The organism is Mesorhizobium sp. L-8-3 (assembly GCF_016756615.1).
Classification (GTDB): domain Bacteria; phylum Pseudomonadota; class Alphaproteobacteria; order Rhizobiales; family Rhizobiaceae.
Window position 1 is genome coordinate 1,081,574 of record NZ_AP023262.1, and the last position, 55,996, is coordinate 1,137,569.

A 55,996-nucleotide genomic window follows, 5' to 3' on the forward strand; every position below is an offset into this window, starting at 1 on the left:
TTCACTGCCTTGTCTTCTCCGCCGCCGCGACGAAGGCCTCGACCGAGTCGGCCGGCATGAGTAGCGGCCACGTCTTCTTTGCCCGCTCGACGAAATCGGCGCGCGCCTCGGGCGTCAGCCTGGTGACCGTAACGCCGAGCTTCTCGAGCTGCGCCAGTTCCTGCCCGGCCGCCTTGTAGGTCCATTCCCGGTTGCGCAGATTGGCCTCGCGCACGGCCGTGTCGACCTTGCTCCGTTCCTCGTCCGACAGTCCGTCATACCAGTCCTTGGACATCAGCGCCGAGCGGAAGGGCGTCCCCGCGCCGGCGTCCGTGTAGTATTTCAGGAAGTCGGTGTGCTTGAAGATGAAGGCCACGACAGGCGGATTGACATATCCGTCGACCATGCCTTGCTGCACGCTCGTGGTGAATTCGGGCATGTCGACGACGACGCCGGCCGCTCCCCAATTCTTCAGCAGTTCCATTTGCGAGGCGTCGATGGCACGCATGCGCAGCCCCTCGAAATCGGCCGGTTTCTCAATCGGCTTCCTGGTGTTGAAGAAGCCGACCGTGCCGCCAAGCCCGGTCAGACCGGCGATCTTGATCCCCTGTTCCTCCATCCTGGCGGCGATGGGGGCGAGCAGATCGGTCCCGTCCAGCGCACGGAACATGTGGGCCATGTCGTCGAACATGTAGGGAGCCATGAAACCCTGCACGCGCGGATCGACCTGATTGATCATGACGAAGTTCGTCACCGCGACCTGAAGCAGGCCTTGCGAGAGTTGATCGACGAGCTCGGGATCCTTGCCGAGCGCTCCGCCGGTATAGACCTTGGCCTCGAGCCCAGCCTCGTTCAGTTGCTTGGCGACGTCCTCGGCCCAAACCCAGTCGGCGCAGACCGGAACGGCCGGGCAGCCGACTGCAATACGTATCTCATCGGCCGACGCCGCCTTCGCGCAGAGCGCGGCAGCGGTGGCGAAGAGGGCCGCGGCCAGGCCGCGAAAGGATTTCCTCAGCATTCCAATCCCCTTTGCTTCTATTGTTTCATGCTCGAATTCAATGCAGCAGCCCGGCCTGCCGAGGAATGTAGAGGGTGATTTCCGGGAAGACGACCAGGAGGACGAGCACGATGATCTCCAGGACGAAGAACGGAATGATGGCGCGCGCCAGCCTGAGATAGGGCACGCCGCTCATTGCCGAGACGACCATCAGCGACCCGCCGACCGGCGGCGAGATCAGCCCAATCGTCAGGTTGAGGCAGGTGACCACGCCGACATGAACCGGATCGGCGCCGCCGGCGATCGCCGCCGGGATCAGCAGCGGCACAAGGAGGACGAGCGCCATCGTATTGTCCATCACCATGCCGACCACCAGGAAGACGAGCGCGATCAGCAGCAGATATTCGAGGCCGGATAAACCGGCGCCCTCGACCAGCCGCAGCACGGCGTCCGGCACGCCCTCGATCGCTATCAGATAGCCGAACACCGCCGCCGAGAAGAGAATGACGAAGATGGCGCCGGTCAGCGTCGCAGCGCGCTCCAGCGCGCCGCCGAGATGGCCGCCAAGGCTTTTCAGCGCGCTTGCCGGCGTCGATCCGGGTTCCATCCACGAATAGACGAAGCTGATGGCGAGCGCCGCCGCAACGGCAAGCGCCGCCGCCTCGGTCGGCGTCACCACACCGAAGATGATGCCGGCGAGCAGGATCGACGGCACCAGAAGCGCTGGCGTCGAGCGGATCAGGGTCTGCGCGACAGGCGGCATGTCGACGTCGCGCCCGCCGGGGTGGTTGTGGCGCCGCGCCGCCCAGGCATTGTAGGCGAACAGGCCGCCCGCCAGAAGAAGTCCGGGCAGGACGCCGCCGGCGAACAACGCCGCCACCGAGACATTCATGAGGGCGCCGTAGAAGATCATCACGATCGACGGCGGGATCAGCGGCCCGAGAACCGAGGAGGCGACCGTCAGCGCGGCGGAGTATTCGCGCTTGTAGCCGCGCCTCTCCATCTCGGGCACCAGCGCGCTTGTGATGGCGGCGGCGTCGGCGACGGCCGACCCGGACATCGAGGACAGGAATATCGCCGTCGCCACATTGACGTGGCCGAGGCCGCCCCTGAAACGGCCGACGATCAGAACTGCGAGGTCGATCAGAGCACGGGTGATGCCGCCGCGACTCATCAGTTCGCCCGCCAGGATGAAGAGCGGCATCGCCAGGAAGGTGAAGACATCGAGCTGGGAAAGAACCCGTTGCGGCAGAATTGCCAGATGGCGCGCCTCGTCGGCAGCGACGAAGCTCAGCACGGCGACCGCTCCCGTCACATAGGCGATGGCGACGCCCCCCGCGAGAGTCGCTGCGGCATACAGGGTGATCAGTAGCCAAGCCATCGATGGATCGCACCTGCGTTCGAGTCATTCTTTTTCCGATCGGAAAATTTGTCAAACTAATTTTCCGATGCTACTTGTTTCTGGTGATCCATGGAGGCGATGATGGCGTCGGCGGGGAGATCCGAACCGGAAGACGACGTGCGCGAGGTCGCTGCTTTCGGCTTGCGCCTGCGGCGCCTGCGGCAATCGGCCGGAATGACGCTCAAGGAGTTGGCTGAACGAGCAGGTCTTGCCGTGTCGACCATTTCCAAGATCGAGAACGACCGCATGTCGCCGACTTACGACGTGCTGCTGCGGCTGGCGGGCGGCTTGTCGATCGACCTTACCTCGCTGCTGGAAGGGCCCGCGCCCGCGGCATCCCAACCGCTCGGCCGTCTCAACGTCACCCGCGCCGGGGAACGCCGGCGGCATCCGACGGGCACCTATGTCTACGAGCCCTTCGCCACGGGGCTGAGGCGCAAGCTCATGGACCCGACCTTCGTGACCGTGACCGCGCGCAGCATCAACGAATTTCCCGGCCTGATCCGTCATCCCGGCGAAGAACTGGTCTATGTGATCTCGGGGACCGTCGAGCTGCATGCCGAATTCTATGCGCCGATCCGGCTCGAGGCCGGCGACAGCGTCTATTTCGACGCTACCATGGGCCACGCCTATGTCTCGGTCGGCCCCGAGGACGCGACCATTCTCAATATCTGTTGCGGTACGGGCGGCGTTCCGCCCGTCGAACTTCCGAGAGCGCTATGACGACACTGACCACGGCGGAATACGAAGCGTGCGATGCGACCGGCCTCGCGGCGTTGGTCCGCAGCAGGGAGATCAGCCCGCGCGAGCTCGCGCAGACGGCGATCGCGCGCATCGAGGCGCTCAACCCGCTGGTCAACGCGGTGATACTGAAAGCTTACGACCAGGCGCTGGCCGAACTCGACACCCGTACTGATCGGCCACCCTTCCTCGGCGTGCCCTATCTCATCAAGGACCTGCACGCCCCCGTACGCGGCCTGCCGCTGACCAATGGCAGCCGTATGTTCGTCGATCCGCCGGCGCCCTTCGATTCGACGCTGGTCGCGCGGCTGCGCGCCGCCGGCTTCGTCATGCTCGGCCGCACGAACTCGCCGGAATTCGGGCTCAGCGCCTCGACCGAGCCGCACCGCTATGGCGCGACGCGCAACCCGTGGAACCTCGATCGCATCGCCGGCGGCTCCAGCGGCGGTGCCGGTGCGGCCGTGGCAAGCGGCATGCTGCCGGCGACACATGCAACCGACAGCGCCGGCTCCATCCGGATTCCAGCCTCCTGCAACGGGCTCGTCGGACTGAAGCCGACGCGCGGCCTCAACCCCTATGGGCCGCATCGCGGCGACGCGGCCCATGGCATCAGCCATGAGAACGCCGTATCCCGCACGGTTCGCGATACCGCAGCCATCCTCGACATCACAGCCGGACCCGATGTCGGCGCACCCTACTTCGCGCGCCCTCCAGAAGGTGGGTTCGTCGCGGCGATCGCCCGCCCGCCGAAGCGGCTGCGTGTCGGCTGCTGGACCCGGACGCTGCGGGATGAGCCGGTGGACGCGGAATGTTCGGCAGCAGTGCAGCACGCTGCCACCCTGCTCGAAGACCTCGGCCACGATGTCGAGGAGGCAAGGCCGGAATTCGACTGGAAGCTTCTCATCGATGCGCAGATGAACGTATTGATGAGCGGCCTCGGCCCGATGGTCGCCACGATGGAACGACTGAACGGCAAGCCGGTCACGGAAAGCGATCTCGAACCGCTGACCTTCGCCATCGTCGCCCGTGCTCGCCAGGAGAGCCTGGAGCGCTATCTGGACAGCCTGATGCGGATGCAGCTCGAGGTGCGCCGCATGGCGGCCTTCTTCGAGACCTTCGACATCCTGGTGACCCCGACCATGACCGCGCCGCCGCCGGTTCTCGGCTGCCTCCCGACCGATGGCCGCGATGTCGACGGCTTCCTCGCCAGGCTCTTCGACCTCGCCCCTTTCGCAGCGCCCTTCAACGCCTCCGGCCAACCCGCGATCAGCCTGCCCCTGCACTGGTCGGCGGGCGGACTGCCGGTCGGCGTCCAGTTCGCGGGCCGCTATGGCGAGGATGCCACCTTGCTGCAATTGGCCGCCCAGATAGAGGAAGCGCAGCCTTGGGCTTCACGGCGCCCAAAACTCGCCTGAAGGGAGCCGGCGTTTCTCGGGCGCGGACTCTCGTGCCGACTTCGCTGCGCGACGCAACGCTTCCGCTCGGTGTCGATCGCAGCTTTCATCGGCTTACACGACAGAGCTCCAAGCCCGGGCGGGCGAGCGCCAGGGTGATCGCCCGCCAACGCCTTCTCCCGTCGAGGTCCGTCGAGGGGAGAAGACGCTGCCGGCGATCAAGCCGGAATCACCAGCGCAGCCAATAGGGGAACCCGTCCCGATTGCGCGAGGATGGCGTGAGCGGCGTCCTCTTGTCGGCCGGGATATCCACGACCTTGCGGTAGAGGTGCCAGGTCGCGTGGCCGAGCACCGGAATGACCACCGCCAGCCCGGCGAGCAGCGGGATCGATCCGATGAGCAGCGCGACGGCGACGATCAGGCCCCACAGGAGCATCGGCACGGGATTGGCCAGCACGGAGCGAGCCGACGTCTCGATCGCGGCATAGGCGCCGACGTCGCAGTCGAGCAGCAGCGGAAAGGCGATGACGGTGGTGCTGAGCACGACCAGGGCGAACAGGAAGCCGATCAGATTGCCGACGATGATCAGCGTCCAGCCGCGCTGAGTGGTGAAGAGATCGCCTAGGAACGCTGCCGTCGACTCCGGAGCAGCCGACCCGTAGAGCCAGGCGTAGAGCCCCTGCGCGACCAGCAACCAGGTGACGAACAACGCCACCAGCATGATGCCGATGGCCGCAATCGCCGGCAGGGCCGGAGAATGCCTCACATCGAAGGCATGCGCCCAGGAGGTGTCGAGGTTCTGCTCGCGGCGCCGGCTGATCTCGTAGAGGCCGATGCCGGCGAAGGGGCCGAGCAATGCAAAGCCCGCCATCAGCGGGAAGATGAGCTGCAGCGCGTTGCCGCCGGACGTCCATGTGATCAGAAACACCCCGACGATCGGGTAGATCAGGCACAGGAACACATAGTGCGAGGGCTTGTCCCAGAAATCGTCGAAGCCTCGTCGCAAGGCATCGAACACATCCGCGACCGATATGCGCCGGATCGCGGGATGCTCGAGCGTGTTGCCGGTGCCTGCGTACACATGGAAGCTCGCCATTGCCACTCCTCCTGACCAGGTTGGGGTGGGTCGCGGCCCGGGTTCGTCATAATGGCCACGCCGAACCGCGACCTGCACCACAGCGACCATAACGCAGTCGTGACAATTTGTCGCCCCCGTGCCCGGTCGAGCAGAACGCACCGGTCAAGAGCGCCTCCTCGGCATCGGCAGGCTAAAGCATGTCTCCCGAAAGTGGTACCGGTTCGGAGCAAAGACATGCGTCAAATCAAAGACCTGCAGCGTGCTGCGTGAACCCGTTTTCACGCAACACGCTGTAGAGTAGATGACTGCCTCGACGAGGAACGGTCCGGTCTGTCGCAATGCGGCCTAGAAGGCGGACCGGAAAGCCGGCCACAGTGTCGACCTTGACCGCGTGGCGAAGACGACGGGGACGACATCGAGGCGCCCGCGCGCCTGAGTCCATTGGACCAGAAACGCCTGCGCGCCGACTACCAGGAGAGCAAATTCGATATCGTCAGGCCGTCATGGGACGCGACGTGATCCGGCGACGCCGTGGGACGCTCTCCCGCAACCTGCCTAGGTTTTGCTCTGTCCTCTGCCGGACCTGCGCCGCAACCAGACATAGCCGCCGACCAAGGCTGCGGCCGGCAGGCCAAGGGCCGCAACCGGGCCCGGCGCCGAGCGGCTGACCTGGTAGAGCTGGCCCTGATGGCCACTCTGGAAGTTCTGGGCAAAACTCGGAGCCGTCGCCAGAAGCGCCACGGCACCCGCGAACAGCAAGGCTTTGAGATGTGTCATTGAGGCCCCCGATCACTGTTGGAACGACCAAACCCTGGCTAAGCATCATAGCGCGGACCAAGGCGTCCTTCGGCCTGTGCTAAAGGCGTATCTGCTTCAACCAACAGTGGCCTGACGGCATCTACGCTGCGACCATTGCGCTACCGGGGCATGCACACATCTCCCGGCCTGCCGCTCAACGACGACAGGATGTTCCTGGAGTCCGAGGGCGCGAGGGCGCGCTTGTCGACCTGACGAGGGGCGTTGCGCGCAGCACGGGACACGCCCTGGATCTCCAGAGCTGCAGGGCGTCACCGCCAGATCGTCTCGCGTTTCGAAGACGCTCTGCGCGAGCGCCCGGAGGAGATGCTTTCCCGTCCGCCGTCTGCGGAGCCGTCGGCGTCGCGGAGAGAACGCTCAGCCTCGCCTGTCAGGAATTTCTCGGCGGGGAGCGCCACGCAATACGCCGGTGATCGCCGCCTCGATCTCGTGCAATGCGGTTGCTGGCGTCCGACCCGCAACTCACCAGGCTATGCACTATGGTTTTGGAAGCTTGGCCGCTTCGCCAAGGACTTCGCGTGCGTTTCGGGGCGCGCCCCTCCGACACGTTGTCGGCGACAGCCCGGACCGCGTCGAGTTGCCTATCGAAATCCCAAGAGGAAAAATGGTGGAGCCAAGGGGAGTCGAACCCCTGACCTCTTGAATGCCATTCAAGCGCTCTCCCAACTGAGCTATGGCCCCACACCCGGCCGAGGCCGGCGCCGTTTCCGGCGAAGAGGTCGGCCAAGGCTTGACGCCCCGGCCAGTACGAGGCGGCTTCTAGCGCCGCCTCGCGTGAAGATCAAGCCCGCTTTGGAGCTTTTTGTGACAGAGCCCCGGCGGCTCTCGCGGCCTGCAGAAAACGTGCCGCCACGACGTCAGATCTCGTCGTCGTCCTCGCCGATGCCGATGATGCCGCTGACGTCGTCGTCCTCTTCTTCCTCGTCCTCGAGGAAGGTATCGTCGTCATCGTCGCCGAGATCGACATCGTCGTCGCCGAGATCGGGAAGGTCGTCGCCGCCCTTGGCCTCGTCGTCGGCATCCTCGAGGGAAACGACCTCGGGGGCATCGTCCTCGGCATCCAGTTCCTTCTCCTCGACCTCGTCCTCGTCGTTCATCGAGGTGCCGTTGCCGGTGTCGAAATAGGAACGCGGATAGCTCTTGCCCGTATAGGGCGACACGATCGGATCCTTGTTCAGATCGTAGAATTTGCGCCCCGTCTCGGGGTCGATGCGCTTTGTACCAAGCTCTGGTTTTGCCACTGCAAGCCTCGTCGAAAGGTTTTGGTCCCCTTAGCGGCAGTTTGCGGCCCTGTCAAAGACTAATAGACCATGGCAAATCCGGCCCGAAAAAGCCCGCCCGGGGCGGCTTTCGACGGGGGATGACCGGGCCGGAAAGCCGTGATAGGACACGGCCGCAACCAAGACGACCAGGCGCCAGCCGCCGCCCCGCCAGCGGGGAACCCCAGGGAAACAGACATGTCCGACCACGCCTCCCCGCTGCCGGCGACGGCCCGCAGATCGCCTGCGCTGAGCGGCCGGGTCCGCGTGCCGGGCGACAAGTCGATCTCGCACCGCTCCTTCATGTTCGGCGGCCTCGCGGCCGGCGAGACCCGCATCACCGGGCTGCTGGAAGGCGATGACGTGATGCGCACCGGCGAGGCCATGAAGGCCATGGGCGCCCATATCAGGAAGGCCGGCGACACCTGGATCATCCGGGGCACCGGCAACGGCGCGCTGCTGCAGCCCGAGGCGCCGCTCGATTTCGGCAATGCCGGCACCGGCTCGCGGCTGACCATGGGCCTTGTCGGTTCCTATGACATGGAGACGACCTTCATCGGCGACGCCTCGCTGTCGAAGCGCCCGATGGGGCGCGTGCTCGATCCGCTGCGCCTGATGGGCACCCAGGTGCTGAAATCCGCCCCCGGCGACCGCATGCCGCTGACGCTGCGCGGCCCAGGCGTCGCGGCACCCATCACCTACCGCGTGCCGATGGCCTCGGCCCAGGTGAAATCGGCCGTGCTGCTGGCCGGCCTCAACACGCCGGGGATCACCACCGTCGTCGAGCCCGTGATGACGCGCGATCATACCGAGAAGATGCTGAAAGGCTTTGGCGCCAACATCGAGGTCGAGACCGACCCGGACGGGGTCCGCCATATCCGCATCGAGGGCCAGGGCCGGCTGACGGGCCAGACTATCGCGGTCCCGGGCGACCCGTCGTCGGCCGGCTTCCCGCTGGTCGCCGCGCTGATCGTGCCGGGCTCCGACATCGTCATCGAGAACGTGCTGATGAACCCTACCCGCACCGGGCTGGTGCTGACGCTGCAGGAGATGGGCGCCTCGATCGAACTCGTGAACCCGCGCAATGCCGGCGGCGAGGACGTGGCGGATCTGCATGTGCGCGCTTCGGAACTGAAGGGCGTGCGCGTGCCGCCGGAACGGGCGCCTTCCATGATCGACGAATATCCGGTGCTGGCGATAGCCGCCAGCTTCGCCGAAGGCGAGACGGTGATGGATGGCCTGGAAGAGTTGCGCGTGAAGGAATCCGACCGGCTGTCGGCCGTCGCGAACGGCCTGAAGGCCAACGGCGTCGACTGCACCGAGGGCGAGGCCTCGCTCGTCGTTCGCGGCCGGCCGGACGGCAGGGGTCTCGGCGGCGGCAGGGTCGAGACGCATCTCGACCATCGCATCGCCATGAGCTTCCTCGTCATGGGCCTCGCTTCGGAAAAGCCGGTCACGGTCGACGACCAGACGATGATCGCCACCAGCTTCCCGGAATTCATGGGCCTGATGCGCGGCCTCGGCGCCGAGATCGAGGCCGAAAAGGCTGCCGTGTGAACGCCATGACCGGGACCTCGCATTGTCCATTCACCATCGCTATCGACGGGCCCGCGGGCGCGGGCAAAGGCACGCTCGGCCGGCGCGTCGCCGACCACTACCGCCTGAACCTGCTCGACACCGGCCTCACCTACCGCGCCGTGGCCAATGAGATGCTGAAGCAAGGCCTGCCGCTCGACGACGAGGAGGACGCGGTGAAGGCCGCCTATGCCGTCGACCTTTCCCGCCTCGACCGCGAGGTGCTGTCGGCGCATGCCGTCGGCGAGGCCGCCTCGCAGGTCGCGGTCATCCCGGCGGTGCGGCGCGCGCTGGTCGAGAAACAGCGCGAATTCGCGAAAACCCCGCCCGGCGCCGTGCTCGACGGGCGCGACATCGGCACGGTGGTCTGCCCCGACGCCGACGTGAAGCTCTATGTCACGGCGACGGCGGAGGTCCGCGCCCGGCGGCGGCTGCTGGAGATCGAATCCCGCCACGGCACCGCCGATTTCGCCCAGATTCTCGCCGATATCGAACGACGCGACGCCCGCGACATGGGCCGGGCGGATTCGCCGCTGAAGCCGGCCGCCGACGCGCACTTGCTCGACACATCCGAAATGGATATAGAAGCGGCGTTTCTGGCGGCGAAGGCGATCATCGACGACGTTATCGCCCAAAGAGACGTAGCCTGATCCGGGCTGCCGCCTCCCGCATTGCGAGAACAAGCGGCAATACCCATATCGGGCCCGAACCAGCCTGCCAGCATTCTTCATGCGCCGAACCGCCGCGACAGCGGCACCAGGGCTTTCAGCCCGGAACGCCGGCAGGCCAACGCAACACGAACCCACGGCGCAGGCCCCGCACGGAAAGTCCGGGGCACTATCAGGAGCATCAATGTCACAAGCCAATCCCACGCGCGACGATTTCGCCGCGCTTCTGGAAGAATCCTTTTCCGATGGTCACTCGGGCGAAGGTCAGGTCGTGCGCGGCACGATCACCGCGATCGAGAAGGACATGGCCATCATCGACGTCGGCCTCAAGGTCGAGGGCCGCGTCCCGCTGAAGGAATTCGGCGCCAAGGCCAAGGACGGTCAGATGAACGTCGGCGACACCGTCGAGGTCTATGTCGAGCGCATCGAGAACGCGCTCGGCGAAGCCATGCTTTCCCGTGAGAAGGCCCGCCGCGAAGAGAGCTGGGTCCGCCTCGAGGAGAAGTTCAACAAGGGCGAGCGCGTCGAGGGCGTCATCTTCAACCAGGTCAAGGGCGGCTTCACCGTCGACCTCGACGGCGCCGTGGCCTTCCTGCCGCGCAGCCAGGTCGATATCCGGCCGATCCGCGACGTCACCCCGCTCATGCACAACCCGCAGCCTTTCGAGATCCTCAAGATGGATCGCCGCCGCGGCAACATCGTCGTGTCGCGCCGCACCGTGCTCGAGGAGAGCCGCGCCGAGCAGCGCTCGGAGATCGTGCAGAACCTCGAAGAGGGCCAGGTTGTCGAGGGCGTGGTCAAGAACATCACCGACTACGGTGCGTTCGTCGACCTCGGCGGCATCGACGGCCTGCTGCATGTCACCGACATGGCATGGCGCCGCGTCAACCATCCGACCGAGATCCTCAACATCGGTCAGACGGTCAAGGTGCAGATCATCCGCATCAACCAGGAAACCCACCGCATCTCGCTCGGCATGAAGCAGCTCGAGAGCGATCCCTGGAGCGACATCGGCACCAAGTTCCCGATCGGCAAGAAGATCCGCGGCACGGTCACCAACATCACCGACTACGGCGCCTTCGTGGAGCTGGAGCCGGGCATCGAGGGCCTCATCCACGTCTCGGAAATGTCGTGGACGAAGAAGAACGTGCATCCGGGCAAGATCCTGTCGACCTCGCAGGAAGTCGACGTGGTGGTACTCGAGGTCGATCCGGCCAAGCGCCGCATCTCGCTCGGCCTCAAGCAGACGCTCGAGAATCCGTGGGAAGCCTTCGCCCGCAACCATCCGTCGGGCTCCGTCGTCGAGGGCGAGGTCAAGAACAAGACCGAGTTCGGCCTGTTCATCGGCCTCGACGGCGATGTGGACGGCATGGTCCACCTCTCCGACCTCGACTGGAACCGTCCGGGCGAGCAGGCGATCGAGGAGTATCAGCGCGGCCAGGTGGTGCAGGCGCAGGTGCTCGACGTCGACATCGACAAGGAGCGCATCTCGCTGGGCATCAAGCAGCTGCAGCGCGGCGGCGGCGAGGCTGTGTCGGGCGAACTGCGCAAGAACGCGGTCGTCACCACCGAGGTCATCGGCGTGAAGGACGGCGGCATCGAGGTGCGGCTGGTCGACAGCGGCGTCGAGACGTTCATCAAGCGGTCCGACCTGTCGCGCGACCGTGACGAGCAGCGCCCCGAGCGCTTCACCGTCGGCCAGAAGGTCGATGCGCGCGTCATCGTCTACGACAAGAAGACCCGCAAGATCCAGGTGTCGATCAAGGCGCTGGAGATCGCGGAAGAGAAGGAAGCGGTCGCCCAGTACGGCTCGACCGATTCCGGCGCTTCGCTCGGCGACATCCTGGGTGCCGCACTCAAGAACCGCGGCAACTGATCGGCCGCCTCTCGCGGCTCACGACAAGCCCCGCCGGAGCGATCCGGCGGGGTTTTTTCGTTGGCCGCATTCGGCAGAGATTGACCGGATGTCGACTTTGGGGCCGCCTCTACTCGCAGGCCGCGCGTCGCTCGGCTCCATCGGTAATGTATTCGCTGGCCTGCCGTACCGGGATCGAGGTTGTTGATGGAGGCCGCGGTCCGCGCCTCCGCATTCGATCGGAACGGCCGTGCAGAAATCGATCGGCCGTCGGTATGAGACCGGTGCGCCATCACATCCCCCGCGATATGAGTTCGTTGCCTGGACCAGGTGGCCCGGAAAGCCCCGAATTCTCAACCGGAGATTGGTAGGTTCCGCCCTTAGCTTACGAAAGCGCAGGCCGCAGCCCAACGTCCTTATGCCACCCAGGATCCAGTGCTGCTGCGGACTTTCGGCCTGCCGGCGGCGTCCTCGTTTGTTCTTGGCGCCAATGGGTCTAGCGGGCGGTCGGTTCAGACCTGGACAGGACGGCTAAGCGCCGCTTCACGGATACAATGATGGCAAGGTGGAGGAGAATCGCGATCGCGATGGCGATGACGTGATCCGTCGCCGTGACCCCTGGTGCGTGCGAGACCAAGACAAGGGCATAGAGCCCGAAGGGCACAAACAAAAACACGGCCGTAACCAGCCCTGGATTGTATCGGCGCAGAGCGCCCGCCCCGAGAATGTGGACGACAGCGTTGATCAGCGTGAGATAGATAGCAATCAATCCGAGCCCGACATCGACAAAACGCGCGAAATAGAGCGCGATCAGGTTTACGGCCCACACGCCGACAACGTTGATGAAGACCACGGCCGGCGGTGTCAACGCCTCCAATCCGCCGCCGATGACCTTGTTGACCCATATACGAAAGCGATCGTGTTGGTGCTCCTCCAGCTGGTGAATCATGTAAATCGGCAGCTGCAAGTAGACGAGCAGCAGCGGCGGGCTTAACACTCCCGCGAAAAGCGGCGCAACCGCTAGCAGAAACAGGCCGGTGACGAAGCCGGCATACATCCAATTGTGAAAGAACCAGTCCTTGGTCACGGGCGCTACCTCAGTAACGGGGGTGAGTCCTTGGCTCACCTCAGGTGGTTGTTATGCTGCAAGCCGCCTTAAAAGGTGCTTAATCCGGAACAGCCGCAACTCGCCATTGCCCACGCCGGTGGGAAGAAGAAGTAGTAGTAGTAGTAGTAGTAGTATCGTTCCCGATGAAGGCCGCGAGGCCATGCGAGATCTGGTTCGCGCCCGGGCAGCCGCCATTCGCTGCCCGCATCGATCAGCCGATAGCACACCAAGGTCTGCAGGATATGTCGCCAGCAGGTGCCTTCGCGCGAGTCGGGCAAGCGCGCCGCCCAGAACCGGTCGAGCTCGAGCTGCTCATAGAGCTGGCAGGCCAGCCAGCAGGCGCCCCATTGCCGCGGCCTGTGCAACTGCATGGCCCCGAGCCGCACTTGCACGCCATAGCCGGCGGCGTGGCCGGGCATGGCCCGATCGGCCGGAAACAGGGCCAGTTGCCGGGCATGCTGGGCATCCTCGTCAAAGGCTTCGATCGTTCGACATCAAGCCTCGTGCTGGCTATCGTTGATCTCGCCGAGATAAAGCACCTGACGCTGCACGACCTTGCCGCCGACGCAGCGCTTGCTTTCGACAATGCTCCAATAATGGTGCTGCTTGCCGTTTTTGAGGCGCCGATTCGCTCGCAAATACATGGTGGAAATAGTTTACACAAAAGCGACGATAAAAAAGATACTTGGTCTCCACTGCAGGAAATCCTGTATGGCCGCCCTTTGATCCGACTCGTCTTTTTGCCCTTTGCCACCCCAAAATCGCTTCTCCACCTCACCGGTTGAGAAAGTCGGGCCAGCGGGCCTGGATGTTGACACATCCGGGCGGTGTGGATGCTGACGCATCAACGCGACCTCAATCGCCGGCACGGCTCATCAGCGCCTCTTGCTTTCGCGTCAACGGGCGCAGCGCGCAGTCGCGCGCTCCAACGGTCGATCTTATCGACCGTTGGTCTCAGCCGGCTGAAGATGTCCGTTCGAGAACGCTCCAGTCAAACTCGCGTGCCCAGTCGGCGAAACTGTGCCAGCGGACCTCCGGAAAATCCCTCTGCAATGCGGCGATATCGACATCATAACCGACGCGGTCGAACCATTCGAACATCAGCGCCGCATCCTCACTTTGCTGGCGGGCCGCGGCGATTGGGATTTCCTGATAGTTGATCGGGCGGCCGATGGCCCGCGACAGGGTTTGCGCCTGCTCCTCGCCGGACAACTCGTCCCCGGCGATATCGAAACGCTTGCCGAAGACCTGCTCGCGCCGCTCAACCAGGGATGCGGCGAAGGCTCCTATGTCCGCCAAGGCTACCAGTTGGAGGGCCCGTCTGGGAGGCATCGCGAAGGCGTGTTCCCCCTGGCGCAGCCCACCGATCGACCACGGCGCGACGACATTCTCCATGAAGGCGGCCGGCGCGCTGATCGTGTAGGGGATACCGAGTCCGACCACATGCTCCTCGACGAGATACTTGCTTTCGAAATGCGGGATGCCTGTCTTCTTGTCGGCATCGGCAACGGACGAGTAAATCAAATGCCCGACACCGGCAGCCTTCGCCGCATCGGCGGCGATGATCCCCTGACGGGTCTCCTCCTCGGTCCCGGCCTCGTAGCTGTTGCCCATCAGAAACATGGTGTCGACGCTACTTGCAGCCTTCCGAACGGAGGTCTCGTCACCGAGGTCACCCGTCGCGATGTCGGCGCCTGCCGACGCCAGCCGCCACGCAGCGTCGCTGTCCGGCTTGCGTGTCAGCGCCTTGACGAGATGTCCCCTGGACAGCAGTGCGCGCGCAACCGCGCCCCCTTGCTGGCCGGTAGCGCCGGTAACCAGAACGCTTCGTCTGGTGGTCATGTGTCTGCTCCTTGCCATTCCACTGGAGCAAAGTTAAGGCTGCCGCATTGGTCCATAATCACCTACAATTGGAAAACATCGTCCCAATTCTGGATACAATGCTCGATCTCAACGATATCGTGGTATTCGCTCGTGTCATCGAGGCCGGCAGTTTCACGGCAGCCGCGCGCCTGCTCGGCATACCCAAGACGACGGTCAGCCGCCGCATTGCCGCGCTTGAGCGCGAAGTCGGGGTGCGGCTGCTTCAACGCACGACACGCAGCCTGAACATGACGGACGCAGGACGCCTCTACTATGAGCAGAGCAGCCAAGCGCTGCGGGCGATCGAAGCCGCGAATCTGCGTCTCGCGGAAGCGAGAGCGGAGCCTTCCGGAACGATCCGCATTACGGCTCCCGTTGGCTTTGGCGGTTATTTCCTGACCAGCACGGTGTTCGATTTTCTCGCGATGTATCCGAAAACCAGAGTCGAACTGCGCCTGACCGACGACAAGCTCAATCTGGTCGAGAGCGGCATAGATCTCGCATTCCGCACCGGGATCCTTCAAGACTCCACGCTGGTTGCCCGCAAGCTCGGCCCCACGCACAGAATCCTGTGCGCCAGCCCGGACTATCTCGCGCGCCAAGGCATACCGGAGGTGCCGACGGACCTCGCTCGCCATCATTGCGTCATTGCGGGCGCTTCGACAGCCAGCGCCGACTGGGAGTTGGAAGGGCCGCATGGTCAAGAAACGGTCCAGGTGGCTGGACGCTTCGCGGCTAATGAAATGCAGGCGGTGATTGCGGCTGCGATTGCCGGCTACGGCATCGCCCAAGTGCCCCACGGGATCGCCGAGGCGTCCATCAAGGACGGGCAATTGCGCCGCGTTCTCAACGATTACACAACCCCGGTTGGCGGTCTTTATGCCGTATATCCGAGCAGCCGATATCTTTCGCCCCTGGTCAGGGCGTTCATCGATCTTGCCGTCGGGCGACTGACCGGCGCCGGGACCAGCGAGAATGAAAGGGTTGTAGCTATGTCAAGAAGGTATTGGGCTGACAGTTAGCTGGGAACGGACCGCTAGGCAGCCAAAGTCAGGTGGCTGCCCTGTTCGCTTGCGGACGCATGCTCCAGGCAGGAGCCTGGATCGGCTAGGCAAGCGGCGTCGAGCGTCGCGACGTTTATCATCTCGCGACAGCGCAACGATCGCCTCGCCAGGACCGTTCCAACCCGAACCATCCCATTAGCTCGCTCCTATTGATTGAAGCGCGTTTCGATTTCGTTTTCTTTCGAGCGTTGACAGGAGGCTTGACTTCCCCTAGGCGTGTTCGGCATTCTGGATTCTATAGAATGTTGAATATAGCAAATGGGACCCGGAACGGGGAGGAAACTCGTTCAGCCGGGCAAGGTTCGAGGGAGGGAATTGATGGTTCGGTTTCGCAAGTTTGCGACCCTGGTGTCGCGTCGCGCCCTTATGGCCGGGGCAGCCTCGATGGTTGCATCGCTCAGCCTGGGCGCAGCCGGCGCGCAGGCGCAGGACAATGGCCTCGGCACTGCCGATCAGCCGGTCGAAGTGCGCATGATCGCCAACGAGGCGTTTGCCAGCCAGTGGCAGACCCTGATGGTGCCGGAGTTCAACAAGCACTATCCAAACATCAAGGTCACGATCGACGGCGTGCCCTATGTCGAGCTCCTGGCCAAGAGCATGCTTGACGCCACCGGCCCGAGCCCGACCTACGACATCATCATCGCCGATGATCCGTGGGTACCTCAACTCGCCGAAGTCGGCGCGCTGCTCGATCTGAAGAGCCCCGAGGTCCAGGCCTGGACAGATGGCGGCTACGACTGGGACGACTTCAACGCGGCGCCGCTTGCCGCGGGCGCCTGGAAGGACGTCCAGTACGGCGTGCCGCTGCGCTCCAACATGCTGATGATGTTCGTCAACAAGGCGCTCTACGAGAAGGCCGGGGTGCCGGTCCCGACGGCGGAGCTGACCTGGGACCAATATCTGGAGCAGGCGCCGAAGCTGGTGCAGGACACCGACGGTGACGGCAAGGCCGACGCCTGGGCGATCGACACCTACTTCATCCGTGAGCCGCTGACGCCGACCATCTGGCAGACGATCATGAATTCGAACGGCGGCCAGCTGCTCGACGAGGACGGCAAGCCGGCCTTCAACAACGAGGTCGGCATCACGGCGCTCGAAACCCACAAGAAGCTGCTCGAATTCGCCCCGACCGGCGCGGTCAGCCACGGCTTCTCCGAGTCGCTGCAGGCCTTCCGCCAGGGGCTCGTCGCCACGATGTTCAACTGGGGCAGCGTGTTCAAAGGGTCGGCGATCGACGCCAAGACCACGACGCTGAAGCCCGACCAGGTCGGCATCCAGGTCATGCCGGTCGGCTCCGCCGGCCCCGGCGCGCATCGCGGCATCTGGAGCGGCACCGTGTCGTCGAAGAGCGAGAACAAGCAGGCCGCCTGGGCGGTGCTGCAATGGCTGAGCTCGAAGCAGGGCGAGACCTGGCATTCGGCCAATCTCGGCGTCTTGCCGGCGCGCAAGTCGACGCTTTCCGCGACCCCGGCCGAGCCGTGGCTGGTCCCGGTCTTCGCCTCCCTCCAGCAGGCCTATGACGCCGCCGAGAAGGGCAAGATGTGGCGCATCCGCGATCCGCGTTCGGACGCTGCCCAGCAGATCCTGGCCGACGAGGTATCGCGCGCCATTGCCGGACAGGTGTCGGCGGCCGTGGCCCTGCAGGTCGCGGCCGAGAAGATCGAGAAGATCCTCGACTGACCCGACGGCTTGGGAGCATCGCGATGAGTTCGACGACGGCAAAAGGAGCGCGCCCCGCGCGCTCCCGCGCAGGGACGAAGCTGGCCGATACCGTCTCGCGCTGGGCCTTCATGGCGCCTTCGGCGATCATCCTCGCCGCGATGCTCGCCTACCCGATCTTCTACACGATCGAGATCAGCTTCTCCCGCTTCGACCTGATGACCTTCAGCGCGATCGAATGGGTCGGGTGGGAGAACTACCGGCACGTCCTCGAGGACTACCGCTTCTGGTCCTCGATGAAGGTCACGCTCATCTATCTGGTCTTCGCCCTGCCGTTGCAGATCGTTCTCGGTTTCGGCATCGCCTTCCTGATCAATGCGGACTGGCGCGGACGCGGGGTCGTGCGCGCGCTGTTCATCATTCCGATGGTCGTGGCCCCCGTCGTCGCCGGCGGCATCTGGCGCATGATGCTCGATCCGCTGTGGGGCATCGTGAACTGGCTGATCGGCCTCGTCGGGTTCGGACCGCTCGACTGGTTCGGCGATCCCAATCTCGCCATGGCCGCGATCGTCATCATCGACACCTGGCGCTGGACGCCCTTCGTGGTGCTGATCGCCACCGCGGCCCTGCTGGCACTGCCCCGGGACCTGTTCGAGGCGGCCGAGATCGACGGCGCCAACTGGTGGTCGATGCTGTGGTCGATCACGCTGCCGCTGCTCGTGCCGATCATCGCCGCCACCTTCGTCGTGCGCTGGCTGGGCGCGGTGAAGATGTTCGACATCGCGCTCGCAGCCACCTATGGCGGCCCGGGCGGCGCCACCAACGTCATCAATCTCTTCATCTACGAAGAGGCCTTCCGTTCGCTGCGCTTCGCAGAGTCCGCAGCGATGGCCGTCGTCGTCCTTGTGCTGACAATGGTGCTCACCGGCATCTTCCTGCGCGGCACCCGCAAGCTGGAGGAACTCTATTGACCGCGCTCGCTCTCCAGCCGCGCCGCAGGTCACGCCTCGGCCGGCGCATCCGCATCGCAGCCGGCGTGTTCGCCTGCCTCGTCTTTCTGTTTCCGGTCTTCTGGATGGTACTCAGCTCCTTCAAGGACCAGCGCGACATCTTCACGATGCCGCCGACGCTGTTCTTCACGCCGACGCTGGAGACCTATTTCAGCTACATGCAGCGCGCCGACATCAACCGGCGGCTGATCAACACGATCATCGTGGCGACCGGCGCCGGCCTTCTCTCGATCGCGGCGGGCGCCATGGCGGGCTACGCGCTGGCGCGCATCCGGCTGAAGGGCGCGGCGACAATCGGCGTGCTGATCCTTCTGTCGCGCGGCGTGCCGCCGATCGCGCTCGCCGTGCCGATGTTCCTCGTGGCCCGCTCGCTCGGCGTGGCCGACAAGCACATCACGCTCATCCTCGCCTACTGCACCTTCCTGATCCCCTATGTGATGTGGCTGATGCGCGGCTTCTTCCTCGCTTTGCCGAAGGAACTGGAAGAATCCGCCATGATCGACGGCTGCAGCCGCTTCGGCGCCTTCTTCAAGATCATCGTGCCGATCTCGCTGCCGGGTCTTCTGTCGACGCTGATCTTCAGCATGATCCTGGCGTGGGAAGAGCTGCTCTTCGCGCTGGTTCTGACCAACCGCAACGCGTCGACCATCCCGGTCGCCATTGCCGGCATCGCCGGCGATACCGTCAACGGCGCCAACTGGGGCGCGCTGACGGCGGTCGGCACGATCACGGTGATCCCTGTGGTGGTCTTTGCCCTGCTGGTCCAGAAATGGCTCATCCAGGGCTTGGCCGACGGCGCAACGAAGGGGTGACGATCATGGCTGATAACAGCAACCGGCGACACGGGCGGAGGATATGATGACGCAGCCTCCCGTCTTCCTTTCCAAGGCCGATCTGGCGCGGCGACATATCGAGGGATTGATCATTTCCCGGAAGGTCAAACCCGGCGACCGCATCACCACGCGCGAGGTGTCCGAGGCGCTCGGCATCTCCGAGACGCCGATCCGCGAAGCGATCCGGAGCCTCGCCGCCGAAGGCTGGCTCGAGGTCCAGACCCATGTCGGCGCGGTGGTCGCCAGTGCCGGCAGCGAGCAGCTTCGAGAAATCTACGCGCTGCGCGGACGGATCGGGTCCCTCGCCATCGAACTGGGCGGCGCCAGCTACGATGCGAAGCGGCTTGCAGAGATCGACGCGAATATCGAAGCGTCGGCCGCCGCCGTCGCCACACAGGATGTGCTGGCCTATACGCAGTGCAACCACGACTTCCACATCCTGCTCTACGACACGCCGCATTCGCAATGGTGCCTGCGCATGCTCGTCAACCTCAGCGCGTTGACCTCGGCCCATTACGGCTTCTCCGTCATGCCGCAGCGCATGGCGGAATCGCTCGCCGAGCACAGGGCGATCCGTGACGCCATCCGCGCCGGCCGGCTCGATCAGGCGGCGGCACTCGTCACCCAGCACGAACAGTCCGCCTATAGCGCGCTTGCCGCGGAACTGGAGTCGGCCGACCGCCGCACGCCGTCCGAGAGCGCAGCCTGAGCCGGCAAACGAGACCGGCAGCGAAAAGAGACCCAGGGAGAAACGGCAGAGGATGAGTACAGTCGCGATCAGGGAGGTCCGCAAGGCATACGGGCCGCTCGAGGTGATTCACGGTGTCTCGATCGACATTTCCGATGGGGAGTTCGTCGCGCTGGTGGGTCCTTCGGGATGCGGGAAATCGACGCTGCTGCGCATGATCGCCGGCCTCGAGGAGATCACGGGCGGAGACATCGCGATCGGCGGGCGCGTGGTCAACGAGGTCGCGCCCAAGGATCGGGACATCGCCATGGTGTTCCAGAACTACGCGCTCTATCCGCATATGAACGTGCATCAGAACATGGGCTTCGCGCTGCGGCAGCGCGGCACGCCGCGCGCGGAGATCGACAAGCGGGTCAGGGAAGCCGCGCGCATCCTCGGGCTCGAGCAGTTGCTGGAGCGCAAGCCACGGGCCCTCTCGGGCGGCCAGCGCCAGCGCGTCGCCATGGGCCGGGCCATCGTGCGCGATCCGAACGTCTTCCTGTTCGACGAGCCGCTGTCGAACCTCGACGCCAAGCTGCGCGTGCAGATGCGCTCCGAGCTCAAGGAGCTGCATCAGCGGCTCGGCGTCACAACCGTCTATGTGACCCATGACCAGATCGAGGCCATGACGCTGGCCGACCGGGTCGTCGTCATGAATGGCGGCGTCGTCGAGCAGATGGGCCCGCCGCTCGATCTCTACGACCGCCCGCGGAGCCTCTTCGTCGCCGCCTTCATCGGCTCGCCGCCCATGAATTTCCTGGAAGGCCGGATCGACCGGGGTGACACCCTCGTTCTCGACGACGGCTCCCTGCTCCCGCTGCCGCGCCCGGTCGCCGGCAAAGGGCGAGTGACGGTCGGCGTCCGTCCCGAGCATTTCCTGGTCGGCGAAGCCGGCTGGCCGGCCGTCGTGTCGGTGGTGGAGCCCACCGGTTCGGAAACGCAGATCACCGCCCGCATCTCCGATCATGTCATCCGTGTGCTGCTGCGCGGACGAACCACGGTGAAGCCCGGCCAGACCATCCATCTCACCGCGGCGCCGTCCGACCTGCATGTCTTCGACAGCCACACCGGCAAGCGACGCGACGCCGCCTGAACCACCGGAACCAGGAAACGGGAGACAGCCAATGCTGGAGCTGCGCCAGTTCTATATCGACGGCCACTGGGTGCCGGCACATCAGGCGGGCGAGCATGTTCTCGTGGACGCCTCGACGGAAGAGCCGTTCGGCGTCGTCGCGCTCGGCAGCGATGCCGATACGGACGCAGCCGTCGCCGCCGCGAAGCGTGCCTTCCCCGCCTGGTCGATGACCGATCCCGCGAGGCGGATCGCGCTTGTCGAGCGGTTGCGCATCATCCATCTCGAACGGACGGAGGAGATGGCGCAGGCGATCTCCCGCGAAATGGGAGCGCCCATCGATCTCGCGCGTCAGGCCCAGGCCGGCGCCGGTCCGCGCCACATGGCCAACTATCTCGCGGCGATGCAGGATTTCGATTTCATCAGGCCGCTCGGTCCGCACGCGCCGAGCGACCGCATCGCACTGGAGCCGATCGGCGTCGCGGCGCTGATCACGCCGTGGAACTGGCCGATCAGCCAGGTCACCCTGAAAGTGGCGGCGGCCCTGCTCGCCGGCTGCACGGTGGTGCTGAAGCCTTCGGAGATGGCGCCGCTGTCGGCGACCCTCTTCGCCGAAATCGTCGACGCATCAGGCATTCCGCCTGGAGTCTTCAATCTGGTCCATGGCGACGGCATGGGCGTCGGACAGCGTCTCGCTACGCATCCCGACGTCGATATGGTCAGCTTCACCGGCTCGACGCGGGCCGGCATCGCCATCAGCAAGGCGGCCGCCGACAGCCTCAAGCGCGTCTCGCTCGAGCTCGGCGGCAAGGGCGCCAATCTCGTCTTCGCCGACGCCGACGACATGGCCGTCGAGCGCGGCGTGCGCCAGTGTTTCGTCAACAGCGGCCAGAACTGCAACGCGCCGTCGCGCATGCTGGTCGAACGCGCCATCTACGAGCGTTCGGTCGAGACGGCGGGCCGGGTCGCGCAGTCCATCGCCATCGGCCCCTCCGGCGTCGCGGGTCCGCATATCGGTCCGGTCGTCTCGACGCGACAGTTCGACCGGATACGGGGACTGATCGAAACGGGCATCGCCGAAGGCGCGCGCCTCGTCGCCGGCGGCCCGGACCGTCCAGCTGGGTTCAATCGCGGTTACTTCGTGCAGCCGACGGTCTTTGCCGACGTGTCGAACGACATGACCGTCGCCCGGGAGGAGATCTTCGGACCGGTGCTGTCGATCATACCGTTCGACACCGAGGACGAGGCGATCGCCATCGCCAACGACACGCCCTACGGCCTCACCAACTATGTGCAGAGCCAGGACGGCGAGCGCCGCAACCGCGTGGCGCGCCGGCTGCGCTCCGGCATGGTGGAGATGAACGGCCAGACGCGCGGCGCCGGCTCGCCTTTCGGCGGCGTGAAGGCATCAGGCCGCGCCCGCGAGGGCGGGCGCTGGGGCATCGAGGAATATCTGGAGGTGAAGTCGATCTCCGGATGGGGATGAGCCCGAAGCGTGATGCAAAGGCCGCGAAACTTATTCACCGCGCGCGCCGCATCCGGCCGCGTGCGGCGGCGCCGAACAGAACTGCCAGACAGCTAAGGAAAGACCATGAGAAACAAAGCTACCGTCGCGGAAGTGAAGACGCTGTCCTGCAGCAACTCGTTTCGCAACTATCACTTCCTGAAGATCACGACCGAGGACGGCACGGTCGGCTGGAGCGAGTTCGACGAGAATTTCGGCTCGCCCGGCGTCGCCGCCGTCATCGACCAGCTCAGCCACAGGCTCATCGGCCAGAGCGCCATGCTGCATGAGCATATCCGCGAGGATCTGCGCAACGTCACGCGCCCGGCTTTCGGCGGCGTCGTCGGACAGGCCCTCGGCGCGATCGAGAACGCGCTTCTCGACATCAAGGCGAAGACGCTCGACGTTCCATGCCACGTGCTGCTCGGCGGCAAGGTCCGCGACAAGATCCGGGTCTACTGGTCGCACTGCGTCGCCTATCGCATGCGTACCGAACATTTCTCGCCCGGCATCGTCGATTCCAGCGGCGTGCGCCAGATCGCACGCGATGTCGTGGCTGGCGGATATTCGGCGCTCAAGACCAATATCTTCCACTATGACGAGAACGACCGGATCGAGGCCTGGTCGCCGGGCTTCGGCCGGCCGCACGAGCCCTCGCGCAATGTCGAGCGCAAGACCCTGAAGGATCTGCGCAGGCATCTGGAGATGATGCGGGAAGAGACCGGGCCCGACGTCGACATCCTGCTCGACCTCAACTTCAACGCCCGCACCGAAGGCTATCTGAAGATCCTGCGCGAGACGAGCGACCTCGACCTGTTCTGGGTCGAGATCGATACGCTCGATCCGCAGGCGCTGGCCTATATCCGCGCCAACAGCCCGCATCCGATCTCGTCATGCGAGACGCTGCTCGGGGTCCAGCAGTTCCTGCCCTATTTCCAGAATCAGTCCGTCGACGTCGCCATCATCGACACGCCATGGAACGGCGTCTGGCAGTCGCTGAAGATCGCCGCTGCGGCCGAAGCCTATGACGTGAATGTCGCGCCGCACAATTTCTACGGCCATCTGTGCACGATGATGAACGCGCATTTCAGCGCCGTGGTGCCGAACATGCGCATCATGGAAACGGACATCGACCGGATTTCCTGGGACGACGACGTCTTCACCCATGCGCCGGAATACAGGGACGGCTATCTGATCCTGCCCGATGGTCCGGGTTGGGGAACGGAGCCGGTCGAGGCGGCCTTCGAGAAATATCCTCCGTTGAAATCAGTCGGAATGATCCACCGCACCCCGACCCCCAGGCTGGCGGTCTGAAGCTGGCTGGCGGTTTCCATGTTCGAAGGCCCTGCCCAATGAACGACCCCGTCGACGTCCTGATCATCGGGGCCGGCGCCTCCGGCGCGGCGGTCGCCTGGAGCCTCGCCGACACCAGGATGCGCATCCTGTGCCTGGAGCAGGGGGACTGGCCGCAGTCCTCGGCCTATCCGAGCACGGGACGCGATTGGGAGAGCCGCCAGTCGGAAGACTATGCCATCAGCCCGAACCGCCGCGGGGCGATCGCCGACTATCCGATCAACGACGACAATTCGCCGATCAAGATCGCGAACTTCAACGGCGTCGGCGGCGGCACCATCCTCTATGCGGGCCATTTTCCGCGCATGCATCCTTCCGACTTCCGGGTCCGCTCGCTCGACGGCGTCGCCGACGACTGGCCGATCGACTACCGCACCCTCGAGCCGTTCTACGCCCTGAACGACAGAATGATGGGAGTGGCGAGCCTCGCCGGCGACCCGGCCTATCCGCCCAAGGAGGCAGTGATGCCGCCGCTGCCGCTCGGCCGCACCGGCGAGCGGCTGGGGCGCGCGATGAACGACCTCGGCTGGCACTGGTGGCCCTCCGACAGCGCCATCACCTCGCGCGAATATGAGGGGCGCGCGCCCTGCATCAATCTCGGCCATTGCGGGCACGGCTGCGCGCAAGGCGCCAAGGCCTCGACCGACATCACCTACTGGCAGGAAGCGATCCGCAACCGCGTCGAGATCCGCACCCGGTGCCGGGTGAGCCGGATCGAGACCAACGAAGACCGGATGGCGACCGGGGCCTGGTATTTCGACGCCAATGGCGAGGAGGTTTTCCAGCCGGCCGAGATCGTCGTCATGGCGTGCAACGGCATCGGCACCCCGCGCATCCTGCTCAACTCGGCGTCCGAGCGTTTTCCGAACGGTCTCGCCAACTCCAGCGGGCAGGTCGGCCGCAACCTGATGTTCCACCCTTATGCGCTGGTGAGGGGCCGCTTCGACGAGCCGCTGGACGGCTATCGCGGTTCGCGCGTCTTCATGTGGAGCATGGAGTTCTACGAGACCGATCCCGCCCGCGGCTTCGCCAGGGGATATTGCTACCAGTTCACGCGCGGCTTCGGACCGGTGACGGCCGCCGTCAACGGCATGGCGGACGGGCTCGTGCCGTGGGGCGAAGGACATCATGACGCGTTCCGCCGGCTCTTCGACCGTCAGGCCGGCATGGTGTCGATCTGCGAGGATCTTCCCGAAGAGATCAACACCGTCACGCTCGATCCCGTGCTGAAGGACGGCAACGGCATCCCGGCGCCGAAGATCACCTATCGGATCGGCGGGAACACGCAGAAGATGCTCGACCATTCGGTCGCGCGCGGAACCGAGATACTGCGTGCGGCCGGCGCGCAGGACATCGTCACGCGCTCGCCTTTGCCCTATGCCGGATGGCATCTTCTCGGCACAGCCCGCATGGGAACCGATCCGAGGACCTCGGTGGTCAACGAATGGGGCCGCAGCCACGACGTGAAGAACCTGTTCATCGTCGACGGCAGCGTGTTCGTCACGTCAGGAGGTGTCAACCCGACCTCCACGATCCAGGCCATCGCGCTCTATATCTGCGACCGGATCAAGTCCCGCATCCATGACCTCTTCGACTGAGCGAGCCATGACGACGCAATCGGACACCGACCCACCGGCGCCTCTCTCCGTGGCAGAGCAGGACTGCCTGCGCTGCATCGTGGGGCACATGATCCCCGCCAGCGAGAAGCATGGCGTTCCCGGCGCGGACGATCCCGCCATCCTGGCCTACATGGTGGCGTCCGTCAGGCGGGACCGAGAGGCGCTCGGCAAGGTGCTGGACGCGGTCGACACGGCCGCCGGTGGCAGGCTCGCCGACAGGCCGTTCGCGGAACAGGCGGCGCTGCTCGCGCGATTGCGCGCCAAAGACCCCGGCATGTTCGGCGTGGTCGAGGCCGTCGCCTCGCGCGCCTATTATCGCGACGACCGGGTGCTGAAGTCGATCGGCATGGAAGCGCGGCCGCCCTTCCCCAAGGGCTATGAGGTGCCGGACGGCGACTGGTCGCTGCTCGAGCCGGTCAGGCAGCGCGGCGTCATCTATCGCGACGCCGGTTAGCCGCGCGACGGGATCGCGCTCACGGGTTTCGAACGCCCCGACGACATGGCATGGTACGGTTGTTTCATGATCGGCCTCGCGGAGAACAGCCATGTCCGTCACCGTGACCAAGCTCCAGACACGCAAGAACGCGCCCGGCGAGACACGTCTTGTACGCGAGCAGCACAAGCCGCTGGCGCAGGGCGAGGTCCTCTTCGCCGTCGATCGTTTCGCGCTGACGGCAAACAACATCACCTATGCCGCCTTCGGCGACGCCATGTCCTACTGGCAGTTCTTCCCGACCGGCGATCCCGCCTGGGGTCATATGCCGGTCTGGGGTTTTGCCGACGTCGTCGCATCCGATATCGAGGGGATCAGCCAAGGCGAACGCTTCTACGGCTACTTCCCGGCGGCCAGCCACATCGCCATGACGCCCATCCGCATCAGTGAACGCGGCTTCTACGACGGGGCGCCGCATCGCGAAAAGCTGGTCTCGGCCTACAATCAATATACGCGCTGCAGCGCCGACCCGGCCTGGACGCCGGACGCGGAGAACCACCAGATGCTGCTGCGGCCGCTGTTCATCACATCTTTCATGCTCGCCGATTACCTGGCCGACAACCGTTTCTTCGGCGCGGAGCAGGTGGTGTTTTCCTCCGCCTCGTCGAAGACTGCCTATGGCACGGCCTGGTGCATTGGAGAGGGGCCGGCGGCGGTCGCACTCACCTCGGGTCCGAACCGCAGCTTCACCGAGGAGCTCGGTATCTACCGGCGGAGCCTCTCCTATGACGATTTCGAGCGGATCGACGCCGGCGGGCCGACGCTTTATGTGGACTTTTCCGGCGACACGGCGTTGCGTGCCCGGATCCACCGCCACTTCGCGGGCTCTCTCGTCCACGATTGCTTCGCCGGCTCGGCGCAGAACTACGATTTCATCGCGATGGCCGATCTGCCCGGCCCGCAGCCGCGGTTCTTCTTCGCGCCCGATCAGATCAAGAAGCGCAATGCCGATTGGGGCGGGACGGAGCTGAGCGGGCGCATCAAGGCGGCACAGGCCCGCTTCGTCGCGTATCTGACGGAGCGGCGCCTCCTGGAGATCGACGTGGCGGCGGGCTTGACCGCCGCGCAGTCAGTCGTCGCGATCTTCGCCGCGGGCCGTACCGACCCGCGGCGGGGACACGTCATCCGGCTCGACGAACGGCTTTGAACGCTCGAATCGATGGGTGTGAATAACGGCACATCCGGTCCGCCCGACTTTCGCGCCAACTGTCGATATATCGGCCGCCGGCATGACCCGCCTCAGAAGACGCGTCCCAGGCGTGCGTCGACGGAATGGCGGTTGCCGCCACGGATCAGGAAGAAGAAGAAGACCGCCGCCCACAGGATCGATTTCTCCGCGCCCGAATAACCCTGGCTCATCGTGACCCAGTGGAACCAGACGGTGACCAGGAGCACGAAGGTCGCGGCAAGCGAGGCCGGCCTGGTCAGGAAGCCGATCGCGATCAGGATGCCGCCGAAGAATTCGGTACAGGAAAGAAGGAACGACCAGAAGGCGCCGGGATAGAAGCCCAGCCCCTCCACCATACCGGCGGCGCCGAAGGGATCGACGATCTTGCCCGCGCCATGGGTCACCAGCGCAAGGCCGGCCACGACACGCAGCAGCGTCTCGGCGAAATCATGAAGACCGGCATAGGTGCCGGCGAGGGCCGGGACGATCAGGCGCCCGCTCGGCGCGGCATGGGTGGCATCGCTCATCGTCTGTTCTCTCCTGTCGACGGGTCAATGTCGCCCCATCGTCGGAGATGCAAGTAACCGTCAAATCAACTGGTTTTGAGGGAATTGTTATCGGCCGGCGACGCCATCCTCATTGCCTATGTCTTTGTCCGGGATACTCTCATCCTGAGGAATCCCGCACCGTACACGACGAGCGGTCACGGGTTATCAGCGGCAACATATCCGTTTCGTCATCCACGGACGAGCGCACGCAGCGAAGCGGAGGGCGCACCGATCCGTGGATCCATGCCGTGACCGATCCGAAGGTCGCAGTCGGTCGAGGACGGGCTCCCCGATCCTCCGCCCAAGCCCGCACGCATTCTGCGCCGAAGCAGTCGTTCGCGATTTCACGGCACGGATTTTCGGGCGCCCACACTTCGCGTGGGCTCGGGACCGAGAATGACGAAGACAGGTGGCCGAGGGCGCCATGATGTGGTGAGTTCGAAGACCTCGACCTTCGATGTTTTCAGCGTGTCATGCCGCCGAGATTACTGTTGTGCAATCCCATCAGCGCACCACATAAGGTTTCGAAAACAACTCGACTTGTTCTTAGCAATTTATTTCCGCTTTCCGGGCACGATCGACAACAGGGCAACCAATAGATCGTCAGGGCCGGGGGCTTGACTATGTATAGAGTGGCTTCGTGCCTGATCTATGAGCACGACTATTCCTTCGTGCTCGTCGCCCTTATCGTCTGCATAGCGGGATGCGCCATGACGGTGCAGCTCTTCGGGCGGGCGAAGCAGCTGTGCGGCGCGGATCACTGGATCGTCCTGGCGGGCGCCGCGGGCGGGATCGCCATCTGGACCACGCATTTTGTGGCGATGATCGGCTTCAATCCTCCGCTCGGCTATGCCTATGAGCCGGTGCTGACACTCGCCTCGCTGCTTCTGGCGATCGGGTTCACCACTGCAGGCCTCAAGGTGGCGACGAGTTCCACGATCGCCTTCGCGCCGGAAGCGGGCGGCGCGGTCGTCGGTGCCGGCATCGCGGCCATGCATTTCACGGGCATGGCCGGCCTGGCGGTCGCCGGGCGCGTGGATTGGAACGCCGGCCTCGCCGCCGCCTCGCTCCTTCTCGGCATGCTGTTCGCTGTCGCCGCCGTCAACCGCATGATGCGCGGCAGTCCCGCACTCGGCATCGCTTCGTTCGTCCTCGGCATATGCAGCATGCATTTCACGGCGATGGGCGCGGCGACCTTCATTCCGGATCCCTCCGTTGCGCTTTCGCCCATGACGTTCTCGAGCGAGGCGATCGCCATAAGCGTGGTCGCCCTCCTGTCGATCCTGACCGGGCTGGTGCTCTATGTCATCGATGCGCGCTCGCAGCGCGAGATGATGAACAGCCTGAAGCAGGCGGCGCTGCACGATCCGCTGACCGGCATGCCCAACCGCGCCTACCTCGCCGCGGAACTGCCCGTGATGCTGCGCAACAGCGCCCGGACCCGATCGAAGACCGCGGTCATCGTCATGGACCTCGACCGCTTCAAGGACATCAACGACGTCCATGGCCACAGGGCAGGCGACGCCTTGCTGACGGGCGTCGCCCAACAGCTGCGGCAGGCGGCCAGGCCGGGCGAATTCGTGGCCCGCGTCGGCGGCGACGAGTTCGTCGCCGTCAGGCAGGAAGTGGCGTCGGTGGAGGAGGCGCTCGATTTCGCCCGGCGGCTGGCGGCTGCAGCCTGCCTGCCCGTCGCCTTCGAGGGCCTGTCGCTGTCGGTGGGGTCGAGCATCGGCATCAGCCTCTGCCCCGACGATGCCGGACGCGAGGACGACCTGATCAGCACTGCCGATCTCGCAATGTACCGCGCCAAGAGGCAGGCCAGCCAGAAGATCTGCTTCTTCGACCGCGCGCTCGATGAGGCCGGCCGCAAGCAGAGCGCGCTGGCCATGGATCTGCGCCATGCCATCGCCCGCAACGAACTGGAACTTTACTACCAGCCGCAGATCGACGTCGAAAGCGGCGAGGTCGCCGGCTACGAGGCGCTGCTGCGCTGGAACCATCCTGTGCGCGGCATCGTCTCGCCCCTGGAATTCATCCCCATTGCCGAGGCGACCGGCCTCATCCTGCCGATCGGCGAGTGGGTTCTGCGCACCGCCTGCGCCGAAGTGGCGACCTGGGAGCGCCCTTGCCGGCTTTCGGTGAACATCGCGGCGGCGCAGCTCACGCAGACCGACCTGCCTGTCATCGTCCACGCGATCCTCCTGGAAACCGGCCTGCCGCCATCCCGCCTGGAGCTGGAGATCACCGAAGCGAGCATCATCGAAGACAGCCGGCACACGCTCCTGGTCGTAAGACGGCTCAAGGCGCTTGGTGTGAGCATCGCCATGGACGATTACGGCACCGGCTATTCTTCGCTCTCGACGCTGCAGCTTTTTCCCTTCGACAAGATCAAGATCGATCGTTCCTTCATCGAGGGGCTGACGACCAACCAGGCCTCGGCGGCAATCGTGCGGGCAACGATCCTGCTCGCCGAAAGCCTGCAGATCCCGGTGCTGGCCGAGGGGGTCGAGCGCGAGGAGCATTTCGATTTCCTGCGCGCCGAAGGATGCACGGAGGTGCAGGGTTTCCTGTTCGGCCGCCCGCAGCCGCTTGGCGAGATCGCCCCGCTCGTCGGGCGCCGCTCTGCAGCCGCTGGCGTCGCCGACGTGCTGCCGGCGCGGGCGGTGGCGCAGCGCCGATAAGGCGCTCAGCCGGCGGCGTCCCTCGCGACCGCGGCGATCCGCCGGTGGAGTGCCGTAGGCAGGCTCACGCCTTCCTGCCTGGCGCGATCGCGCGCCGCCACCTTGACCGGGCCGGGAATGTGGACCTGATAGTCCGCGGCGAGACGGGCCGTGTGCGCGGCCAGGCGTGTCTCGAAATCCGGCTCGATGAGCTTCGGGTCGAGCGCCAGCACGAAGAGGCCGGTGCCGGGCCCTTCCGAGCCGACGCCGAAGGGCGGCGCGTCGAGGGACCAGTTGGCGCCCGACAGGCCCGCCGCCAGCACTTCCACCATGAGGGCGATGTTGGCGCCGCGCGTGCCGCCGAAGGCGAGCAGCGCGCCCTTGACGGCCGCCGGGGCATCCGTCGTCGGCTGCCCCTCGGCGTCGATCGCCCAGCCCTCAGGGATCGGGCGGCCGGCATCGGCGGCGGCGCGGACATTGACGAAGGCCGTGGCGCTCGACGACTGGTCGACAAGCAGCGGTGCGGCCCCGGCGCGGGGTGCCGCGAAGGCAAGCGGATTCGTGCAGTAGACGGGCCTGGTCGCGCCTTGCGGCGCGACGATCGCCGGGCCGTTGGTGGCGGCGAAGGCGACGAGACCCTTTTCGGCCAATCGCCCTGCAAAGAAACCAAGCGCCCCGCATGTGAAGGCGTTCTTCTGTACGAAGGCGGCGAGGCCGAAGGAACGCGCCGCACCCACGAGGTCGTCGAAAACGCGGTCGAAGCCGAGATGGGCGATGCCGCCCCTGGCATCCGAAAAGACGATCGCCGGGGCCGGCCTGGTGATTGCGGGCTCGGCCTTGGCGTCGATGCGGCCGGCGGCCATGGCGTCGAGATAATCGAGGAAATGGGCGAAACCCACCGAGGGCTGGCCGTCGGCCTCGGCGGCCACGATCGACGTGGCGAGCGAGCGCGCGACATCGGAAGAGGCGCCGAGCGCGAGGCAGGCCTCTTCGCAGAGGACCAGTGCGGCGTCGAGGGTGAGGGTGGTGCGTTCTTCCATGTCTCGTCCTCCGTTGCGCCAATTTCCCGCGAAACGCGCGGGCTCGCTTTCGCCAGAACGACATGCTGCCTACAGCACGTCGCGTGAAGAAGGATTCTGTTCGGAGAAAAGCGGAAATGCTCTGGTGCATGATGTTTCGAGGATACGCTGCCCGGAAACAGTGCCGCCCCGTCTTCGTCATTCACGGCCGGGGCCCACGCGAAACGTAGGCGAGGCGACCGGGATTCCATGCCGTGAATGGCTCGTGGCTCCAAGCCCTTGAGCATTCTGCACCGGAGCAGTCGTCCGCGATGTCACGGCACGGATTCTCGGGTCACCTGCGGCTCGCTGCGCTCGCCTTCGGGCCCGAGAATGACGAAGGTGGAAGCTTGCTGCTCGGCGGCATGCGTGCCTCCCGGCCACGGCGATTGGTCGGATCGCCCTCCCCTCTTTCGTCATTCTCGGGCCGGAGCGCGTCGCGAAGCGGCGTGCGAAGTGACCCGAGAATCCATGCCGTGACCGAGCCGAAGGCCGCAGGTGGTCGAGGAAGAGGCCCCTATCCACCTGCCCAAGCCCGCTCTGCACCGAAGCAGTCGTCCGCGATCTCACGGCATGGATTCTCGGGTCACCTGCGGCTCGCTGCGCTCGCCTTCGGGCCCAAGAATGACGAAAGGTGGAAGTTTGCCTGCTCGGCGGCATGTGTGTCTCCCGACCACGGCGATTGGTCGGATCGCCCTTCCCTCTTTCGTCATTCTCGGGCCGAAGCACGCCGCGGAGCGGCGTGCGAAGTGACCCGAGAATCCATGCCGTGACCGAGGCGAAGGCGGTCGAGGAAGAGGCAAATCGCGCACGGCTGCTTCGGTGCAGAGCGGGCTTGGGCAGGTGGATAGGGGAGCCATCCTCTTCCTTGACCGTCTGCGGCCTTCGGATCGGTCACGGCATGGATCCACGGATCGGTGCGCCCTCCGCTTCGCTGCGTGCGCTTGTCCGTGGATGACGAAGCGGAGATGTTGCCGCTGATCACCCACGACCATCCTGTCATGTACCGTGGAAGGATTCACGCGACGCGCTTCAGGTTCTTGATTTGACACATGTCTCCCGAAACCGCCGCGCACTTTCGGGAGACATGCTTCAGGACCGGCAGCACCATGAGACGCTTCACCCGAGCCGGGCCGGGATCCGGGCTTCGAGTTTGCGGAAGAGGAAGACCAGGATGCCCGTTATGACCAGATAGACCAGCGCCAGGAGCAGCAGCGGCTCGTAGATGATGAAGGTGTCCTGCCTGACTCGCGAGGCGACGGCGTAGATGTCGACCACGGTGATGGTGGCGACGAGCGGGGTCGCCTTCAGTTGCAGCACGGTCTCGCCGGCGAGCGTCGGCAAGGCGCGGTGCAGCGCCTGGGGCAGCCAGATGCGGCGGAAGATCTTCCAGCGGCTCATGCCGAAGGCGCGGCCGGCCTCCAACTGGCCGCGCGGCACGCCGGCGAAGGCGCCGCGCATCACCTCGCCCTCGTAGCCGGCATAGGACAAAGTGAGCGCCAGCACCGCATAGGGCCATGCCTGGCGCAGATAGGGCCAGAGCTCGGACTGGCGGATCCACGGGAACTGCGGGAAGAGCGAGCCCAGCCCGTAATAGAGCAGCCAGAGCTGCAACAGCAGCGGCGTGCCCCGGATGACCGTGCAGAAGGCATTGGCTGGTGCCGCGAGCCACCACGGCCCGGTCGCCTGGGCGAAACCGAGCGGGATTGCGAGAGCGAGCCCGAGCGCGCAGGTGGCGGCGAGAAGCCATAGGGTGCGCCAGAGGCCGGCGAGCGCGAGGCCGTAATATTGCGGCAGCCAGTCCCAGCGCATGAAGATCGCCGCGGCGGCGACGCCCGCGGCGGCGATCGCGATCAGCACAATGCGATGCGGCTGCAGCCAGGCGGAGCCGCGCGCCAGGGACAGAGTGAGGCCGGTCTCCGCCATGGTCAGGCCCTTCCGACCGAGGGCGCGCCGCGCCGGGACCAACGCTCGATGCGGCCGATCACGACGTTCGACAGCAAGGTGATCAGGAGATAGAGCACGCCGGCCGCGACATAGAAGGTGAAATAGGCCTTGGTCGCGCCGGCCGCCTGCCTCGTTTCCTGGGTGAGTTCGTTGAAGCCGACCACGGCCAGCAGCGCGGTGTCCTTGGTGGCGATCAGCCAGAGATTGGCGAGGCCGGGAATGGCGAAGGGCAGCATGGCCGGCAAGGTGATGCGCCGCAGCAGGAGGCCCGGCGGCATGCCGAAGGCCCGCGCCGCCTCGATCTGGCCCTGCGGCACGGCAAGGATCGCGCCGCGCAGCACTTCGGTGGCATAGGCGCCCTGCACCACGCCGAGCACGGCAATGCCCGCAACCAGACCGTTGATGTCGATCGGGGCGCGGCCGAGCCCTGCCAGGACCTCGTTGACCAGCGCGGTGCCGGCAAAATAGAGCAGCAGGATCAGCACCAGTTCGGGCACGGCGCGAACGACCGTCGTGTAGACCTCCAGCAGGTCGCGCAGCACCGGCCCGCCATAGAGCTTGCCATAGGCGCCGGCCGTTCCGATGGTGAGGCCAAGCGCATAGGCGCCCACGGCGATCTGGACGGAGTTCATCAGCCCGCGCAGCAGCGCGCCGCCCCAGCCCGGCGGGGTCGGGGCAAGGAGTTCGAAAATGCCCGTCTGCGACAAGGGAAGAAGCAGAAATTCAGGCAGGGCCGTTCCTCGCCAAATCGGCGGCGTGCCGGCTTGTGCCGCCGGTCACGCCCGCCTCCTCAGATGAACTTCCGCCGGGCGGCCGCGCGCGGCCGCCCACCGCAAGCGGCGCCGTCATTCGCCGTAGATGTCGAAGTCGAAATATTTCTTTGTGATCTCGTCATATTTGCCGTTGGCGCGCAGGGCCGCGATGGCGGCGTTGATCTTCTCCTTGAGCTCGGTGTCCTCCTTGCGCAGGCCGACGCCGACGCCCGGGCCGAGGATTTCCAAATCTTCGGCTACCACGCCCTTGAGATCGCAGCACTGCTTGCCCTGATCGGTTTTCAGGAAGCCGTCGAGCGCGATGGCATCGGCCTGGACGGCATCGAGGCGGCCGGCGGCCAGGTCCTGGTTGGCCTCGTCCTGTGTCTGATATTCCTTGATCTCGGCGGCTTCCGTGAAGTGCTTCCTGGCATAGGCCGAATGGGTGGTGGAGACCTGGACGCCGAGCACCTTGCCTTTCAGGTCCTCCGGGGTGGCGCCGAAGGCGACGTCCTTCGGGCCGATGATGGCCGTCGGCGTGTTGTAATATTTGTCGGAGAAGTCGATCGTCTTCTTGCGCTCGTCGGTGATCGACATGGAATTGATGATGACATCGATCTTCCTGGAGGTGAGCGCCGGGATGATGCCGTCCCAGGCGACGAATTCAAGCGTGCATTCCAGCTTGGCCTCGGCGCAGAGCGCCTCGATGAAATCGATCTCCCAGCCCACCCATTTGCCGGACGCGTCGGGCGATTCGAAGGGCGGATAGGGCTCGGGCGCCATGCCCACCTTGATGGCTTCCGCGCTCGCACCGAACGCGCCGGCAAGGGAAATGACGGCCGCGGCCGCGGCGGCTTTCAGAAAGTTCCTCATAAGTCTCCTCCCACTCTTTCTTGCTTGTTGTCAGGCCACGTTGCGCAGGAATTGCCTGAGCCGTTCCGACTGAGGCGCGCCGAAGATCCTGTCAGGCGGCCCCTCCTCCTCGACCAGCCCGTTGCAGAGATAGACGACATGGGTCGCGACCTCGCGGGCGAACTTCATCTCATGGGTGACCAGGATCATGGTGCGCCCCTCGCGCGCCAGGTCGCCGATCACTTTCAGCACCTCGCCGACCAGTTCAGGGTCGAGCGCCGAGGTCGGCTCGTCGAACAGCATCACGCGCGGCTGGATGGCGAGCGCCCGGGCGATCGCGCCGCGCTGCTGCTGCCCGCCGGACAGGAAGGCCGGATAGACGTCGCGCTTCTCGGCGAGGCCGACGCGGGCGAGCAGCCGTTCGGCCTCGGCGACGGCCTTGTCGCGCGGCACGCCGAGCACATGCACAGGCACCTCGATCACATTGTCGATGAGCGTCATGTGGCTCCACAGATTGAAGCTCTGGAACACCATGCCGAAACGCGAGCGGATGCGTTCGATCTGCCTGCGGTCGGCCGGCACGGTGTGGCCGTGGCTGTCGGCCTTCAGCCGGATCTCCTCGCCATTGACGCGGATAATGCCGCTGGTCGGGTTCTCCAGGCAGTTGATGCAGCGTAAGAGCGTCGACTTGCCCGATCCCGAGCCCCCGATGATGGCCACCACGTCGCCGTAGCGCGCCGAGAGCGACACGCCCTTCAGCACATGGAGCTGCCCGAACTTCTTGTGCAGGTTCTCGACATGGATGGCTTCGGCGGCCGCGTCGCGCGTGGGGATGGGCACTCGCGGGGCGCTCGAAACCGTCATGCGCGGCCTCGCCCTCGCTGCCGGTCCCTGCAGGATGTTCTGCGCATGAGGCCTCGTCTTGCCGCTGAGCCGGCGAACAGGATGGACCGGCCAGTCAGCCGCCGTCAACCTCGGTTTTGGCCCATTGCCGGTCTTGGGCCAACATGGGTAGACATACCGGGAGTAGAAGCTGGTGGAGGATTTGAGCTTGAGCAGCGAACCCGAATTCGGCGCGCAGTCCATGGCCGCGCCCTTGCGACGCGTGCTGATGCGTTCGGCCGCGAGCGCGATGCACGGCGCCGACCGGCAGCGATGGCACTACGGCCCGGGCTTCGATCCGGCAAACGCGGCGCGCCAGCATGCCGCGCTGGCCGAACTGGTCGCGGCGTCGGGCGCGCGGATCGAATGGCTGCCCGACGAAGATGACGGGCTGGCGGATTCGGTCTTCACCCACGATCCCTCGCTGATGACCGACCACGGCGCCGTCATCCTGTCCATGGGCAAGCGGCTCCGCCGGGACGAGCCCGGCCTGCACGAAGTGGCCTATCGACGCCTCGGCATCCCCGTGCTCGGCCGCATCGGCGGCGCCGGCCAGGTCGAGGGCGGCGACTGCGTGTGGGTGGACAAGACCACGCTGGCGGTGGGGCGCGGCGTGCGCACCAACCAGGACGGCATCCAGCAGCTCGCCAATCTGCTTTCACCGCGCGGCATCGCCGTCTACGGCTTCGATCTGCCCTTGTGGCATGGAGAAGAAGCCTGCCTGCATCTGATGTCGGTCATCAGCCCGCTGGCCGACGATCTTGCCCTGGTCCATGCGCCGCTGCTGCCGGTCGCCTTCTACCAGATGCTCGGAGCCCGCGGCATCCGGCTGGTCGAAGGCGATCCGGACGAGTTCGCGGCCTCCCACGGCCTCAGCCTCAACGTGCTGCCGACCTCGCCCCGCGACGTCATCGCGGTGGCCGGCTTTCCCAGGACGAAAGCGTCGATGGAGGCCGCAGGCTGCACGGTGCGGACCTTCGAGGCCGACGCGCTCTGCATCGCCTGCGAGGGCGGCCCGACCTGCCTGACGCGGCCGATCTTGCGGGGGTGAGCGGTCACCCTGCTGTGCCGCCTTCGCTTGCGAGCCTCACGCCGGCCTTGCGGGCCGCAGCGCCCAGACGCTTATCGCGGGTCCACAACTCGGCCCGGCCGTCAATCAGAGTTGATGCAAGGAGATGCGCGCCGGAATAGTCGATGCCCATGCTGCAGAGTTGATGCCGCTCGACCATTTCCATCACCTCCGCATGGGTGGCCACGGCGATCTCACGAAGAGCCTCCAGATACGCGAGAGTGGACGCTCGATTGCGCAGGCTTCCCAAAGCAAGTTCGCCGATGACGACCGGATGGCACAGCATCATGTCGTCAGCGAGGGTCCGCGACAATTCGGCGTCGGCGTGACGGAAGTGGTCGATCCAGATTCCCGTGTCGGCAAGCTTCACCGATCAGGCCGCCGGCGCGGTGCTGCCTCGGCATCGGTCATTGTTCCGCCCAAGGCGATGAGACGCCTGCCCGCTTCGACACGTACCAATGTCTCGAGCGCCTGGCGCACCACCGCGGCCGTCTCCTTCGTCCCGGTCAGCGCCTTTGCTTCTTCCAGGAGCCGGTCGTCCAGGTTGATCGTCGATCGCATAGCCGCCTCCTGTTCCTGCACCAAAACTGGCATCAACTGGTGCCAATCTCAATGCGCATATACCGTAGACTCAGGACAATCGGGTGAGTCAGCGCGTGACATATGTGGTGCGGGACCGCCAACCCCGGCAGTTTGAAGCACCGTGGGAGCGGCCTGCCGCGAAGCGGGCGCGCGTTGCCGTTTGCGTCATCCGGTCGTTCGCCACGGCCTTCGTTTCGCACGAAAATGACGCGAAACTCCGGCCCGGAGAACCCGTCCCGTCCTGTAAACAACTGGAGATTTACAGGACGGCCTGTTTTTCGGGCGCCACAGGACTCTTAGCCGGCTTGCACGTATCGGCCGGCCTCGCGGCCGAAGAGAATCGATCCGCCGACAGTGCGGGCGCAGGTCTTCGAAGGTGAAACGATCCGTCAGAAAATCGGCTCTGCCACCGCCGGAGTCAAGGAGGGTCGCCAAGACGTGAAGGCCGAACGCGCGTGTCGCTCGTCTTCCACCAGGCCGGCCAGGTGGGTGGCAACGATGTCCGTGCTGCCGCCGCGCGGACAGATTGATCTATCGATCGGTCAAGCAGGCTTCGAGTGCTCAAAGAAGGATGATGATCACGACCTCCAGGAGCAGGAGGACGGCGCAGGCCGCGGCCGCGACCGCATAGCCCCGCCAATATTGCCTGAGGTCCTCGTCGCTGCGGAGGGATTCGGCCATGTAGGACGGAGCCAGGCCAAGGCAGACCGGCAGCGGCAACGAGACGCGCCGGGACGCGGAAGACGGCGCGTTTCCGAGGCCCGCATTCAGGTCGGACGAATCTTCGAAGAGCCCATGCGATCTGCCCCTGGTATCCATACGGCACCTTTCAAAGCGGGCACGCTATGCGCAGGGCTTTATATTACTCCTGGCTAATGGAATACACAATACTTTCGCCTATGGACATGCGGTCAGCGCGTTATTCTGGGAATGCGCACCCGATAGTCTGTCGCTTGTCTCAGGTGATGTGCGCTCCGCGCGTCGCCACGTAGCAGGCGTAAAGCGACTGGCTGGCAGCCATGAAGAGCCTGTTGCGTTTGGTGCCTCCGAAGCGGAGGTTGGCGCAGACTTCGGGAAGCCGGATCTGGCCGATCCGCTTGCCGTCAGGCGCGAAGATGTGCACGCCGTCATAGCCGTCGCCGACCCATCCGGCGACCACCCAGACATTTCCCTCCTCGTCGCAACGCAGGCCGTCGGCGGCGCCGGTCTTGCCGTCCATCTCCATGCTGACGAAAGTTCGCGGGTTCCTCAACCTGTCTCCATCGATGTCGAACATCCAGATGATGTCCTTCGCCTCCGGACAGTGCCTGTTGCCGGTGTCGGAAACCGCTTGCAGTCGTTCGAGAAACGGAGGCCGTTGGCCTTGAAGGGCTGGTCGGCGACCATCGCGGTCTTGCCGCCGGCGTCGATCCGATAGACCGCCTCCTCGCGAAGAGGCTGGGGGTTATTTGCGGCCTCCGGCAATCTGTTCCCCTCATAGGCTGCGAACCAGCCGCCGCCTGCGTCGCTGAACCAGATCGAGCCGTCGTTCGGACCACGTCATTCGGCGCATTGAACCCCTTGCCTCGAATGTGTCGGCAAGCACGGTGACCTGGCCGCCATGCTCATAACGAACGACCTGCGGGCCTCGTGCTGGCAGGCACTCTGCCGGCCTTCATAGTCGAAAGTGTTGCCGTTCGCGTACTCCGACATAGAGCGGAATCGCCGGGAGACATGATAGTCTTCCTCCAGCCAGGACAGGGTCTCGTTGCCGGGGATGTCGCTCCAGATCAGGCCGCCGCTCGTGGCTCAAAACATCAGATTACACGCATCGCTGCTACCGCACCCTCCCGCGAAGCGGGTTCGTGCATGCTGAAGGGTTTCGTACGCCTGACGGCATCCGAAACCCTTCAGCATGTCGGTCGTTCGCGGCCGCTTCTTCCGTGCTTTTACGCGGACGTCGCCGACAGCGACGCCGCAAGCGGATTAGCCTCTCCCCCTCGACCTGCACGCTGGAGTCGTACAAACGAGAGCTTAGACGATCCCCGTGTGGCGACAGGAGAGGTGTCGTCGACTGCAGCGGCCAGAGCCCGTCAGGGCACGCTACTCGAGCCGAATGCCTTCATTTCGGTCAGCACCTCGTTCGCGGCCTTGAACGCGTCGAGGCCTGCGGGGATGCCGCAATAGACCGTCGCGTGCAGCAGCACCTCCTTAATCTCCTCGACCGTGACGCCGTTGTTGATCGCGCCTCGGACATGGAGCTTGATCTCGGCCGCGCGGTTCAGCGCGGTGAGCATGGCAAGGTTCAGCATGCTGCGGGTCTTGAGGTCGAGCGCGTCGCGCCCCCAGGCGTAGCCCCAGCACCATTCTGTGGTGATGTGCTGGAAGGCCATCATGAAGTCGTTGGCCGAGTTCACCGACCGGTCGACATATTCGTGGCCGAGTACCTGACGGCGCAGGGCGAGCCCTTCGGCAAACAGGTTCCCGATCGTCTTATCCTGCGTCGTCATAAGTGGCCTCTTGTTCTTTGACATACAAAATTACAATATGGCGAAGTTCGGATTCGCCGAGTTTACCGTCGTTGCACGGCTCCGGCAGAACGGACAAACACTGGTTGAACCGTCGACGGGAGTGCAGCGATGGCACTGACGACAAGCGCCAACGAAGACATGTCGATGCGGGTGCAGACCCTGCCTGGCTTGCGCGAGCAGGTGGCAGATCGGCTTCGCATGGCCATAGCGACCGGAAAGTTTCCGCCCGGCACCCGCCTCATCGAACGCGAACTCTGCGAGATGATGGGCGTGTCTCGCACATCGCTGCGGGAGGCGCTGCGCGAGCTCCAGGCCGACGGCCTGATCACGCTCCAGCCCAACAAGGGCTTGAGCGTCAGCGTCGTGACCGAGGGGACCGCGCGCTCGATATACGAGGTGCGCGCGATGCTCGAAGGACTCGCGGCTCGGCTGTTCGCGCGCAATGCGACCAGGGAACAGATGGCCGACCTTCGCCGCAGCGTCGACCGTCTCGCCGAGGTTTATGACAACTTCTCCTCCGAGGCCTTCATCGCGGCCAAGACGAGGTTCTACGATATCCTGCTGGAGGGTGCCGGCAATCCCGTGGCCGCCGAGATGCTGCGTCGCATCCACACGCGGGTCTCGCAATTGCGCGTGGTTTCGCTCTCCAGTTCGGAACGCGCCCAGCAATCCATTCGGGAGCTGCGGGAGTTCCTCGATGCTCTTGAGAGGCGGGATGAAGAGCGGGCATGGCAGGTCTGCGTCGCCCATGTCGAGGCGGCGGCCAAGGCGGCGCTGAAGACGATCGGTGCCGCGAAGCCGTGAGGCAGTCGATGGGGATGGCGCGGTCGACATGCTCGCCTACATCGACTTGACGGTGATGCCGCCGTCGGCGTGTAGCACCTCGCCGGTGATGAAACTGGCGTCGGGTCCGATCAGAAAGGCGATCGCAGCGGCGATCTCGGCCTCTTCGCCGAGGCGGCCGAGCGGTGTCTGCGCCCGGCGCTTGGCGTAACCCGCTTCGTCGACGATCGCACGGGCGCCGGGCGTCGGCACCGCTCCGGGCGCGACCGCGTTGACGCGCACCCCTTTTGGGCCGAGCTCCACCGCGAGCTGCCGGGTCAGCGCCACGATCGCTCCCTTCACCGCCGTGTAGGACGAGGTATTCGACGTGCCGAGATCAGCAACCGGCGAGGCGAGATTGACGACGGAGGCGAGCCTGTCGCCGCGGTGCGCAAGCAGCGCCTGCACCCCCCAAATGGCTCCCTTGATGCCGACCGCGAACATGCGGTCCAGCACCTCCTCCTCCACACCTTCCACGGGCCCGTAGCGGATGAAGATCGCGTCGTTGACGATGCCCGTCAGCGGCCCGAAGGCGTGCGACAGGGATGCGGCCGCGTCGAACACCGCCTTGCGGTCGGACGCGTCGGCGACGATAGCCATCGCCTTGCCCCCGGCGGCCTTGATCGCCTCGGTGGTATCGTTGGCGAGATCCGCGGCGATGTCGAACACGCCCACCGCCGCGCCCCTGGCGGCGAGCAGGCGCGCGGTCGCGCCGCCGATGCCGCGGCCCGCCCCCGTGACCAGGACCACCTGACCCGTCAGATCTTCGGACATGGTTTCTCCTCCCTCGCCGACATCAGGACTGCGCGGGACCCGGCACGCCGCCGTAAAGCCCCCAGAGTTGCGTGGCGAGCGTGCCCGAATCGACCGGAAGCTCGATGCCGGTGATCGCGCCGGCATCTTCTGACAGGAGGAAGGCGATAGCGTTCGCCACCTGCTCCGGTTTCACCAGGCGGCCGAGCGCTGTCTGGCGGATCATCGTGTCGGGGTTGCGGTCGCCGCGGGCGTAGCTCGCTTCGACCGCAGGAGTACGCGTCGGACCCGGGCAGACGCAGTTGACGCGGACGCCGCGACGGCCCCAGGCGACCGCGAAGTTGCGCGACATGTTGACGATCGCCGCCTTGGTGGGGCCGTAGGCCTGCAGCGGGCTGGAATTGAAGGCGGTGATCGAGCCGACCGTGACAATCGAGCCCTCACCGCGCTCGAGCATGCCGGCGCCGAAGGCGGTGAGCGTGCGGAACGTGCCGGTCAGGTTGACGCGCAGAATCGCGTCCCACTCCGCCTCGTCCTGCTGCTCGGGCGTATGCGGATTCTCCAGATGGGCGGCGACGGCGGCAAGCGCCGAGCACGGTCCGACCTCCTCCTCCACCCAGCGCGCCGCGTCGTCGATCGAGCCCGTGTCGGCGAGGTCGATCTCGCGGGCCACCGCGCCGTGGCGCGCCGCCACTTGTCGAGCGAGGCCCATGTTGCGGTCGAGCACGACGACCTTCCGGCCGTCGCGCCTCAAGCGGGCGACACAGGCTTCGCCGATGCCGCCGGCGCCGCCCGTGACGGCCGCGACGCGTTCCTGGGAGGATGCGGCCATGGTCAGAGCGCCTCGTAGAGAGCTTCGATGATGCGGCGGGCTCGCGGACCGTTGTCGCCGCGCGCATGCATCTTGTTGCAGCAGTAGGAGAAGCCGATCTTCGCGTCGGGATCGCCCATGCCGATGGAGCCGCCGAAGCCGTGATGGCCGAAAGCGCGCATGTTCGGACCCATCCACACGGAGACCGGGGTATTGAGAAGGACGCCGCGCGCCTGGTGATAGGGCCGCTCCTGCATCCTTTCGGTCTGGTTGTGCTGCTCGGTGAGCATGTCTTCGACGGTCCCTGCAGACATGAGCCGGACGCCGTCCAGTTCGCCACCGCGTGCGAAGGCGGAATAGATGCGCGCGACCGCCCGCGGATTGCCGTGGCCGGAGGCACTCGTGATCTCGGCGCGGCGCCATGCGGTGGAGTTGAGCGTGACCGGCAAAGGCTCGTTGGGAAACTGGGTGAAGCCCTTGGCCACCAGCGTGTCCGGCTCGCTGTCGCGCTTGGCAAGCAGCGTCCCCTCGACCGTCGGCACGAGCGTTGCGCAGCGGGCGAGATCGGCGTCCGAGAGATTGCCGTACTGGTAGTCGGCGCCGAGGGGTCCGGTGACCTCGTCCCTGATGAATTGGGGGAAGCGCTTTCCCGTTACCCGCCGCACGATCTCGCCGAGCAGGTTGCCCTGGGTGTGAATGTGATAAGCGGCGACCGTGCCTGGCTGCCAGATCGGGGCCTGCTTCTCGAGCGCCGCCACGATCGCGTCGCAGTCGAACACTGCACCCTTCCAAAGCGGGTCGAGCACCACCGGCAGACCGGCGGTGTGGTCGAGAACGTGGCGCACCAGCACGCCTTCCTTGCCGTTCTGGGCAAATTCGGGCCAGTAATGCGCCACCGGCTTGTCGGGATCGACCAGGCCGCGGTCGATCAGGATGTTGAACGCCATGCCGGCAATGCCCTTGGCCACCGACATCATGCAGACGATCGTGTCCTTTTCCCAAGGCTTCGAGATGTCGGCGTCGCGGTAGCCGCCCCACAGGTCTACGACCTTGTCCCCATCGACGTAGACGGTGGTGGCGGCGCCGATCTCTTCCTCGACGGCGAAATTCTCCGCGAAGGCGTTCGCGACCCTGGCGAAGGCCTCGTCATAGGTCCCGTGCAGGGGGAACTCGTGTCCACGCGCGGATACCGTCTTGTCGAGTTGCATGTTTCCTCCCTGGGTCTCAGATCGAAGCGGATATCAGTTTGTATGACAGTATGTCAACACTACAGTCGACTTAAGCCGGCTCGAGATCGAGCCGGACGATGTCCGGGAAACCCGGGATCAGTTCCGGCCAGCGCTCGCGCACCTGCGGATCGTGCCCCGCGATCAGGAGGGTCTCGTCGCCCCCGGCCAGTTCCTCGCAGCGGATGTAGCCGTCGAGCATCTCGCCTACATGATGGACGAGCGGGAAGGGCGCGCGGCGGATCCTGTTTTCGTTGAAATGGAAAGCGTCGGAGGCGAGAACCAGAGGCCCGCGTTCCGTCGCCACCCGCACGACCTGGAGTCCGCCGGTGTGCCCGCCGACTCGGTGAAGCGTGATGCCCGGGAATATCTCCGAATCGCCGTCATGGAAGCGGACGCGCCCGGAGTGGACGAGCCCGACTGCGTCGAGAACATCCTGCACGTTGAAGGGTACCCGCAGGCAGGCGTGACACATCGGCCGCCCGGTCGCATAGCGCATCTCCTCGTCCTGGAGATGGAAGGTGGCGGCGGGAAAGGCGTCCAGCGACCCGGCATGATCGTAGTGGAGGTGGGTGAGGACCACGTCCCGCACGGTCGCGCTGTCGACCCCAGCGCGCGCGAGCAGCGCCGCGGGGGTGTGGATCAGTTCGCGGCCCCGCTCCCGGGCGGCCTCCTCGCCGAATCCGGTGTCCACCACAACCAGGCGACCGAGTCCCCGGATGACCCAGACGTAGTAATCGAGCGGCATCGGCCCGTGATGGAGGTCCATGCCCGGCATGAAGTTCTCGTGTCTCGGGCGGTCGGGCGCGGTCCGCGCATATCGTAGCGCCAGCACCTCGTAGGTCGGTTTCATAGGCTCCTCCCTGTCTTCAGCATTCGAGCTTGAATTATCATACCGTCATGTTGTATGACAGCCTGCCATTGTGGCAAAGCCGCCGCAACGGTCATATCATCTCTGCGCCGATGCGCAGTTCGATCCGCGGGAGGATTCCGATGAAGTTTGCACGCCTTCGGGCGCCAGTCGCCGCATTCTGCGCCTTCGGCGCCAGCGCCGCCTTTGCGGAGGACTATCCAGAAATGTCGCTCCGCTATTCCTCCAACATCCCGGAGGTGGTGAACACGTCGAAGATAGACACCTACTTCTCCTCCGAGATCGAGAAGCGCAGCGGCGGCAAGATCAAGATCCAGCATTTCTGGGCCAACACTCTGGGCGGTGAGGCTGAAATGGTCGATCTCGTCGGCTCCGGTGCGGTGGACCTCGGCCTGATCGTGACCGGCAACCAGTTTTCGCGCATGCCGTTCACCGCCGTCACCAACGCCCTGCCCTTCACCTACACCAACGGACCGAAGCTGAACCGGCTGACCGCCGACATCTTCACCACCAACGCAACGATCAAGGCGGAACTCGACGCAGCGAACCTGCTTCCGCTGCTCTACCGCTACCTGCCCGATTACCGCATCTACTGCACCAAGCCGATCAAGGCGATGGCCGACCTGCAGAATACCAAGATCCGTTCCTACGGCTCCTTCGTGCCGGTGATGTTCGAATCGATCGGAGCGATCCCGGTCAACATCCCGCCGGTCGACATGATCCAGGCGATGCAGTCGGGCGCGATGAACTGCACCTACATGTTCAATTCGGCGGTGAAGGCATTCAAGATCGACCAGGTCGCGAAATTCGGCACCGACCTTTCCTTCGGCGTCATCAGCGCCCACACGCTCTTCATCTCGAAGACCAAGTGGGAGGGTTGGCCGCAAAACGTGCGCAAGTTGTTTGACGAAGTCGCCGCCGACGCGGAGAAGTTCGGCAACGAGCTGATCGCCGCCGACGAGGCCAAGGCCGTGGAAGGCCTGAAGGAAGCGGGCATGGAGGTCATACACTTCGAGGAGCCGGACGCGCTCAAGGCCAAGGTGCCGGACATGCTTGATGTTTGGGCCAGGAAGATGGACGAGATGGGCAAGGGCGCGGAGGCGAAGGAACTCGCCGACTACATCCGCGCCAACCGCTGATCCGATCCTTCTCCGCGCCGGCTGCCAATTGCCGGCGCGACAACGCTTCCGGTGACACATGGCTCTGCTCTCCCGGCTTGACCGTCTCCTCCGGCAGGTTTCCTATCTCGGCTTCCTCGCCGCCTCGTCCCTGCTTCTCGTCGTCGGACTGATGGGCGCGGCGGACGTGATCTCGACGAACCTCCTTTTCAAGCCGATCCCGGGAATGGTCGAACTGTCCGGCGCGCTGCTGGCGGTAATCGTGTTCCTCGGCCTCGCGGAAGCGCAGGCTCGCGGTTCTAACATCATCATCGACGTGGCGACCCAGAACATGGGGCCGCGCATGAAGCGGTTCTCGAGCATCGTCTCCCTGACGATCGCGGGCGTGGTCATGGCGCTGATCGCCTGGCAGACCACGCGGCTCGCGATCAATTCCTGGAACATCCGGGAGGTCGCTCTCGGCGCGCAGGCCTTTCCGGTCGCGCCGTTCAAGAGCGTGGCGGCCTTTGGGGCCTGGCTCGCCACCGCCGAGTTCGCGCGGCAGATCCTGCGGCTGATAGAGGGGCGGGAAGGGACGGCCGAGCCAGGAGATGGCCGCGATGCTTGATCCGCTGACCATCGGCTTCGTCGCCATCGCCGCCATGCTGGCGCTGTCGCTGATCGGCGTGCCGGTCGGCATCGCCATGGCCGCCGTCGCCGTCGTGGGGCTATGGACCGCCGGCGGCTCAGCCTTCGCGCTCAATACGTTGACCAACCTGCCCTTCGCGATGGCATCGGACTACAGCTTCGTCGTCATTCCGATGTTCGTGCTTATGGGAGCCATCGCGTCCGCCTCGGGCATCACTCAGGAACTGTTCTCCTTCTCCAACCTGGTGTTGCGCTCAACGCGCGGCGCGCTCTACCAGGCGACGATCCTGGCCTCGGCCGGTTTCGCTGCGATTTCCGGTTCGACGCTCGTCAACGCGGCCCTCTTCACCCGCATCGCGCTGACCGAAATGCTGAAGCTCGGCTACGATCGCGCCTTCTCCGCCGGCTGTATCGCGGCCGCCGGCACGATCGCAGCTCTCATCCCGCCCTCGATCAGCTTCGTCATCTACGGCCTGCTGACGGGGGAATCGGTGGCCGAGCTGTTGATCGCGGGCGTGGTGCCGGGCGTCCTTACCGCCGCCGCCTACATGATCGGCACCGGCGTTCTAGTGCGTGTCAAGACCGACCTTGCACCGCCCCCGCAGCCGAGCGCCAAGTTCTCCGAGATCGGCCGTAGTGCATTTGGCCTGTGGGCGACCTTCCTGCTCGCTGGGCTCGTCATTGGCGGCATCTATCTTGGCTTCACGACCCCGTCGGGAGCCGGAGCACTCGGCGCCATCGGCGCGCTTACAATCGCGCTGGCGCGGCGTCGCCTCTCGCGCGCCGACCTAGCCGACTGCCTGCGCTCCGCCGCCGGCGTGACAGCCGCGCTGTTCATCGTCATCATCGGCGGGCTGATGTTCACCCGGTTCTTCCTCGTGGCGGGCACGGTCACCTCCGCCACCGAACTGCTCCAGTCCTTCCAACTCTCGCCGATCGTGTTCATGCTGCTGCTTGTGGCAGTGTTCGTCGTGCTGGGCATGTTCATGGATCCTCTTGCAATGCAGGTGATGACGCTGCCCTTCGTCTATCCGATGGTCACCGCGCTCGGATATGATGGCGTCTGGTTCGGCGTGATCATGGTCAAGCTGGTGGAGCTCGCCGTTCTCAGCCCGCCCGTCGGAATGAACCTCTTCGCCGTCATCGGGGCCTCGGAAGGCAAGGTGAAGCTGCCGGAGATCTATCGCGGCATCGCTCCCTTCATCGTGATCGAGCTGATCGTGCTGGCGCTGCTCATCGCCATCCCGGACCTCTCGCTCTGGCTACCGCGCCAGATGTTCAACTGACCTACAAGGACCAACGCATGAACAGCACGACACGCCTTGGTTTCATCGGACTGGGAGCCATGGGTAAACCGATGACCGCCCGGCTCGTCGCGGCGGGGTTCACGCTTTCGGTCCACGATGCCGACGCAGCCCGCACTGCCAGCGTCGCGAAGACGCTCGGCGCTCGCGCCGCGACTTCCCCCAAGGACGCGGCAGCGGCGTCCGACATCCTCATCACCATGCTGCCCTCCAGCGCCGTCGTCACGGCGGTGCTGGAAGGACCGGACGGCGCGCTCGCCGGCCTAGCCGCCGGTACCCTCATCGTCGAGATGTCGAGCGGCGTGCCTGACGTCACCCGCGCCCTCTCCGAGAAAATCGCCGGCCAGGGCGTCGCAATGATCGATGCACCCGTGTCGGGCGGCGTGTCGCGGGCCACTAACGGCGAGCTCGCGATCATGGCTGGCGGCAACGCCGGCGCGATCGACCGCGCCGAGCCGGTGCTGAAGGCGATGGGAAGTTCGATCATCCGCACCGGTCCGATCGGCAGCGCGCACGCGATGAAGGCGCTGAACAACCTCGTCAGCGCCGGCTGCTTCCTGATCGGCATCGAGGCACTGTTGATCGGCCAGCGCTTCGGCCTCGACCCGGCGCTGATGGTCGACGTTCTCAACGTTTCGACTGGGATGAACAACGCGACCCAGAAGAAGTTCAAGCAGTTCGTGCTGTCGCGGAAGTTCGACGCCGGATTCGGCCTCGACCTGATGGTCAAGGATCTCGGCATCGCGCTCGGCGTCGCCACCGCCACCTCAACGCCGGCTCCTTTCGCTGGGCTGTGCAAGGACATCTGGGCGGCTGCGCAGAAATACCTCGGTCCCGGACAGGACCACACCGCGGTGGCGAAGTTCAGCGAACTCGTCGCCGGCTCGACACTGGGCGGCGACGACGCGGACGGGAAATGAACCCGGCGCCGCTCTCGGGGCAGACAGCCGCTGTCTTCGGCGGTTCGTCCGGCATCGGTCTCGCCACAGCCGAGGCGGCCCGCGCGCTCGGCGCAGAAGTGACGATCGCATCGAGGACCGAGGCAAGGCTGCGCGAGGCCGCGGCCCGGATCGGCGAGGCCGAGACCGCCGCACTCGACATCCGTGACGCGGAAGCCGTCAGGCGCTTTTTCGACCAGCGCGATCCTTTCAACCATGTCGTCGTGTCGGCGGCTGAACTCGGGGTCGGTCCATTGAGGAAGCGCAGTCTTGCGGAGGAGCGGGCGGCATTTGACAGCAAGTTCTGGGGCGCGGTGAACGTCGCGCATGCGGCGCGCATCCGCCCGGAGGGTAGCCTCACCCTCGTCTCCGGGATGATCGGCGTGCGGCCCACCGGCGGTGCCACCGTGCTCAGCGCCATCAACGCCGCGATCGACGCGCTGTCGAAGGCGCTGGCGACCGAGATGGCACCGGTCAGGGTCAACTGCGTTTCCCCCGGACGCATCGAAACGCCTTGGTGGGACTTCCTGCCTGCGGCTGAGCGCCAAGCGCTGTTCGACCGCACCGCCTCGGGCCTGCCCCTGAAACGGATCGGTCGCCCCGAGGAGATCGCGGCACAGATCGTCCACCTGATGCAGAACGGCTTCATGACCGGCGCCGTAGTGCTGGTGGACGGCGGCGGCAGCGTGGCGTAGCTGGCGTCCGAGGCCCCGAACGTCCAGAACAAGGGCAAGGCCGAGTGCTTTATTCAGGTCAGCCCAGCCCGCTCACCGTCGCGCTGCCGGTGACGGTGGCCCTGATGAGGACCGAGCGCGTGCCGCAATCGCGCGAGGCGCATGCCGGCCGCAGCGGCATCGTGCGCAACTGGACCCGGGCGGAGGTGCTTATACCATCGGCACCGGATGCTGACGCATCCGGTGCGCCTCAATCGCCGGCGCGGCCCCCTCCGGGCCGCTTGGCTTTCGCGCCAACGGGCGCGGCGCGCGGTCGCACGCTCCAACGGTCGATATCATCGACCGTTGGCATAAGCGATCCCGTCTTCTACCTGCTGCTGGTCGGCACGCTGGCGCCCGCCTTCATCGGAACCGTGATCTTCTTCCACCAGGGCTATCTGGTCGCGCTGCGCGGCTATGACCCGCTGGCCTTCGCCGCCGCCTTTCCCGTGATGTCGGTGGCGACGATCGTGTTCGGCCTGGTGTGCGGCCACATGATCGACCGGTTCGGCTCGCTGAGGCTGCTGCCCTTCGTGCTGCTTCCGCTTGCTGTCGCCTCGGTCGCGGCCGCGGCGATCACGCCGGTGTGGGGCATCTATGTGTTCATGCTGCTGCTGGGGATCAGCAACGGCTTCACCTTCACGCTGCTCGGCGCGCTGTGGCCGGAGGTCTACGGCCTCGCCAATCTCGGCGGCATCCGCGCCATCACCGTCTCCGCCATGGTGTTCGCGACGGCGGCTGGCCCCGGCATCACCGGCGTGCTGATCGACATCGGCATCGGCCGGCCGACGCAGTTGCTGTGGATGGCCGCGTGGTGCCTCGTGATGTGCCTGGTGCTGGCCCATGCGGCGCGCCGGGTGCGGGAGCGCGAAGCGCAGGCGGCCGTTCCGGCGCAGTGAGCGAAGCGGTACAACGCTTTTGTGGCGGCCTCGCCCGCCTCTGCCATGAAACGAGGGTGAAAGGTCTTTTGATTTCAGTCGGAAAAGGTTCAGCCAGATACCCCTCTCTGTCCACCTGATATCTCCCCCACAAGGGGGAGACCGGCTTTCATCGATGACGGCACTCGTCCTGCGACGTTGACGATTGGCGAATCCGAGCGGCCGGCAGGACAGAGAGGGGTGCGAAGGCACGCGGCACTTTTCATCCAGGATGGCGCCCGACGCCGGCCGGTGGGTCCGCCTGCCCGTCCTCCGCAGCAGCTGCGCTGCAGCTGCGGAGGGTGGACCGGCATCTTCTCCTCGCAAGACGAGGAGAAGGTAGACGGCCTCAGCCTCTCATCCATCCCGAAAGAACACCTACCGGCGTGGGCCACGCCGTCGCGCACTCCAAAGGTCGATCTTATCGACTGGTGGTATCAGCCAGCAGTTCCTCAACCAACGCCGCGACCCCGAGCAGATTCCGGTCCTCGTACCAGGGCGCGCAGAGCTGCAGGCCGACGGGCAATCCCTTCTTGGTCCTGCCGCAGGGCAGCGAGACGGCGGGATGGCCGGTGAGGTTCTGGGGGTAGGTGAAGGGGTACCAGGCGCCGCGCACGGTTCCTTCGTTGTGGCCTTCGATCTCGATGTCGCCGGTGGGGTCGACGTCGATGGGGAGCGGTGGCGCGGTGAGGGTGGGCGAGACGATGACGTCGAAGCGCTCGAACAGGGACTGGAAGGTCTGGAACAGTTTCGTGCGGGCGGCGGTGGCGTTGGCATAGTCGACCGCCGGGCAGGCCTCGCCCAGCGCGATCGTGTCGCGCAGGGATTTCGACACCAGCGCTTCCCGCCCCTTGACCGACGGGCCGGTGCGGGCGGCGAGGCCGACGCGCAGCAGCGTCAGGAAGACCGGCTCAAAGGACTTGAAGTCGACCTCGATCGGCTCGACAAGGGCGCCAGCGGCGGCGATCGCTTCGACCGCCCTGGCGGTGAGATCAGCGACCTCGGTCTCGACGCGTGCGCCGCCCCGCGCGATCCAGCCGACACGCAGGCCCCTGAGCGCGATATCGCGCGGCGGGTGCAGCGTCGCCGCCGCCTGGCCATAGGGATCGCGCCGATCGGGCCCGGCGATCGCCTCGAACAGCAGGGCGGCATCGGCGACGTTGCGGGCCATCGGGCCGACGAAGGAATTGGCGCCGAAGAGATCCGGGAGCTGGAGATGCGGGACGGCGCCCAGGGTCGGCTTCATGCCGACGACGCCGCAGCAGGCGGCCGGAATGCGGATCGATCCGCCGCCGTCCGTGCCGAGCGCGATCGGGCCCATGCCGGCCGCTACGGCGACAGCGGCCCCGGAGCTCGAAGCGCCGGGGGTGACCGACGGGTCGATCGGGTTCAAGGTGCGGCCGAAGAGCGGCGAGGTGGCCGACTGGACATGGCCGAATTCGGGTGTGGTGTTCTTGCCGACGAGGATGGCCCCGGCGCGACGGGCGCGCGCCACCGCGACGCCGTCCTCCTTCGGCACGTTGTTCTCGAAGAGCCGCGAGCCCATGGTGGTGCGCACGCCTGCCGTGTTGACCAGGTCCTTGACCGAATAGGGCACGCCGTGGAGCGGCGGCAGTTCTTCGCCCGCCATGACCTTGTCCTCGGCGGCGCGGGCCTCGGCCAACGCTTCGTCGGCCGTTACCGTGATGAAGGCGTTGAGATCGCGCCGCGCCTCGATGCGGGCGAGCACGGATTTTGTCGCCTCGACCGGGGAGATGGATTTTCGCCGGATCCGGGCGGCGAGGTCGACGGCTGTGAGGTCGGCGATGTCGGTCATGGGAGTTGTGTCCTCTGTTTTCGCCTCAGTCGCCGGCGCGGTCCGTCCGGGCCGCTTGGCGCCCGAAGTACCCCTCATCCGACCTCGCTTCGCGAGGCCACCTTCTCCCACAGGGGGAGAAGGCGGGAGCCTGGCTTAGCCGGCTCTGCAAATTGTCAGCGTTTGCGACCGGGGGAAGCGTTGCAGTAGGGTCTTCCGTTCTTCCCTTCAGGGAGAAGGCCGATGAGTTGCTCAAGGGGAGCGGGTCGTGTGACTTGACCGGGCGGAGGTCGTTGTGCGCGAGATATCCCTCATCCGACCTCGCGAAGCCTGTCCTCGGGCTTGCCGAAGGCAAGACCCGTGGGCGAGGCCACCTTCTCCCACCAGGGAAGAAGGCAGGAGACTGGCTTGGGCGGCTCTGCAAATCGGCGGCGTCTGTGATTGGCGGAGGTGGTGCAGCAGGGCCTTCACTTCTTCCCCTGTGGGAGAAGGCCAATGACTTGCTTGCGGGGAGCGGGTCGTGCCCCTTGACCGGGCTGCGGTCGCGGTGCCCGCAATACCCCTCATCCGACCGCGCTTCGCGCGGCCACCTTCTCCCACAAGGGGAGAAGGCCGGAGCCCAGTTTAGCCGGCTCTGCAAATCGTCGGCGTTTGCGATTGGCCGAGACGCTGCGGCAGCGTCCCCTTCTCCCCTTGTGGGAGAAGGTGGCCGCGCCCACGGGTCTTGCCTCCGGCAAGCCCGAGGACAGGCTCCGCGCGGTCGGATGAGGGGTATTTTGGCGATACGCGCATGAGGGCACCCCCACGTCGCGCCTCTCCCTGGTGACATGGCGATAGCCAACATCAGATCATCCAGCGGCCGCCGTCGATCAGCAGGCTCTGGCCGGTGATGAAGCGGGCTTCGTCGCTGGCGAGGAAGGCGACGGCGGCGGCGACATCCTCGGGCTCGCCGACGAAGCCTGCGGGGGTTTCGGCCTTGATGCGCTCGATGACCGCGGCCGGTACCCGGTCATGCGCGCGGGTGCGGATGGCGCCGGGGGCGACGGCGTTGACGGTGACGCCGTGCGGGGCAAGCTCGCGCGCCAGCGAGCGGGTGAAGCCGATGAGGCCCATCTTGGCGGCAGCATAGTCGGCCAGCCCGGCATCGCCGGCGAAGGCGGCGTCGCTCGCCATATTGACGATGCGCCCGCCGCGCTCGCGCATGGCAGGTGCGGCAAGGCGCGAGAGCCGCATGGCGCTGATGAGGGAGATCTCCAGCACGAAGCGCCAGACCTCCTCGCGCGACTCGTGGAACGGGGCGGAGCGCTCGCGTCCGCTCTGGCCGACATTGTTGATGAGGATATCGACCGGGCCGAAGCCAGAGACGACCCGGCCGTGGAAATCCGTCAGCGCGTGTTCATCCGTGCAGTCGGCGTCGACGGCGATCAGCCGCGCGGCGACGGCCTCGTCGAGGCCTTCGACCAGCGCCGACGTATCGAGGTCGATGACGCCGACCCGCGCGCCCTCGGTCATGAAGCGCCTGGCGATGGCCGCACCGATGCCCGCGCCGCCGCCGCTGACGATCACGGTGCGATTGTTGAAGCGGTCGGCGACGATCATGACAGTCTTCCTGATGGCTCGCTAGAGCATCGGATTTGCCCCGAGACCGGTACCCGCTTTCGGGCCCGATGCTCTGTCTCTTTGTTTTCGTGCAATTCCGGACGCAAAACCGCTGTGCGCTCTTGCTGGAATTGCTGTGCCGCGTGTGGCGCGAAACAGGTTTCCACAGTGCGCGACAGAATGGTCGTGGAAGTCACGTAGCGCGACGCGTCTGCACCCCCTTCTGTCCTGCCGGACATCTCCCCCTCAAGGGGGGAGATTGGCTGGCCGCCCGGGTTTCGCCAATCATTTACGTCGCAGCACCAGGCGTCGTGATGTACGACGGCCGACCTCCCCCCTTGAGGGGGAGATGTCCGGCAGGACAGAAGGGGGTGCGCCGCTCCCGACAGAATGTCCTCATTCAACCTGTCATGCACTGTGACAGGATTCATGCGACACGCTGCAAGCACTTTCGGGTCCTCTAGTGAAACGTGCGGCCGCCATCGACCGCCAGCGCGGCGCCGGTGATGTAGGAGGCGTCGTTGCTGGTGAGGAAGGCGATTGCCGCCGCGATCTCGTCGGGGTCGGCGATGCGCGCCAGCGCGTAGCGGTCGCGCACGGCGGCAAGTGCGGCTTCCGAATTGGCCTCGGGCAGGGAGGAGCGGAAGAGATCGGTCTCGACGGCGCCGGGGCAGACCACATTGACCCTGACGCCGAAATCGGCCGCTTCCATGGCCAGCGCCTTGGAGAACATCTGCAGCCCGGCCTTCGAGGCGCAATAGGCCGTGCGGTCCCGAAGCGGCTGCAGGCCGGCGCCGGAGGAGACGTTGACGACGCTGCCGCCGCCGGCGCGCCTCAAATACGGCAGCGCGGCGCGGCAGACCAGCATCGGGCCGGTGAGATTGACCGATATCACGCGCTGCCAGTCATCGTCGCTCATGGCTTCGAGCGGCGCAAGGAGATCGACGCCGGCCGAGTTGACGACGCCGTCGAGCCCGTCGAGCAGCTTTGCGGCTTCATCGACGGCAGCAGCGAGCCCGGCCGGATCGGAGAGATCGGCGACGAGGGGAAAGAGCCCCGCGCGCCGGTCGAGCGCCGCCAGCGCGTCGGCGTCGCGGTCGAGGCAGGCGACCTTGGCGTCGCCGGCCAGGAAACGCGACACGCTGGCCCGGCCGATGCCGCGCGCGCCGCCCGTGACGAGAATCCTGCGGCCTGTGAAATCCTGCGTCATGCCGCGCGCTCCAGGCCGGGGCGCATGTCTTCCACCATCTCGTCGCAGCGGCCGATCCAGACGTCGCCATGGTCGAGCGCATGCTTGATCAGGCCTTCGAGCACGCCGATGCGCGAGGGCTGGCCGATCATCTCGGGGTGCATGCCGACCATCATCATGCGCTTCTCGGCATAGAGCACGTCGAACTCAGCCTTCCACGCCTCGAGCAGGGCCGACGGCGCCTGCATGGTGCGTCCCGGCAGCACGATCGAATACTGGAAGAAGGGTGCGTCATCGAGGACCCAGCGGAAGGGCAGCTCGACGATTTTGGTGCGCTTGCCTTCGACCGTGTGGATATAGGGCGAGTCGTCGTCGAAGAAGTTCGAGGAATAGTCGAAACCGTATTCGACGAGCATCGGCATGGTGACGGCGCTGATCTCGGCGGCCGGCGAGCGCCAACCGCGCGGCGCCCGGCCCGTCACCCGCCTGATCGATTCGAAACCCTTCTCCATCTCCTCGCGCTCCTGCTCGGGCGTGAGGTTGAGGATCCAGGCATGGCTGTAGCTGTGATGGGCGATCTCGTGCCCGCCCTCCAGGATGCGCTCCATGAGCTCCGGGCGCTGGTCGATGATGAGGCCGGGGATGAAGAAGGTGGTTTTCAGCCCGTAGCGCGCGAGCAGCTTGAGCACGCGGTCGGTGCCGACCTTCCAGCCATAGGCGCCCTGCGACATGAGGATGGGGCGGGAGGCGTAATTGGGGTCGCGCGCCGTCCACATGGTTTCGGCATCGAGGTCGAATGTGAGGAAGAGGGGAAAGCCCCGGCTGGTGAGATGCATGGCAAAGATCCGTTCAAACGAAGCGGTGGAAGCCGGTCCAGCGCTCGGCGATCAGGAGCACCGCCGCGGTGGCGATAATGAGCAGGGTCGAGACGGCCGCGACGCTGGGATCGACACCCATCTCGACGGAGGTGAAGATGAGGATCGGCAAGGTGGTCTGCCTGGGGCCGGCGAGGAAGATGGTGACCGGCACGTTCTCCATCGAGGTGACGAAGGCGAAGAGCGCGCCGGCGACGAGACCGGGTTTGATGAGCGGCAAAGTGACGAGCCGGAACGCGGTGAAGCCGTCGGCGCCGAGCACGCGGGCGGCCTCCTCGACCGACAGGTCGATGCCGGAAAGGCTCGCAAGCGCGGAGCGCACGATATAGGGCACGGTGATG

Annotated in this window: 52 protein-coding genes, 1 tRNA gene and 1 pseudogene (2 of these 54 cut by a window edge); 25 read left to right on the forward strand and 29 right to left on the reverse strand. The window is 65.6% G+C overall.

Annotated elements, in window-relative coordinates; genetic code table 11:
- The 3 genes in view from JN302_RS04960 to JN302_RS04970 are tightly spaced (at most 37 nt apart) and all read right to left on the reverse strand, a layout consistent with a single transcriptional unit that may run on beyond the window.
- Positions 1 to 5, reverse strand: the 5' portion of a protein-coding gene (locus JN302_RS04960; RefSeq protein WP_202332145.1) for a TRAP transporter small permease. The gene continues 538 nt to the left of window position 1, outside the view; 5 of the gene's 543 nt are visible here — the first part of the coding sequence; the start codon lies at positions 3 to 5; its stop codon lies beyond the left edge, outside the window.
- Positions 2 to 997, reverse strand: coding sequence for a TRAP transporter substrate-binding protein (locus JN302_RS04965; protein ID WP_202332147.1), 996 nt, complete (start codon positions 995 to 997; stop codon positions 2 to 4). Before JN302_RS04965 ends, JN302_RS04960 begins: the two co-directional genes overlap by 4 nt.
- 37 nt (positions 998 to 1,034) lie before the next feature.
- Entirely contained in the window at positions 1,035 to 2,357 is a 1,323-nt protein-coding gene (locus JN302_RS04970) for a TRAP transporter large permease (protein ID WP_202332149.1), read from the reverse strand.
- A 102-nt stretch (positions 2,358 to 2,459) separates the two neighbouring features.
- Between JN302_RS04970 and JN302_RS04975 the strand changes: the two genes are divergently transcribed.
- Positions 2,460 to 3,101, forward strand: coding sequence for a helix-turn-helix domain-containing protein (locus JN302_RS04975; protein WP_202310387.1), 642 nt, complete (start codon positions 2,460 to 2,462; stop codon positions 3,099 to 3,101).
- A complete protein-coding gene (locus tag JN302_RS04980) occupies positions 3,098 to 4,534 on the forward strand; it encodes an amidase (protein WP_202332151.1) in 1,437 nt (478 codons plus the stop codon). The genes JN302_RS04975 and JN302_RS04980 overlap by 4 nt, the downstream gene beginning before the upstream one ends.
- Positions 4,535 to 4,742: 208 nt before the next feature.
- On the opposite strand, the gene JN302_RS04985 is transcribed toward JN302_RS04980, so the two are convergent.
- The 4 genes from JN302_RS04985 to JN302_RS05000 form a co-directional block, all read right to left on the reverse strand.
- A complete protein-coding gene (locus JN302_RS04985) occupies positions 4,743 to 5,609 on the reverse strand; it encodes a DUF2189 domain-containing protein (protein ID WP_202310391.1) in 867 nt (288 codons plus the stop codon).
- A gap of 537 nt (positions 5,610 to 6,146) precedes the next feature.
- Positions 6,147 to 6,368: a hypothetical protein gene (locus tag JN302_RS04990; protein ID WP_202310393.1), complete on the reverse strand. Its 222-nt coding sequence runs from the start codon at positions 6,366 to 6,368 to the stop codon at positions 6,147 to 6,149.
- Positions 6,369 to 7,012: 644 nt separating this feature from the next.
- Positions 7,013 to 7,088 (reverse strand) — tRNA-Ala (locus JN302_RS04995).
- A gap of 176 nt (positions 7,089 to 7,264) precedes the next feature.
- Positions 7,265 to 7,648: a TIGR02300 family protein gene (locus tag JN302_RS05000; protein WP_202310395.1), complete on the reverse strand. Its 384-nt coding sequence runs from the start codon at positions 7,646 to 7,648 to the stop codon at positions 7,265 to 7,267.
- A gap of 216 nt (positions 7,649 to 7,864) precedes the next feature.
- Between JN302_RS05000 and aroA the strand changes: the two genes are divergently transcribed.
- The 3 genes from aroA (at position 7,865) to rpsA (ending at position 11,785) form a co-directional block, all read left to right on the forward strand.
- Positions 7,865 to 9,223, forward strand: a complete 1,359-nt coding sequence (gene aroA / locus JN302_RS05005; protein ID WP_202332153.1) for a 3-phosphoshikimate 1-carboxyvinyltransferase — start codon at positions 7,865 to 7,867, stop codon at positions 9,221 to 9,223.
- Between the two features lie 5 nt (positions 9,224 to 9,228).
- A complete protein-coding gene (gene cmk, locus JN302_RS05010) occupies positions 9,229 to 9,891 on the forward strand; it encodes a (d)CMP kinase (RefSeq protein ID WP_202310399.1) in 663 nt (220 codons plus the stop codon).
- A gap of 202 nt (positions 9,892 to 10,093) precedes the next feature.
- Positions 10,094 to 11,785, forward strand: coding sequence for a 30S ribosomal protein S1 (gene rpsA, locus JN302_RS05015; protein WP_202332155.1), 1,692 nt, complete (start codon positions 10,094 to 10,096; stop codon positions 11,783 to 11,785).
- Between the two features lie 475 nt (positions 11,786 to 12,260).
- Here rpsA and JN302_RS05020 read toward each other — a convergent pair whose 3' ends face one another.
- From JN302_RS05020 to JN302_RS05035, 3 genes and pseudogenes are all read right to left on the reverse strand, one after another.
- On the reverse strand, positions 12,261 to 12,851 hold the full coding sequence (locus JN302_RS05020; RefSeq protein WP_202310403.1) for an HXXEE domain-containing protein: 591 nt from the start codon (positions 12,849 to 12,851) through the stop codon (positions 12,261 to 12,263).
- A 206-nt stretch (positions 12,852 to 13,057) separates the two neighbouring features.
- Positions 13,058 to 13,516 (reverse strand): annotated as a pseudogene (locus JN302_RS39890) (IS1634 family transposase); the annotation flags it as partial.
- A 310-nt stretch (positions 13,517 to 13,826) separates the two neighbouring features.
- Positions 13,827 to 14,714, reverse strand: a complete 888-nt coding sequence (locus JN302_RS05035) for an NmrA/HSCARG family protein (protein WP_202332161.1) — start codon at positions 14,712 to 14,714, stop codon at positions 13,827 to 13,829.
- Positions 14,715 to 14,812: 98 nt separating this feature from the next.
- Here JN302_RS05035 and JN302_RS05040 point away from each other — a divergent pair, with 98 nt between their 5' ends.
- From JN302_RS05040 to JN302_RS05090, 11 genes are all read left to right on the forward strand, one after another.
- Positions 14,813 to 15,757 (forward strand): LysR family transcriptional regulator, encoded by a 945-nt coding sequence (locus JN302_RS05040; protein ID WP_202332163.1) that lies wholly within the window; start codon positions 14,813 to 14,815, stop codon positions 15,755 to 15,757.
- A 360-nt stretch (positions 15,758 to 16,117) separates the two neighbouring features.
- Positions 16,118 to 17,479 (forward strand): ABC transporter substrate-binding protein, encoded by a 1,362-nt coding sequence (locus JN302_RS05045; RefSeq protein ID WP_244846205.1) that lies wholly within the window; start codon positions 16,118 to 16,120, stop codon positions 17,477 to 17,479.
- A gap of 23 nt (positions 17,480 to 17,502) precedes the next feature.
- On the forward strand, positions 17,503 to 18,429 hold the full coding sequence (locus JN302_RS05050) for a carbohydrate ABC transporter permease (protein WP_244846206.1): 927 nt from the start codon (positions 17,503 to 17,505) through the stop codon (positions 18,427 to 18,429).
- Positions 18,426 to 19,280, forward strand: a complete 855-nt coding sequence (locus JN302_RS05055; RefSeq protein WP_202332165.1) for a carbohydrate ABC transporter permease — start codon at positions 18,426 to 18,428, stop codon at positions 19,278 to 19,280. The genes JN302_RS05050 and JN302_RS05055 overlap by 4 nt, the downstream gene beginning before the upstream one ends.
- 46 nt (positions 19,281 to 19,326) lie before the next feature.
- The gene (locus JN302_RS05060) at positions 19,327 to 20,010 is read left to right on the forward strand and encodes a GntR family transcriptional regulator (RefSeq protein WP_210382587.1); all 684 of its coding nucleotides are present in this window, start codon (positions 19,327 to 19,329) and stop codon (positions 20,008 to 20,010) included.
- Positions 20,011 to 20,062: 52 nt separating this feature from the next.
- Positions 20,063 to 21,121 (forward strand): ABC transporter ATP-binding protein, encoded by a 1,059-nt coding sequence (locus tag JN302_RS05065; RefSeq protein WP_202332168.1) that lies wholly within the window; start codon positions 20,063 to 20,065, stop codon positions 21,119 to 21,121.
- 31 nt (positions 21,122 to 21,152) lie between these two features.
- Positions 21,153 to 22,586: an aldehyde dehydrogenase family protein gene (locus tag JN302_RS05070; protein ID WP_202332170.1), complete on the forward strand. Its 1,434-nt coding sequence runs from the start codon at positions 21,153 to 21,155 to the stop codon at positions 22,584 to 22,586.
- A 105-nt stretch (positions 22,587 to 22,691) separates the two neighbouring features.
- Positions 22,692 to 23,918: a mandelate racemase/muconate lactonizing enzyme family protein gene (locus JN302_RS05075; protein WP_202332172.1), complete on the forward strand. Its 1,227-nt coding sequence runs from the start codon at positions 22,692 to 22,694 to the stop codon at positions 23,916 to 23,918.
- Between the two features lie 38 nt (positions 23,919 to 23,956).
- On the forward strand, positions 23,957 to 25,555 hold the full coding sequence (locus tag JN302_RS05080; protein ID WP_202332174.1) for a GMC family oxidoreductase: 1,599 nt from the start codon (positions 23,957 to 23,959) through the stop codon (positions 25,553 to 25,555).
- A 7-nt stretch (positions 25,556 to 25,562) separates the two neighbouring features.
- Positions 25,563 to 26,030 (forward strand): hypothetical protein, encoded by a 468-nt coding sequence (locus JN302_RS05085; protein ID WP_202310423.1) that lies wholly within the window; start codon positions 25,563 to 25,565, stop codon positions 26,028 to 26,030.
- A gap of 91 nt (positions 26,031 to 26,121) precedes the next feature.
- On the forward strand, positions 26,122 to 27,216 hold the full coding sequence (locus JN302_RS05090; protein WP_202310425.1) for a DUF2855 family protein: 1,095 nt from the start codon (positions 26,122 to 26,124) through the stop codon (positions 27,214 to 27,216).
- Positions 27,217 to 27,308: 92 nt separating this feature from the next.
- Here JN302_RS05090 and JN302_RS05095 read toward each other — a convergent pair whose 3' ends face one another.
- The gene (locus JN302_RS05095; protein ID WP_202310427.1) at positions 27,309 to 27,764 is read right to left on the reverse strand and encodes a DoxX family protein; all 456 of its coding nucleotides are present in this window, start codon (positions 27,762 to 27,764) and stop codon (positions 27,309 to 27,311) included.
- A 644-nt stretch (positions 27,765 to 28,408) separates the two neighbouring features.
- Between JN302_RS05095 and JN302_RS05100 the strand changes: the two genes are divergently transcribed.
- The gene (locus tag JN302_RS05100; RefSeq protein WP_202310429.1) at positions 28,409 to 30,466 is read left to right on the forward strand and encodes a putative bifunctional diguanylate cyclase/phosphodiesterase; all 2,058 of its coding nucleotides are present in this window, start codon (positions 28,409 to 28,411) and stop codon (positions 30,464 to 30,466) included.
- 5 nt (positions 30,467 to 30,471) lie between these two features.
- Here JN302_RS05100 and JN302_RS05105 read toward each other — a convergent pair whose 3' ends face one another.
- The 5 genes from JN302_RS05105 to JN302_RS05125 form a co-directional block, all read right to left on the reverse strand.
- The gene (locus JN302_RS05105; protein ID WP_202310431.1) at positions 30,472 to 31,485 is read right to left on the reverse strand and encodes an Ldh family oxidoreductase; all 1,014 of its coding nucleotides are present in this window, start codon (positions 31,483 to 31,485) and stop codon (positions 30,472 to 30,474) included.
- 1,137 nt (positions 31,486 to 32,622) lie between these two features.
- Positions 32,623 to 33,429 (reverse strand): ABC transporter permease, encoded by an 807-nt coding sequence (locus JN302_RS05110; RefSeq protein WP_202310433.1) that lies wholly within the window; start codon positions 33,427 to 33,429, stop codon positions 32,623 to 32,625.
- A 2-nt stretch (positions 33,430 to 33,431) separates the two neighbouring features.
- The gene (locus tag JN302_RS05115; protein ID WP_202310435.1) at positions 33,432 to 34,157 is read right to left on the reverse strand and encodes an ABC transporter permease; all 726 of its coding nucleotides are present in this window, start codon (positions 34,155 to 34,157) and stop codon (positions 33,432 to 33,434) included.
- 138 nt (positions 34,158 to 34,295) lie between these two features.
- On the reverse strand, positions 34,296 to 35,075 hold the full coding sequence (locus tag JN302_RS05120) for a transporter substrate-binding domain-containing protein (RefSeq protein WP_202310437.1): 780 nt from the start codon (positions 35,073 to 35,075) through the stop codon (positions 34,296 to 34,298).
- A 30-nt stretch (positions 35,076 to 35,105) separates the two neighbouring features.
- Positions 35,106 to 35,918 carry an ABC transporter ATP-binding protein gene (locus tag JN302_RS05125; RefSeq protein WP_202332176.1) on the reverse strand — a complete coding sequence of 271 codons (813 nt, stop codon included), beginning with the start codon at positions 35,916 to 35,918 and terminating at the stop codon, positions 35,106 to 35,108.
- A 220-nt stretch (positions 35,919 to 36,138) separates the two neighbouring features.
- Between JN302_RS05125 and JN302_RS05130 the strand changes: the two genes are divergently transcribed.
- Positions 36,139 to 36,987 carry a dimethylarginine dimethylaminohydrolase family protein gene (locus JN302_RS05130; RefSeq protein ID WP_202314554.1) on the forward strand — a complete coding sequence of 283 codons (849 nt, stop codon included), beginning with the start codon at positions 36,139 to 36,141 and terminating at the stop codon, positions 36,985 to 36,987.
- Positions 36,988 to 36,991: 4 nt separating this feature from the next.
- Here the strand turns inward: JN302_RS05130 and JN302_RS05135 are convergent, their stop codons facing one another.
- From JN302_RS05135 to JN302_RS05150, 4 genes are all read right to left on the reverse strand, one after another.
- Positions 36,992 to 37,375, reverse strand: a complete 384-nt coding sequence (locus JN302_RS05135) for a type II toxin-antitoxin system VapC family toxin (RefSeq protein WP_202310441.1) — start codon at positions 37,373 to 37,375, stop codon at positions 36,992 to 36,994.
- Positions 37,372 to 37,566, reverse strand: coding sequence for a type II toxin-antitoxin system VapB family antitoxin (locus JN302_RS05140; protein WP_202332178.1), 195 nt, complete (start codon positions 37,564 to 37,566; stop codon positions 37,372 to 37,374). The genes JN302_RS05135 and JN302_RS05140 overlap by 4 nt, the downstream gene beginning before the upstream one ends.
- A 979-nt stretch (positions 37,567 to 38,545) precedes the next feature.
- A complete protein-coding gene (locus JN302_RS38955) occupies positions 38,546 to 38,863 on the reverse strand; it encodes an SMP-30/gluconolactonase/LRE family protein (protein ID WP_244846207.1) in 318 nt (105 codons plus the stop codon).
- A gap of 796 nt (positions 38,864 to 39,659) precedes the next feature.
- Complete coding sequence (locus tag JN302_RS05150; protein WP_202310447.1) at positions 39,660 to 40,076, reverse strand: carboxymuconolactone decarboxylase family protein; 417 nt, start codon at positions 40,074 to 40,076, stop codon at positions 39,660 to 39,662.
- Between the two features lie 129 nt (positions 40,077 to 40,205).
- On the opposite strand from JN302_RS05150, the gene JN302_RS05155 reads away from it, so the two are divergent.
- Complete coding sequence (locus tag JN302_RS05155; protein WP_202310448.1) at positions 40,206 to 40,901, forward strand: GntR family transcriptional regulator; 696 nt, start codon at positions 40,206 to 40,208, stop codon at positions 40,899 to 40,901.
- A 36-nt stretch (positions 40,902 to 40,937) separates the two neighbouring features.
- Here JN302_RS05155 and JN302_RS05160 read toward each other — a convergent pair whose 3' ends face one another.
- The 4 genes from JN302_RS05160 to JN302_RS05175 form a co-directional block, all read right to left on the reverse strand.
- Positions 40,938 to 41,693, reverse strand: a complete 756-nt coding sequence (locus JN302_RS05160) for an SDR family NAD(P)-dependent oxidoreductase (RefSeq protein WP_202332180.1) — start codon at positions 41,691 to 41,693, stop codon at positions 40,938 to 40,940.
- Between the two features lie 22 nt (positions 41,694 to 41,715).
- Positions 41,716 to 42,504, reverse strand: coding sequence for an SDR family NAD(P)-dependent oxidoreductase (locus tag JN302_RS05165; protein WP_202310452.1), 789 nt, complete (start codon positions 42,502 to 42,504; stop codon positions 41,716 to 41,718).
- A gap of 2 nt (positions 42,505 to 42,506) precedes the next feature.
- A complete protein-coding gene (locus JN302_RS05170; RefSeq protein ID WP_202332182.1) occupies positions 42,507 to 43,691 on the reverse strand; it encodes a serine hydrolase domain-containing protein in 1,185 nt (394 codons plus the stop codon).
- Between the two features lie 70 nt (positions 43,692 to 43,761).
- Positions 43,762 to 44,562: an N-acyl homoserine lactonase family protein gene (locus JN302_RS05175; RefSeq protein ID WP_202310456.1), complete on the reverse strand. Its 801-nt coding sequence runs from the start codon at positions 44,560 to 44,562 to the stop codon at positions 43,762 to 43,764.
- 140 nt (positions 44,563 to 44,702) lie between these two features.
- Between JN302_RS05175 and dctP the strand changes: the two genes are divergently transcribed.
- Genes dctP through JN302_RS05205 form a run of 6 tightly spaced genes read left to right on the forward strand, consistent with a single transcriptional unit; the run spans position 44,703 to position 50,179 of the window.
- Complete coding sequence (dctP, locus tag JN302_RS05180; RefSeq protein ID WP_202332184.1) at positions 44,703 to 45,719, forward strand: TRAP transporter substrate-binding protein DctP; 1,017 nt, start codon at positions 44,703 to 44,705, stop codon at positions 45,717 to 45,719.
- A gap of 58 nt (positions 45,720 to 45,777) precedes the next feature.
- A complete protein-coding gene (locus tag JN302_RS05185) occupies positions 45,778 to 46,305 on the forward strand; it encodes a TRAP transporter small permease subunit (RefSeq protein WP_202332186.1) in 528 nt (175 codons plus the stop codon).
- Positions 46,298 to 47,611: a TRAP transporter large permease gene (locus tag JN302_RS05190; RefSeq protein ID WP_202332188.1), complete on the forward strand. Its 1,314-nt coding sequence runs from the start codon at positions 46,298 to 46,300 to the stop codon at positions 47,609 to 47,611. Before JN302_RS05185 ends, JN302_RS05190 begins: the two co-directional genes overlap by 8 nt.
- Before the next feature lie 17 nt (positions 47,612 to 47,628).
- Complete coding sequence (locus tag JN302_RS05195) at positions 47,629 to 48,549, forward strand: NAD(P)-dependent oxidoreductase (RefSeq protein WP_202332190.1); 921 nt, start codon at positions 47,629 to 47,631, stop codon at positions 48,547 to 48,549.
- Entirely contained in the window at positions 48,546 to 49,262 is a 717-nt protein-coding gene (locus JN302_RS05200; protein ID WP_202310466.1) for an SDR family oxidoreductase, read from the forward strand. Before JN302_RS05195 ends, JN302_RS05200 begins: the two co-directional genes overlap by 4 nt.
- A gap of 44 nt (positions 49,263 to 49,306) precedes the next feature.
- Positions 49,307 to 50,179, forward strand: a complete 873-nt coding sequence (locus JN302_RS05205) for an MFS transporter (protein WP_244846208.1) — start codon at positions 49,307 to 49,309, stop codon at positions 50,177 to 50,179.
- A gap of 439 nt (positions 50,180 to 50,618) precedes the next feature.
- On the opposite strand, the gene JN302_RS05210 is transcribed toward JN302_RS05205, so the two are convergent.
- The 5 genes from JN302_RS05210 to JN302_RS05230 all read right to left on the reverse strand — a co-directional run.
- Positions 50,619 to 52,013 carry an amidase gene (locus JN302_RS05210; RefSeq protein ID WP_202332192.1) on the reverse strand — a complete coding sequence of 465 codons (1,395 nt, stop codon included), beginning with the start codon at positions 52,011 to 52,013 and terminating at the stop codon, positions 50,619 to 50,621.
- Positions 52,014 to 52,835: 822 nt separating this feature from the next.
- On the reverse strand, positions 52,836 to 53,591 hold the full coding sequence (locus JN302_RS05215) for an SDR family NAD(P)-dependent oxidoreductase (protein ID WP_202332194.1): 756 nt from the start codon (positions 53,589 to 53,591) through the stop codon (positions 52,836 to 52,838).
- A 460-nt stretch (positions 53,592 to 54,051) separates the two neighbouring features.
- Entirely contained in the window at positions 54,052 to 54,801 is a 750-nt protein-coding gene (locus JN302_RS05220) for an SDR family NAD(P)-dependent oxidoreductase (protein WP_202332196.1), read from the reverse strand.
- Entirely contained in the window at positions 54,798 to 55,616 is an 819-nt protein-coding gene (locus JN302_RS05225; RefSeq protein ID WP_202332198.1) for a polysaccharide deacetylase family protein, read from the reverse strand. Before JN302_RS05225 ends, JN302_RS05220 begins: the two co-directional genes overlap by 4 nt.
- 13 nt (positions 55,617 to 55,629) lie before the next feature.
- Positions 55,630 to 55,996 carry the final stretch of an ABC transporter permease gene (locus JN302_RS05230; protein ID WP_202310476.1) on the reverse strand. Its footprint extends 422 nt past the window's final position, so the window shows 367 of its 789 coding nt (coding positions 423–789); its start codon lies beyond the right edge, outside the window; the stop codon is at positions 55,630 to 55,632.

Excerpts from the sequence above, each read along its gene's own strand:
- JN302_RS05125 (WP_202332176.1), bottom strand. The coding sequence starts at position 35,918 with ATGACGGTTTCGAGCGCCCCGCGAGTGCCCATCCCCACGCGCGACGCG.
- JN302_RS38955 (WP_244846207.1), bottom strand. The coding sequence starts at position 38,863 with ATGTTCGACATCGATGGAGACAGGTTGAGGAACCCGCGAACTTTCGTC.
- JN302_RS05190 (WP_202332188.1), top strand. The coding sequence starts at position 46,298 with ATGCTTGATCCGCTGACCATCGGCTTCGTCGCCATCGCCGCCATGCTG.
- JN302_RS04975 (WP_202310387.1), top strand. The coding sequence starts at position 2,460 with ATGGCGTCGGCGGGGAGATCCGAACCGGAAGACGACGTGCGCGAGGTC.
- JN302_RS05170 (WP_202332182.1), bottom strand. The coding sequence starts at position 43,691 with ATGCAACTCGACAAGACGGTATCCGCGCGTGGACACGAGTTCCCCCTG.
- JN302_RS05080 (WP_202332174.1), top strand. The coding sequence starts at position 23,957 with ATGAACGACCCCGTCGACGTCCTGATCATCGGGGCCGGCGCCTCCGGC.
- JN302_RS05120 (WP_202310437.1), bottom strand. The coding sequence starts at position 35,075 with ATGAGGAACTTTCTGAAAGCCGCCGCGGCCGCGGCCGTCATTTCCCTT.
- JN302_RS05035 (WP_202332161.1), bottom strand. The coding sequence starts at position 14,714 with ATGACCACCAGACGAAGCGTTCTGGTTACCGGCGCTACCGGCCAGCAA.
- JN302_RS04985 (WP_202310391.1), bottom strand. The coding sequence starts at position 5,609 with ATGGCGAGCTTCCATGTGTACGCAGGCACCGGCAACACGCTCGAGCAT.
- aroA (WP_202332153.1), top strand. The coding sequence starts at position 7,865 with ATGTCCGACCACGCCTCCCCGCTGCCGGCGACGGCCCGCAGATCGCCT.
- JN302_RS04980 (WP_202332151.1), top strand. The coding sequence starts at position 3,098 with ATGACGACACTGACCACGGCGGAATACGAAGCGTGCGATGCGACCGGC.
- JN302_RS05060 (WP_210382587.1), top strand. The coding sequence starts at position 19,327 with ATGACGCAGCCTCCCGTCTTCCTTTCCAAGGCCGATCTGGCGCGGCGA.
- JN302_RS05175 (WP_202310456.1), bottom strand. The coding sequence starts at position 44,562 with ATGAAACCGACCTACGAGGTGCTGGCGCTACGATATGCGCGGACCGCG.
- dctP (WP_202332184.1), top strand. The coding sequence starts at position 44,703 with ATGAAGTTTGCACGCCTTCGGGCGCCAGTCGCCGCATTCTGCGCCTTC.
- JN302_RS05200 (WP_202310466.1), top strand. The coding sequence starts at position 48,546 with ATGAACCCGGCGCCGCTCTCGGGGCAGACAGCCGCTGTCTTCGGCGGT.
- JN302_RS05160 (WP_202332180.1), bottom strand. The coding sequence starts at position 41,693 with ATGTCCGAAGATCTGACGGGTCAGGTGGTCCTGGTCACGGGGGCGGGC.
- JN302_RS05045 (WP_244846205.1), top strand. The coding sequence starts at position 16,118 with ATGGTTCGGTTTCGCAAGTTTGCGACCCTGGTGTCGCGTCGCGCCCTT.
- JN302_RS04990 (WP_202310393.1), bottom strand. The coding sequence starts at position 6,368 with ATGACACATCTCAAAGCCTTGCTGTTCGCGGGTGCCGTGGCGCTTCTG.
- JN302_RS05195 (WP_202332190.1), top strand. The coding sequence starts at position 47,629 with ATGAACAGCACGACACGCCTTGGTTTCATCGGACTGGGAGCCATGGGT.
- JN302_RS05090 (WP_202310425.1), top strand. The coding sequence starts at position 26,122 with ATGTCCGTCACCGTGACCAAGCTCCAGACACGCAAGAACGCGCCCGGC.
- JN302_RS05220 (WP_202332196.1), bottom strand. The coding sequence starts at position 54,801 with ATGACGCAGGATTTCACAGGCCGCAGGATTCTCGTCACGGGCGGCGCG.
- JN302_RS05085 (WP_202310423.1), top strand. The coding sequence starts at position 25,563 with ATGACGACGCAATCGGACACCGACCCACCGGCGCCTCTCTCCGTGGCA.
- JN302_RS05105 (WP_202310431.1), bottom strand. The coding sequence starts at position 31,485 with ATGGAAGAACGCACCACCCTCACCCTCGACGCCGCACTGGTCCTCTGC.
- cmk (WP_202310399.1), top strand. The coding sequence starts at position 9,229 with ATGACCGGGACCTCGCATTGTCCATTCACCATCGCTATCGACGGGCCC.
- JN302_RS05095 (WP_202310427.1), bottom strand. The coding sequence starts at position 27,764 with ATGAGCGATGCCACCCATGCCGCGCCGAGCGGGCGCCTGATCGTCCCG.
- rpsA (WP_202332155.1), top strand. The coding sequence starts at position 10,094 with ATGTCACAAGCCAATCCCACGCGCGACGATTTCGCCGCGCTTCTGGAA.
- JN302_RS05155 (WP_202310448.1), top strand. The coding sequence starts at position 40,206 with ATGGCACTGACGACAAGCGCCAACGAAGACATGTCGATGCGGGTGCAG.
- JN302_RS05075 (WP_202332172.1), top strand. The coding sequence starts at position 22,692 with ATGAGAAACAAAGCTACCGTCGCGGAAGTGAAGACGCTGTCCTGCAGC.
- JN302_RS05150 (WP_202310447.1), bottom strand. The coding sequence starts at position 40,076 with ATGACGACGCAGGATAAGACGATCGGGAACCTGTTTGCCGAAGGGCTC.
- JN302_RS05210 (WP_202332192.1), bottom strand. The coding sequence starts at position 52,013 with ATGACCGACATCGCCGACCTCACAGCCGTCGACCTCGCCGCCCGGATC.
- JN302_RS05070 (WP_202332170.1), top strand. The coding sequence starts at position 21,153 with ATGCTGGAGCTGCGCCAGTTCTATATCGACGGCCACTGGGTGCCGGCA.
- JN302_RS05130 (WP_202314554.1), top strand. The coding sequence starts at position 36,139 with ATGGCCGCGCCCTTGCGACGCGTGCTGATGCGTTCGGCCGCGAGCGCG.
- JN302_RS05165 (WP_202310452.1), bottom strand. The coding sequence starts at position 42,504 with ATGGCCGCATCCTCCCAGGAACGCGTCGCGGCCGTCACGGGCGGCGCC.
- JN302_RS05215 (WP_202332194.1), bottom strand. The coding sequence starts at position 53,591 with ATGATCGTCGCCGACCGCTTCAACAATCGCACCGTGATCGTCAGCGGC.
- JN302_RS05100 (WP_202310429.1), top strand. The coding sequence starts at position 28,409 with ATGTATAGAGTGGCTTCGTGCCTGATCTATGAGCACGACTATTCCTTC.
- JN302_RS05140 (WP_202332178.1), bottom strand. The coding sequence starts at position 37,566 with ATGCGATCGACGATCAACCTGGACGACCGGCTCCTGGAAGAAGCAAAG.
- JN302_RS04965 (WP_202332147.1), bottom strand. The coding sequence starts at position 997 with ATGCTGAGGAAATCCTTTCGCGGCCTGGCCGCGGCCCTCTTCGCCACC.
- JN302_RS05040 (WP_202332163.1), top strand. The coding sequence starts at position 14,813 with ATGCTCGATCTCAACGATATCGTGGTATTCGCTCGTGTCATCGAGGCC.
- JN302_RS05050 (WP_244846206.1), top strand. The coding sequence starts at position 17,503 with ATGAGTTCGACGACGGCAAAAGGAGCGCGCCCCGCGCGCTCCCGCGCA.
- JN302_RS05185 (WP_202332186.1), top strand. The coding sequence starts at position 45,778 with ATGGCTCTGCTCTCCCGGCTTGACCGTCTCCTCCGGCAGGTTTCCTAT.
- JN302_RS05110 (WP_202310433.1), bottom strand. The coding sequence starts at position 33,429 with ATGGCGGAGACCGGCCTCACTCTGTCCCTGGCGCGCGGCTCCGCCTGG.
- JN302_RS04970 (WP_202332149.1), bottom strand. The coding sequence starts at position 2,357 with ATGGCTTGGCTACTGATCACCCTGTATGCCGCAGCGACTCTCGCGGGG.
- JN302_RS05065 (WP_202332168.1), top strand. The coding sequence starts at position 20,063 with ATGAGTACAGTCGCGATCAGGGAGGTCCGCAAGGCATACGGGCCGCTC.
- JN302_RS05225 (WP_202332198.1), bottom strand. The coding sequence starts at position 55,616 with ATGCATCTCACCAGCCGGGGCTTTCCCCTCTTCCTCACATTCGACCTC.